The organism is Chryseobacterium sp. JUb7, from assembly GCF_024806495.1.
In the GTDB taxonomy this organism is placed as follows: domain Bacteria; phylum Bacteroidota; class Bacteroidia; order Flavobacteriales; family Weeksellaceae; genus Chryseobacterium.
Map to the genome: position 1 here is coordinate 1 of NZ_JANUFF010000021.1, position 46230 is coordinate 46230.

Sequence of the window (46230 nt, forward strand, 5' to 3'; positions counted from 1 at the left end):
TCTATTCACAAAAAAAAAAAAAAAAATATTTTTTTTTATTATTTTTTTTTTTTTTTTTTTGCTGGGGCGCCCCCCCCCCCCCCCCCCCCCGAAACTATTTTATCTATTACATCATTTTATTTAAGATGGTCTTGACTTTTAATTAAACAGATTTATTGTTCCCAAGGCTTCTTTGCAGCAGGAATTCCGGTGAATTTCTGTTTGCCGATCAGTAGCTCAAAAAACAACCTGAAATCGGAAATCAATGACCATATCGGGTATTTAAAAGTAGCAGGCTTATTTCTTTCAATCAATGCATGACTGAACCAGGCAAAGCCATATCCGAAGATCGGAATATACCATAGGAATCTTTCTTTTCCGGAGCTGATGACATATCCGATAACTACAAATACAAGGAGTGTTCCCAAAAAGTGAAAAATCCTTGTACCCATTTTGCTGTGTTCTGTTAAGTAGAACTGATAAAATTCTTTGAATGTTTTTATTCTTTCAGGCATGGCATTTTTAGTTTAGATATAAAAGATCTATAGCAATAAGTTCGCCAATTATAAAAAGAAAATCGCGAAAAGACAGATTCATCTTTTCGCGATTTTAGCAGATATATTTTGTTTAAACCGTTATGATTTTCCCAGTTTGCTGTTTTTATAGCCGTAACAGAAATAGATTACTAAACCTATTGCGAACCATATTCCGAACCAGAACCAGTTTTCATGGCTCATTCCAGTAAGAAGATATAAACATGAACTTAATCCGATTAATGGAATTAATGAAAGGTTTTTCATGAAAGTCCAGGCGCAGATTACCAGATTAATTAAAATAAAGAAGAAGATGGAAGCTCTGAATTCTCCCTCTCTGGGATCGCTCCAGTTCATTAAATTATCAAAAAATTCAGGTTGCCAGATATAGAAACCAATCAATCCTCCGATAAAAATAGCAGGAAAGATAAATTTACCATTAATGTATGGTAAGTGAAATCTTCCTTTTATTTTTTCCTTTGCAGGAAGCATCAGAACCCCGGCACAAACCAATACAAAAGCGAAAATAGTTCCTATACTCGTAAAATCTAAAATAAACGTTTTGTCGGTAAACAAAATAGGAATTCCCACTACAATACCTGTTATGACGGTAGCAAAAGAAGGCGTCTTATATTTTGGGTGTACCGTTTGAAATTTTTGAGGCATCAGTCCGTCACGGCTCATCGCGTACCAGATTCTTGGCTGTCCCATCTGGAAAACCAATAGTACCGTAGTAATGGCAACAATAGCAATAAATGATACCGTAAGTTCCATCCACGCAACGTTGGCGTTACTTTTTTCAAAAATGAATGAAAGAGGATCTCCTACACCGTCAAATTTTTTATAGTCTACCATTCCGGTTAACACTAAGGTTAAAGCAATATAAATAAAAGTACATAACACCAGTGAAATGATCATTCCTTTTGGTAATGTCTTTTGCGGATCTTTGGTTTCTTCTGAAAGAACACTTAGTGCATCAAATCCAATATAAGCGAAGAAAACTCCCGAAACGGCGCTCATTACCCCTACAAAACCATTTGGCATAAAAGAAGGAGTTCCTGTTTCAGGGCTTATTGGCGTCCAGTTTTCTGTATTGATATAGGCGAAACCTACCAGAACGACCAAAATAATAACCGCTAATTTTAAGATTACTAATGAATTGTTGAAGTTTTTACTTTCCTTAACTCCGACATAACATAACCAGGTGATTAATCCGTTGATAACCAATGCCGGAACATCAACGATGAATTTTAAGCTTCCTAATAAAGGTGCCGTCTTCCAGGCGTTAAGCAGTTCTTTGTTTTCGGATCCGTTTTTAAAAGCTTTTTGTGCTTCCGTATAACTGCAGGTTAAATAATCCGGAATATGCATGCCCAGACGCTCCAAAAAGCTGGTGAAATAATCGGACCATGAAAAAGCAACATAGATATTTCCGAAGGAATATTCCATAATCAGTGCCCAGCCGATGATCCAGGCTATTAATTCTCCAAAACTGGCATATGCATACGTATATGCAGATCCGGCAGTCGGAATTCTACTGGCAAACTCAGCGTAACAGAGTGCGGTAAACCCACAGGCAAATCCACAGATTAAATAAAGTAGGATAACGCCGGGACCTCCTCTGAAAACGGCTTCCCCCAAACTGCTGAAACTTCCAGCTCCAATAATTGCCGCAATACCGAAAAATACGATGTCCCAAACACCTAAAACCCTTAAAAGATTAGTCGATGTATCTGTTTCTGAATAGTTTTTCCTTCTGAATAGATGATTCATTAAATGTGTAGGTTTAATTTGAAAAAAACAAATGTAATTATTTCTCCGATATAATTCAGTTTTTCTTAAGGTTTCTTATGGAAAAGTTAAGAAGTCTTAAAAAATAATAGACTTATCAACAATGTGTTAAAACGCTTGTTTATACAATATCTTTTGTATATTTTCGTTCGTAAATTGTGGATAAATATTACACGAAATTTTAAATATTTAACTGATTTTCAGCTTACACGTTTTAAAATTTAAAATTAATGAAATCAAAAAAAATACTTCTAGCGGCTGCTGTATTTTATTTCGGGATTTCCGAAGCTCAACAGTCTCAATACTTTACCCAAAGAGAGGACTATAGGTTCAATCTGGCAGAAAATCTTTATCAGACTAAAATATACAACGCTTCTCAGTACGAATATGCACGACAATATTTTTATAACCAAAATTTGTCGAGATCGAAAAAAGAAGCGGCACAGTTTTTTGATAATGTAATTGGAGTTATTCTTCAGAAAAATCATGCGGAAGAGGGCTTAACTGCCTTTATAAAAGAATATCCGAATTCTGCTTATTTTGCTCAGGCTAACTTACCGCTGGCAGATTATTATCTTGCTAAAAAAGATTTTGAAAAGGCATTGGAAACCTTAAAAAAGGTTAACCAGTACCAGCTTTCAAAAGAAGAAAATACACAGTATATTCTGAAATTAGGATATGCTAAATTTATGATGGGAGATTCTAAAGGAGCAACAGATGCTTTGGAAGAAGCCTATAAAACAGCAGACAATTCTCAAAAAGGAGATATTGCGTATATGCTGGGTCACCTTTATTATTCAAACAGACAGAATGATAAGGCTTTTCAGTATTTTGACTCTGTAAAAGATCAGCCGAAATATTCTAAACTGGTACGTCCTTATTATGTTCAGATGTATTATAATGACAAAGATTATGATAAGGCTATTTCGGAAGGAACTCTTTTACTGAATGAAGATATTTCAGATTCTTACAAAGCTGAGGTTCACAAGATCATTGGTGAAAGTTATTTCATGAAAAATGATTACACTTCTGCTTATCCACACCTTAAAGACTACCTGAGTGTTCAGCAGAATCCGTCTGAAAATGATCTTTATGAAATGGGATTTGTTGCGGCTCAGCTTAAAAAATATGATGAAGCGGTTTCTTATTATAACCAATTACTGAACAGCAATTCAGCTTTGGCCCAGAATGCTTACTATCAGCTGGGAAATGCTTATCTGGCAGTTGATAAAAAACAAGAGGCACTTTCTGCTTTCCGCTCTTCTTATCAGATGAATTATGATCCGAAGGTTAAAAAACTGGCACACGAACAATATGCAAAATTAAGCTACGATATCGGGAACCCTTTTGAAAGCCCTTCGGCTGTTATTCAAAGTTATATTAATGAAAATCAGAACGCTTCCAATGCTTCTGAAATGAGATCACTCCTTGTGAAGTCATATCTGTATTCAGGAAATTTTAAAGAAACCCTGAATGCTATTGATAAACTCCAGAGTTCTTCTCCTGATATTGATAAAGTGGATCAGGAGGTCTCTTATTTATTGGGGACGGAAGAGTTTAATAAAGGGAATTATGATGGCGCAGAACAGTATTTCCTGAGAAGTTTAGGATTTAATATTAATAAAGAATTCAATAACAGAGCTTTATATTGGTTGGGTCAGGTTTATTACCAAAAAGGAAATTATCCGTCTGCGATCGCTCGTTACGAAAAATTGCTGAACGAAACTTTTCCCGAAAAACAACAGTTGCCTTATGATTTAGGATATGCTTATTTTAAATCTAAAAAATTCGATCAGGCGGAAACTTATTTCAAGCAGTATTTAAGCAATCCGAAGCCTGAGTTTAAGAATGATGCAGAACTTCGTTTAGCAGATATTAATTATGCAAATAATAATCTGAATGAAGCTATTGCCATTTATGATAAAAATGAGGATGCCACAGACTATACTTTATACCAAAAAGCAATGGCTCTAGGTTTTAAAGGAGATACTCAGGCGAAAATTACCAACTTAAAAAATCTTTTGTCAAAATATCCGGGATCAGAATATTATGACGATGCGCAATACGAAATAGGAACGGCCTACGCAGCTCAGGATGATTTTGCCAATGCCAATGATTTCTTCGGAAAAGTAATTAAAACTTCTTCAGATAAAGATCTTATTGCTAATGCTTCGATTTACAGAGCGCAGAATTATATTGATCAGAACCAGAATGACAAAGCTTTATCCGAACTGAAATCTCTGGGTGAGCAGTATAAAAATACAGCTTATGCCGAAAAAATTGTTCAGGCTGCGAAACCTATTTTTACTAAAAATGGAGATGTTGCAGGATATGAAAGTTTTGCAAAAAATATCGGTGTCAATGTAGATGCTTCTGAAATTGATGAAATCAACCTTTCAACTGCGAAACAGTATTTTACGAAAAAAGATTATAAAAATGCAATTTCTTATTACGAGAAATATTTAACGCAAAATCCGACAGGAGAGGGGCTTTATCAGGCTAAATATGAGCTTGGTGAAAGTTACTATCAGACAAAAAATACAACAAAGGCATTATTGGTTTTACAGGAGATCGCCAATGTTCAGAATGATTATCAGGATGATGCGCAAACCCGTTTAGCTCAAATTTATATTGCACAGGGAGATAATGCGGAAGCCAGAAAATATCTGGAAAATATCAAAAATTCTTCAAACATTAATGTTAAAAATTATGCGAATGTAGAATTGATGAAGCTGTATGCTGATGAAAAGAATTTTTCTCAGGCTGAAAAACTGGCTGATGCTGTAATTGCGAACAACAAAAACTCTACAGCAGTTATTGAAACGGCAAAAGTGATCAAGGCCAGAAGCCTTATGAATTCTGGGAAAGATAAAGATGCTCAGGCGGCGTATACCTCTCTTGAAAAGTCTTCAAATACTGAAGTTGCAGCAGAAGCTCTATATGCAAAAGCATTCTATCAAAATAAAGGAAAAGCTTTTAAATCTTCTAATGAAACGATCTTTAAGCTGGCTAATAATTATGCCTCTGAAGAATATTGGGGAGCAAAAGCGCTTGTTTTGATGGCTAAAAATTATGTGGGCTTAAAGGATAATTATCAGGCAAGTTATACATGTGATCAGATCATTAATAACTATAAAGACTTCCCTGAGATTGTAGCTGAAGCGAAAGAAGTTAAGAAGTTGATTAAAAAGTAAAAAAGTAAATGTACAAGGTAGAATGTAAAAAGTAAAATGTAGAATTGAAAATACATTATACATCCGACATTATACATTAATACCAATAATAAAGATGAACAAAAGAATTCAATTATTATCCATCATATTTCTAGGGATTTCGTCGGTCGCGTTTTCCCAAATCAAAGAAGAGAAGCTGATTCTTAATAAAAAAAGAGAGCCGGAAGTAAAAAAGATCGAAAAAAAGAAAACTTCCGTGGAAACGATTAAGAATTATCCCCCGGAAGAAAAATCTCAGAATCCTATAAAATATACTATTACGGATGTTCCTGCAGTTTCAGATTTTAAGACTTCCACGATCCAGGGTCAGGATGTTACTCCAAAATTTGACGGGACTGCTCAAAATAATTATATCCAGTTCGGAATGGGGAACTATGGTAAAATCTTAGGAGATGCCAATATTTCGGCGAGACTTCAGAATAAGCTTGAAGTAGGATTGGATGCCCACTTTCTGTCAACGCTGGGGCTGAAAAAAGAATATCCTTGGGATTCAAAACAGAGTTCAACAACATTGGGAGCTTTCTTAAACTCTTACGGAGATAAAGGGAAGTTTAATTTGAATGCAGAATATGGCTTAAACAGTAATAATTATTATGGTATCTATGCATTGCAACCCGGAGATGTTGATCTGGATCAGAGAGTCAATCAGTTTAAGGTAAACGGATATTATGATTTTTATTCTAACGAAATTTTAAATGATGTAAGAGTAAAATCATCATTTTTAAAAGATCATTTTGACGCTCAGGAAAATCAGGTTTCATTATTGGCTAATCTTTCCAAGCATGCCGTGGAAATCGGGAAATCAGGAATTAACCTGAATGCTGATTTGGGAGTTGGATTGGAAGCTGTAAAAAGTGAATTTGCAATCAGAGATAAAAATACATCCAACTTTGTAAATACGAGTCTGACACCAAAAGTTACTTTCAGAAAAGGAGAGTCTTATTTAATGTTAGGTTCATCATTTTCGTTCCTGAATTCAAAAAATTCCAACGATCTGATGGCTGAACAAATGAAAAATAATAAAACATACTGGTTTCCGCAGGCAGAATTTCAATATGCAGCTGCTAATGAGTTCAAATTTTATGGTGGCGTTGACGGAGGTTTAAAGCTGAATACTTACGCAGATTTACTGCAACAAAATCCATTTATACTATCGGATCAGTATTTAAGACCTACTGAAACAAAGTACCATTTTTATGTAGGTTTAAGAGGGGATATTGATGAAACTTTTAAGTATGATGTTGCTGCAGGATTTGGAAAAATGAAGGATATTATGTTTTTCAAAGCAAATGGATTGTTTGATGATACCTATACTTTAAACCGTTCGGCTTATAATTATGCAAATACGTTCTCTGCCATTTATGACGATGGAAATGTGAGTGATATTAAAGGAAGTTTACAGTATTTCCCTTTGGCTAATTTAATATTGGATGGAGAAGTAAAATTCACAAAATTTGATCTGAAAAACTACGAAGATATTTACAATGTTCCATTGCTGACAGCAAGTATTGGCGCTAAATATACCATGCTTGATAAAAAATTATTGCTAGGTTTCAAGGGGATTTTTGCAAGCGACAGAACTACGAATTCCTTTATGATTGAGGGAGTTGGAAGTCCGATGATGTACCAGTCAACTGAGAATACCAATGACAAAGTAGGTGGGTATGCAGATTTAAATCTTTCCGCAGAGTATAAAATTCACAAAAATTTCAGTATTTTCGCGCTTGGAAATAATCTTCTAAGCTCAAAATATCAGACGTACAAAGGATATAAAGTTCTTGGCGCACAGATTTTGGGAGGAGTGAAGATCACTTTCTAAAATAAATAATGGGTAATGAGTAGTATTTGAAATTACTTATTATTTATTACCCATTACTTATAAATAGGCTGCATAGTTTAATGGATAGAACTTTGGATTTCGGCTCCAACAGTGAGGGTTCGAATCCTTCTGCGGTCACTCTCCGGGAAAGAGCACTTTTAGAAGTGCTCTTTCCTTTTTTTTACTTTGTAACTAATTGTTAATTAGTATTATTTGAGTAAGTGTGGAATTTAATTTAGGTGTTCGAAAAGCATTTTCTTGAAATTCAAGTTTTTCGGCCAAAATCGAACACAATATAGAATTTTTTGTCTCATTATCACCTTTAATGTACAGTTGAGAAAGGTTTGGCAAAATGTTTAGAACTTGGTCAAGCTTTGCCCTAATATCTATATTTTTACGTGACAGCCTTTGATTCTGAAGTTCCATTTCAAGTTCATCAATTTTTTTCTTACTTTCATTTTTAATGATCTGATAATTGTCAAAATCTAAAATAATTCCATCCTGTTGACAGAAAATGTTAATGTACCCATTTTACTGTGGACCGGGAAGAGCGACCGCAGGATAGTGTGGGATCAGACAATGGAATTTTTTATTGGACTTAAAAGGAATAAAAAAGAGGTTGTGGCGCTATTTTATCCAAATCAGGCTCATGTATTGACCACCGGTTCCAAAGCTGAAGAAGATCTGGCTCAGAAGATAATGGACTGGTGGGACTATTTTTTGAAGGGCAAACAGAATATACCTTGGATTGAAAGGCAAGCGTTTGACAATAAAAAACTTTAAATATGAGTTGACGATTGTATTGTAAAGCAAAAAAAATGCAGATGATCCAAATCGACAAGAGAAATCATGTACTCTTGTCGATTTATTTTTCTGATATTTTCATTAAATGAGCAGATGCAGATTCTAGCTCAAGGTTAGCCACATCAAGATCCCATTTGGGATTATTTTTGTTAACGATAACCAATGCTTTGTTCTTTAAGTCAAACTTCTTAACAAAACAGTAATAAAGCAGTCTGTTAATCCGTATTTGAATTCTTTTACCATTACAATTAAGATTTGTATAAAAATAATAGTTTTCTCTGGAAGAGCAATCGATAAAAAGAGAAATAATGTGTTCTTTTAAAAACCTTTTATTTTTACTTTGAGTCCATCCCTCTAATCGTTTAATTCTGCCCTTATTGGAAATAGAGAACTGGTTTATAAACCCGGGTAAAGGTTTCCAGATCTCTCCGGGAAGGTTTTCTGGAGATAAATTCATGCAGGCTGGTGGAATACTTTTATTGATTAAAGGCTGACCTAATTTTTTCCAAAGTGATGTATTAAGTATAGGATCTGAAAAAGTATTTTCAATCATTCTGTTGGGACTAAAACTGTCTTTTGGCGGTATATCCTGTTTTAAAAACCATCTGAATCCTCCAGCTGTTATTCTTTCGTTATTAATTACCAAGAATAGGTATCTTGGATGTATTCCTGTTTTTTTACTCGCAGAATCAATATCGTCAAAAGTAGCAACAAGTAAACCTTCAACTGTATATTGAGTTATAGGCTGATGATATACATCATAATGATTTTTAACCCTGTTGGTTTCAACTCTTTTAAAACGTTCCCGACTGATGGAAAGCTTTTCTAAATTTTGGACATGGATATGAAACCGATCATTATCTTTAAACGATATAAGATACGATTCTTCATGTATATCAAGCTTTTGCACAAAATGATGGTACACTAAACGGGCAACAGATTTTCTGTATCTTTTCCCCTGTGAGGATAATAAACAGGTAATATTGTAAAAATTACGATTAAGATATTTATTGAAAAATTTCATGAACTGTAATTTCATGATACGTTCGGAGGCTTTTCTTTTCCTTCCAAGTGGATCTGAAACCCAACGCTCCAGACTTTTTACTCGACCATAATTGGATATTGCATAACCTCCAAAATCATCAATCAATTTCCATTCTTCATTTGGGAGATTTTTTAAAGAAGTATTGTAAAGGACTTTTCTTACATACTCATTTTCGAATTCTTTAGGAAGTGCCATGGGGTATTTTTTACAATTTAAGATAATGATATTTGCTTACAGTATATCATCAGGACAAATATAAAAAACTTGAAACGAGACCTGCAATATTGTGGTACATAGAATAAAATCCTTTTTTATAAAAAGAACTTATAAAAAAACAAAATTGAATCCAACCATTTAGTTATTTTTTGCATCTGTATAGATAAAACGTCACGTTTTGTCGTATTAGTCAATTAAATTTGCATATAGATAATAATTAAATTAATATAAACTGCAAAATTAGCTATTGAGGATAATCATAAAAATATTACTTTTGCAGCGTTTTAAAAACTAACTAGAAACTAACATTAAGATATGAGAAAACTCTGCATGGGTGCATTTGTGATGTGCACTACTTCTGTATTGTATGCTCAGGAAGTAGTCTGGCAGAAAGACATCAAATCCAATACTCAGGATTTTCTAAGCCAGGTAACAACTACGATTGATGGACAATATTTAATTACAGGAAGTTCAATTCAAAGCAGTAAGCTTCAGACAGGAAGCAATAAGCAGAATAACGGCTACGATTTTCATTTGATTAAACTTAACGGGCAAGGCGAAGAAGTCTGGGAAAAATATTTTTCAGGACAAAATCATGATTTCCTGTCAGCTACTGTAAATACTCAGGAAGGAGGATTTCTTATAGCGGGAACTTCATATTCCGGAAAAGGTCTTGACAAAAAAGAGGATTCAAAAGGAGGATCAGACCTTTGGTTAATCCGAATCAACGAGTTTGGCGATGAGTTGTGGCAAAAGACCATCGGAACGAATGCAGATGAAGAAGCAAAATCAGTAATTCAGACAACAGATTTAGGCTTTTTTGTGGCAGGAAACATTCAGAATTCGTCTAAAGGATATGGTTCCAAGGATGTTTTGGTCGTAAGACTTGATAAAAACGGAAAAGAATTATCCCAATTAATTTTGGGAGGAAAAGGCCTGGATGAAGTGGAAAAAATGATTCCTACCAGAGACGGAGGAGCATTGTTAGGGATGTATTCCAGAAGTGGGAAAGTGTTAGGGAGCAGGAAGCTGGAGGCTGGAAGTATTTCCAAAAAAACAGAGAATTACGGAGAAGGTGATTACTGGATTGTAAAGCTCGATAAAGACGGAAAAGTACAGTGGGAAAAGAATTATGGAGGAAAAGGAGATGATCATTTAAGAACATTGGCATTGACTTCCACCGGTTATTTAGTTGGAGGAGAATCAAGATCTGAAAGGTCAGGGAATAAATCTGTCGGGATTGAAGAAGGAACTGATTTGTGGTTGATTTCTTTGGATGAAAAAGGAGAAGAGATATGGCAGAAGTCTTACAATTTCAAAAACAGGGATGTTTTAATGGGAATGAGCGTTTTACATTCTTCAGATGATAAATCTTCGAAAGGAATCTTACTGGGTGGCTATACTCAGGCAGAAGGGAGAATAGAGAATGATGATGAGACTTTTTGGATGCTTTATTTAAACGAAAGCGGCAATGAGCAGTGGCGAAAGCATGTGAAAGGAGAGTCGAGAAAGAAAGAAGAGAGGTTATCTGATATTAAATTGAATAAAGATGGCTCCATCATTTTGGCAGGTACGAGTGCCGAAGAATTAGGAAAAGAAAATTGGAAGATTGTGAAATTGGGTGACAAGCAGATTGATCAGTTGATCGAAAAGCAGGATATTAAGATTTACCCGAATCCGGTTTCAGATTATGCGTATGTAGAAATCGGATATGATTTTAAGGAAGCTGAAATAATTATGTATGATATGGGAGGAAGACAGATCCAAAACCTGAAAACTAGGAATAAGGTGACTAAGATTAATACTCAGGCACTCATTCAGGGAGCTTATCTGGTGACTATCAAAACAGATACAAATAAAACGGCGAATGCTAAATTGATTAAGAAATAAACAAATGAAGAAAATATATTTATCACTTTCTATATTACTATCTAGTATTGTATTCTCACAAAATATGCAAACTGCGGGAGCTATACAAATTAAAACACCTCAATCATATGCTTTTGAGAAGTATGGAAATGTTCCTATTAATCTATATACGGGAACTTTAGATTTGAAAGTGCCAATTTTTTCATTGCCAACAAGCAATGGGACAAATATTGATATTTTTGTATCTTATGATTCATCTGGATTTTTACCACACAAGAAGTCTGATTATGCAGGGACAGGTTGGTCTCTTTTAGCTGGTGGAAGAATTACCAGAACCTTAAACAGGGCTCCTGATGAATATCAAGGGAATCCTACCGCTAACGGTGGTCTGTTTGATTTAGGACCAGATTTACACGGATTTCTAACTGGAGTTCGTTTAAATTCATTCACAAATAACCAGACAGTATATGATCTATATAGTGGGGTTGGTGGTACTACAGCATTAAATTGGAGACTAGGAAGCGTTCAGAATGGGTATGAAGGAACTCCTGATGTATTCCATTTTAATGCAATGGGACTTTCAGGAAAATTTATGATAGGAAATGATGGAAATGTACTCGTAGAATCCAATGATCCTAACATGAAAGTAGATTTATCGGGATTAGTATCTTATGGAGGAAAACAGTTTTGTAAACCTCCTACTCAAACTATTGTGATCACCGACGGACAAGGTAATAAATATTATTTCGGAGGAGATTTTTCCAAATATGAGATTGGGTATTTATTAAAATCACCAGGTCTAGATAAAGATAATAGATTTGAAGGTCTTCCTTATATTAGTTCATTTAGTCTTGCGAAGGTTGAATTTATTAATGGGCAAACGATCACTTTAGGCTATGTACAGGATACATTAAATAATATTTTTTGCAACTTGACTACAAGCTCAATAAATCTTAAAGTTAACGCTAAAGTCCTTAATTTTGATGGTTATTTTCAAGATGGTACATCATCATGGGAATGGCAGCTTTGTCCTGGCGGATTAGCTGGATGTACTAACTTATCTGCGAATGTACCAAGTGATACTGAAAATTTTGTTTTAACTAAACGCTCCTTACTTGAATCGATAAAATACGAGGATAAAGAAATTAGAATCAACTACAAAGATGCTGGCTATCCTATTAAACATTATGAAGGAGTTTCTAATACGCTTGATTTCAATGAGTTTTTAGTAGATAATATTCAGGTTTTTGCTAATAATAACATGATCCAAAATACAGTATTTGCTTATGATGACCTTGGAGGGATGAACAAAAGACCATTTTTGAAAACAATTACAGAATCACAAAGTAATAAAGTCTACAATTTTGAGTACTATAACACTTCAAATTTACCAAAGTATATCACAAAAGGATTGGATCACTGGGGTTATTGGAACGGTAATGATACAAATGTTAGTTTAGCTCCTTTTGATACTTATAATGCAGCTACGGGTGACTATACTCTAAATAATACTTTTAGAGATACGAATGTTCAAAAATATAATATTGGTTTATTGAGTAAAATAACTTACCCAACAAAAGGATATTCTATATTTGAATATGAACCGAATTATTATGGAAGAAGGGTAGAAAGAAATTCGGCAAGTGCTTTTTTGCCTACCTTAACAAATAATGCAGGAGTTGTTGGAGGAGCAAGAATTCACAGACAGTATGATTATTCAGAAAATGGAGGAATCATTAATAATAAAACATACCAGTATGCAACTACACTAAATGGAAATACTTCGTCAGGAATACTGATGAATTGGCCTAGATACATGTATTACATAGAGTTTTCTGGTCCTGGTTATTTTGAGAAACGTATGCTTAGATCTAGTTCAAATGTCCAGCAGAACAGTATGGATAGTTATAATGTAGGATATCAAAAAGTTTATGAAATCAATGCTGGGAAAGGATATACAGAGTATAATTTTACCAACTATGAAGATTATCCCGATATTTTAAATCCTGATACGGGAAATATTAGAAATTATTTTAATAATCCTCCAAATCAAGGAACCTATCAGTCAAGCCCTGAAAATTTATATAAAAATTTTAGAAATTTGTATGGTATTGACAGAAGTATTTTAAGAGGAAAATTAAAATCTGAAATTATTTATCCCGAAGGTTCTTCAAACCCATTAAAGAAAACAGAATATGAATATAATGACAATATAGACTATAACCCGAATACTTTTAAAGATAATAATAATTATGTAACAATTAATCACCTTTCTGGATATTGGGTACAAGGCTACAAGAGGTATTTGAATACCTCGGCTCTCAAAAAGAAAATTATTACGGATTTTTTGAACAATAATCCAATAAAGAATACAACGGATTATTCTTATAACAGTAGCAATCATTTAAACTTGGTAAAAGAAAATACGATTTTGTCTGATAATTCTGAATTGTCTAAAAGTTATTCCTATGCTCAGGATATTAATATTGGTAATACGTTAATGACTTCAAAAAATATGGTGGGAATTCCAACGATTACCGAAGCAAAAAAAGACAGTAAAATATTATCAAAAACAGAAATCATTTATCCTACAACTTTGCCAACTTCACAAACAGGAAATCTGGTTTTACCATTGTCCACAAAATCTTATGATTTACAAAATCCAACTTCTGCAACCACAGAAGTAACCTATGACTTGTATGATTCCAAAGGTAACTTACAACAATATACCACAAAAGATGGTGTTCCTGTAGCTATTATTTGGGGATACAACCAAACCCAACCCATTGCCAAGATCGAAGGAGCCACCTACACTCAGGTACAAAGTTTAGCCTCTGCAATTATTACCGCATCCAATACGGATGCTTTAGCGGGAAGGAATAATGATGAGACAACCTTTTTAGATGCCTTAAAAACATTCAGAAACAGTTTATCAAATTATCAGATAACAACCTATACTTTCGATCCTTTGATTGGAGTGCGAAGCATTACACCACCATCAGGAATCCGTGAGGTTTATCTGTATGATACAGCCAATCGATTAATGGAGATAAGGGAAAATGATCAGGCAGGAAAACTTTTAAAAGAATTCAAATACAACTACAAAAACTAAGACACGATGAAAAAAATATTAATCCCAATAGGAGCATTGTTTCTATCCAATATAACTTTTGGTCAGCTTTCTACAACAGAAAACTATGTTTATAGTAAAACGTATTTAGATTACAACGGAGCTACCCCTACTAAAACCTCGGAGGTGGTCCAGTATTTCGATGGTTTGGGCAGACCAAAACAGGCGGTGAATGTCAAAGCATCTCCCCAAGGAAGAGATGTAGTAACCCATATCGAATATGATGCATTCGGAAGACAAACTAAGGAGTATCTTCCCATTCCGCAATCTCAAACATTAAACGGAGCTATTTTCCCAACTCCACTCGCCAATGCTTCTGCATCGTATGGATCAGAAAAAATCTATGCTGAAAAAGTCTTGGAAAACTCCCCGTTAGACAGAATTCAGCAGCAAATTCAGGTGGGTACAGATTGGAGTAATAAACCCGTAAAATTTGATTATGATACCAATATTACAGGTGAGATTATTAATTATACCACAACAACAACATGGGAAAACAATGCAACTAAATCTACCATTAATTATGGAGGAAATTACGGAGCCAATCAACTATACAAAAACACCGTAACCGATGAAGATGGAAACAAATCCATTGAGTTTAAAAACGGTCAGGGACAGGTTATATTAGTGAGAAAAATCAACGGAACAGAAAATGTTGATACTTACTATGTATATAATGAGTATAATCAGCTGGCATGGGTAATTCCCCCTTTATTATCTAAGAAGCAGACATGGGATTTGAGTGATCAACAGGCTCTTGCTTACGAATACCGATATGACGGAAGAGGAAGATTGGTAGAAAAGAAATTGCCTGGCAAAGGTTGGGAGCATATGGTGTATGACAAAGCGGATCGTTTGATCTTTACCCAAGATGCTAATTTAAGAGCACAAAACAAATGGCTTTTTACCAAATATGACCAATTGGGAAGACCGATCATCACAGGGCTTGTTTCGGGAACAGACAGAAACGATATGCAGACAGCAATCGGTAATAATCTTATTCTTACAGAGTATAGAAATGCTGCCGGATTTACAAAAAACGGAATGCAGATCTATTATTCCAATGACAGCTTCCCGTATTTTGATACAGCACTCTCAGTTACTTACTATGATACCTATCCTGCAGGATCACCTGCAGTAATCAATGTATTCTCACAAGAGTTATTAACTGACAATCAATTAAATGCATTATCAACAAAAGGTTTGCCAGTGGCAAGCTATGTCAAGAATATTGAAGATGACAACTGGACCAAAATGTATACCTGGTATGACACCAAAGGACGAAGTTTTGGCTCAAGAAGTGAAAATCATCTGGGAGGATATACTGTTGTCAATAATAAACTTGATTTTTCGGGTACCGTCCTTCAGACCAATACTTATCATAAAAGACTGTCAAGTGATACCGAAACAGGTATTGCAGAAGTGTTTGAATACGATCATCAAAACCGAGTTAAAAAACACTGGCACTATGTAGGTAATAATCCGGGTGAGTTATTGTCTGAAAATAATTACAATGAGCTTTCTCAATTGGAAAGTAAAAAAGTGGGAGGAGCTGCAGGAGCAGTAAATCCTTTACAACAGATCGATTATCAGTATAATATCAGAGGCTGGATGACTAAAATCAATGATCCGTCGAATTTAGGGAATGATTTGTTTGGCTATAAGATCAACTATAATCAGGTTGAAGGCTTAGAGAATCCCAATACTGATTTTATGGATCTAAAGGTTAAACCCAAATACAACGGAAATATAGCCGAAGTATCCTGGAGAACCCTGACTGAGGAAAACGAGCCATTAAAAAGATATGGCTATGTGTATGACCATTTAAACAGGTTATCTGCGGGATTTTATCAAAGAGAGGGAGCAGAAGCTGCAAGGGAATATTTTGAAATGCTGGAATATGATTTAAATGGAAATATTACAAAATTACAACGATCTGAAAATTTAATATCAGGCAATACGGCATTAGTTATTGATAAACTGAAGTATGATTATACAGGAAACAGGCTGACCAAGGTAACGGAAGAACAGATTGGAAACAGCAGTGGTTATCCCTATTTGACTACACCCAACACAATAGGCTATGATGATAACGGGAACATGATCAGTCATCCGGATAAGGGAATTAACTCAATAGCCTATAACTTTTTGAATCTACCGAATAATATAAGCGTACGGCCAGGTACTAAAGGTGCAAATACGACCCGTTCTATTTACAGGGCAGATGGTGTTAAGCTGTCAAAGGTATTTAATACCAATGCGGGAAACTCGATCACGACAACGGATTATCTGGATGGCTTTCAGTATAAATTTGACAGTGGGGGATTAGGAAGTATGAATCCTCAGGGTCTACAGTTTGTACCTACTTCAGAAGGGTATTATGATTTTACAAATAATTCTTATATTTACAACTATACGGATCATTTAGGAAATGTTCGATTAAGCTATACGGATACGAGTAAGGATGGGATTATTCAGCCCAGGCAGTATAAGATCCAACAGTGTGACGGACCCAATAATCCGCCTTTCGAGATTCCTAATTGTATAGATTATTATAAGCCAGGTGAGATTGTGGAAGTAAATAATTATTATCCTTTTGGTATGTTACATAATTATACCCTGACTACGCAGAATGCTTATCAGTATAAGTACAACGGTAAGGAATTGCAGGAGACGGGAATGTATGATTATGGTGCGAGGATGTATATGCCTGATTTAGGAAGATGGGGAGTGGTGGATCCACTGGCGGAAAAGCATCCTAATTTTAATCCAATGATGTATACTGCTAATAATCCAATTTTATTTATAGATCCTGATGGTAGAGACTGGACAATAACAGAAACATATAATAAAAAGACAAATACAACCCATTATAATATAGCTTTTACAGGTGCTGTACTAAATAGTTCTTCAAATAAAAAAATTGATATGAAAAAATTTGCTAGTGCTATTCAATCACAAACGGAGGCTTTATTTAACAAAATAGATAATAATCCTAATGTTACTGTCTCAGCAGATATAAATATTAGAACTATCGATGATAAAGATGATCTGAAAAGTACAGATACTTTAATAGAAATAAAAGATTCCAACTCCAAAGATTTTGATGTTTATAAAGATGGAAAGGCTAATGTAGTGGGAAGAGCAATGAACGGAAAAGAAATATCTGTAAACGAAAGATATGCGAATGATTTAATGAATGGTCTAAACATCAAAACTATGCCTCATGAAATTGGTCATACAGGAGGCTTGCAGCATCCTATTATGGCTACTAGAGAAACTTGGTTTGATATTCCAGAAAATTTCATAACACCTAAAAGTAATTTTATGATACAGGGAGCTATAGCAAAACCTTCTGGATTCTCAGTACATCAATTAAACAGAATGTATAGGCTATACAAAGGAGGTAAATTGAATAATAAAAAAATAAAACCCTTTGAATTAAAATGAGAAGAATAATTTTAATTGTATTGTTTGCTGCTTTTTCTTGTGTAGAAAAAAACATTGAAATAGAAAAAAAAGTATCTTTTTCAAATTTAAATGAACCAGAACAAAATATCTACATCGAGTTGTTAGAGTATTATCCTGCACAAAATAAAAAACAGTCAAATTTTTATGTTGTAAAAAATATACATAATAATGATACTTTATATGTAATTGATAAAGATAATCTTCCTATTTCCGATTTTATTAAAAATTATAAGGGTGTAGAGAATACGGCTATAGTATTAGAAAAGGGAGAATTTCAACATAAAAATGAATATTTAATAAATATTCCTGGTAATTACAATTTAGATAATAAGAAATTATATCTAGGAGAATTAATACATTTAATAGATTAATCTATTAAATGTCTGATTGAATAATGAGAGTCAAAAAAACTATCTATGAAATTTATTAAGTAATCATATATAGTAAAAAGATATAGTAGTATAAAATATTATAGACAAATTAAGAGTGTGAGAGTATTTTTCTATAATAATCAGGCTGTACCTTCTTGATACAGTTTGATTCGATACTGCCATATAAAATCAGACGATGACTATAGGATTGATAAAGGAATTTTTATCTCGGTGGGGCTTATAGTGATTCATATGATTCATAAGACGGTTGTCCAGAATTGATACGTCTCTGCTTTGTGCGATGTTTTTTATTATAATTGAATCCAGCCGTTTATTTGTTTTTTACATCTGTATAGATAAAACGTCACGTTTTGTCGTATTATGCAATTAAATTTGCATATAGATAATAAATAAATAATTAAATTAATATAAACTACAAAATTAGCTAGTGAGGATAATCATAAAAATATTATTTTTGCAGCGTTTTAAGATCAAAATAAAAACTAACACTAAATATGAGAAAACTCTACATGGGTGCATTTGTGATGTGCACGACTGCTGTATTGTATGCTCAGGAAGTCGTTTGGCAGAAAGACATCAAATCCAATACTCAGGATTTTCTAAGCCAGGTAACAACTACGATTGATGGACAATACTTAATTACAGGAAGTTCAATTCAAAGCAGTAAGCTTCAGACAGGAAGCAATAAGCAGAATAACGGCTACGATTTTCATTTGGTTAAGCTTAACGGGCAGGGTGAAGAAGTCTGGGAAAAATATTTTTCAGGACAAAATCATGATTTCCTGTCAGCTACCGTAAATACTCAGGAAGGAGGATTTCTTGTAGCCGGAACCTCTTATTCCGGCAAAGGTCTTGACAAAAAAGAGGATTCAAAAGGAGGATCAGACTTTTGGTTAATCCGAATCAATGAGTTTGGAGATGAACTGTGGCAAAAGACCATCGGTACGAACGCAGATGAAGAAGCAAGATCAGTAATTCAGACGACAGATTTAGGCTTTTTTGTTGCCGGAAACGTTCAGAACTCAGCAAAAGGATATGGTTCCAAGGATGTTTTGGTGGTGAGACTTGATAAAAACGGGAAAGAATTATCCCAATTAATTTTGGGAGGAAAAGGCTTGGATGAAGTGGAAAAAATGATTCCTACCAGAGATGGAGGAGCATTGTTAGGGATATATTCCAGAAGCAGTGCAAACGGTTCCAAAAAAACGGAAAATTATGGCGAAGGCGATTACTGGATTGTAAAGCTTGATAAAGACGGCAAAGTACAATGGGAAAAGAACTTCGGAGGGAAAGGTGACGATCATTTAAGAACATTGTCTCTGACTTCCACCGGTTATTTAATTGGTGGAGAATCAAGATCTGAAAGGTCAGGGAATAAATCTGTCGGGATTGAAGAAGGAACTGATTTATGGTTGATTTCTTTGGATGAAAAAGGAGAAGAGCTCTGGCAGAAGTCTTACAATTTCAAAAACAGAGATGTTTTGATGGGAATGAGCGTTTTACATTCTTCAGATGATAAATCTTCAAAAGGAATTCTGTTAGGAGGATATACTCAGGCAGAAGGCAGAATAGAGAATAATGATGAGACTTTTTGGATGCTTTATTTAAATGAAAGCGGAAATGAGCAGTGGCGAAAACATGTGAAAGGTGAGTCGAGAAAGAAAGAGGAGAGGTTATCTGATATTAAACTGAACAAAGATGGTTCGATCATTTTGGCAGGTACGAGTGCCGAAGAACTGGGAAAAGAAAACTGGAAGATTGTAAAATTAGGTGACAAACAGATTGATCAGCTGATCGAAAAGCAGGATATTAAGATTTATCCGAATCCTGTTTCAGATTATGCTTATGTAGAAATCGGATATGATTTTAAGGAAGCGGAGATCATGATGTATGATATGGGAGGCAGACAGATCCAGAATCTGAAAACTAAGAATAAAGTAACCAAAATCAATACACAGTCTTTGATTCAGGGAGCTTATCTGGTGACTATCAAAACAGATACAAATAAAACGGCGAATGCTAAGCTAATAAAGAAATAAAGATTAATAACATGAAGAAGATTTTTATAACAAGTCTATGCGTCTTGTTATCCTGTTTGGGCTATTCACAAATACATAAAGGGCCTAAGAATGTATTTCCTTATGCACCGGAGACAAGTAGTTTATTAAAATATCAGGAAACCCCTGTTTCAAATTATACAGGAATCCCCAACATTTCAATACCTATTTATACTGTAAAATCGGGAGATGTTGAAGTACCTATTACGTTAACCTATCATGCAGGTGGCGTTTTGGTTTCTGATATTGCGAGTTCAGTGGGTTTAGGCTGGTCTATCAGTACGGTAGCTCCCATTACCAGAAAAATAAACGGATATACAGATGAAAATGGGGTAATGCATCACGATGCGGATAATGTAGAGGGTTTTTTGAGCAGTGGAATTGATAACCAGCAATCACGATTGGTTATGGCAAATAATGGTTTAAACAATGCTTCCATAGCAGATTTAATGTCTGATGAGTTTAGCTTATCACTTGATAATTTTTCCGGAAGCTTCTTTTATAATCCCAAGAACAAGAAGGTGGTAACTTTTCCAATGTCGGATTTGAAAATTGATTATTACACAAAAGTAATTGATCAAACTTATCTGAGCAGGATAGATACAATTAATGTCACGAATACAGCAGGATTAAAATATACTTTCGGTGGAGATGGTAAAGAAATTCTCAGTGGTGATGGATCAATGGGAGGAAGTAATATTTATGGTGTCAATGCGTGGAAGATAAAAAAAATTAAAGGTATAGATGATAATGAAATTAACTTTTATTATTCTCCCAATATTATGTCTCGTAGAGAGTTAGCGCCTCAGACTAGAGAAATACAATATTTTGTACGTCATTTTACAACAGGATGTAACTATCCAGATTCTACTCCTACACCACCTACTGTAGGTCCTGAATTTGATGTAACTTATTCAATACAAGAAGCTTTACTTGATAAAATTGAGACAACCGACGCGACGATTAACTTTGTTTATTCGAATAGATTAGATTTTAACAATCTCAAAAAACTTGATAAGATTATCATTAAAAATAAATCGGGCGCAATTATTTCGGAGAAAAAATTCAACTACGGATATTTTGTTAATACAACGGAGCCTACCGGAGCGATTGACCCATCTGAAGATCCAACTAAAAGACTAAAACTTCTTTCTTATCAGGAGTGTAGTACAGATAATAAATGCGAGACTACTTCATTTGAGTATTATGAAGAAAACATAATGAAGCAAAGACTTTCATATTCTACAGATCATTGGGGATATTATAATGGAACGAGTTTTAACTCAGGTTTTCCAAATGTTCCAGTACTGTACTTGAATACCTTTTTAAATCAGGAGGTGTGGGGATTTACTGATGATGTAAATGGCAATGGTAGCTTATTCAGAATAGCAAATAAAGATGTAAGCCCGTTATTTGTAAATACAAATTCGCTAAAATCCATTACTTATCCGGAAGGAGGAAAAAATGAATTTATTTATGAACCTAATACCGCAAGTTCATTACTCTATGAGCCTAAAAAAGAACATTATTTTTTAGCAAAGAAAAAAACACTGCAAAAGAATGATTTTTTTTTCGTAAGTGCTACTGCAGAAGGTCCTAACCTTAAACATTCTCTTACACCGACAGAAGATGGGGGGTATTATAAAACTTTTGTTAAAGAAGTGGATTTATCAAGTTATGATAAAGCTCTTAGTCTTCAAATGACTCTTAAATCAACTTTTAGAGCTTCGACATTTTCCAACTCTTTGGATAATAACTATCTTAATGCTGAGTATAGTATCTACTATTATGAAAATGGGGTAAAGAAATATTTGGCGAATAGCGGATCATTATCAGGTCCTAATGAATTTACCATAAAGTATCGCCAACTTAATAATGCTGCTATTCCCCTGCAGAAAATATATTTAGAAATTAAGCATATCTACTGGGGTGGACTTAACTGGGATAGTAATTTATCTAATTATATTTTTTCTTATTCACAAATCGCGATGAGTTGGGAAGAGCCGGATCCTACGTATATAGAGCCACTCATATATGCAGGTGGGATAAGGGTTAAAGAGATTAAAAGATATGATAATGACGGACAGTATAAATACTCTTCGAAATACTCATATACAAAAAACGGAAACAGTCAACTATCAAGTGGAGTATTGTTTGATATTCCGATGTATACAAGAAATGTAAGAAGAGGTTATGAAAGAAGTCATACTTGTGGACAGGGGGTAGATATTGGCAGAACGAAGAGATAGAAGATAAGACTGAATTGTCGACACGACCAGTTGTAGCCGGAATGCGTACGCAAGGGCGAACTATTGGGTATACAAATGTGGAGGTTGTAAAGACAGATGCAAATAATAATCCGAAAGGCAGAGAAGTATTCCAGTATTATGTTGAGCCTCCTTTACAGACTGGGGACAATCACCTTGCCACAACAGAAGGGACATCAGCCAGATATGAGTTTATGGAAGCGCGTGATTGGAGAAATGGGCAGTTATTGAATTATACCGCATTTAACAGCACAAATGATACAATAAAGGCAACTAAGAGGGATTTTTATCTTTCAGGAGCACCCAATGCAAGTGTTAACTATCATCAGGATAGAAATATTAAGATGCTTTTGTATAGTTTAGTTTCAAAAGTCGATTACGTATCTAATGCCATCAATTTAAGAAATACAAGTAGTGGTCCCTTGATGATGGGAGATGATTTCGAGGTTGACGGTATTTTTCCTTCTGTTATAGGGACAAATACTAATTTGAGCCCGGGCCCTTTTCCTGTATTTGTAAGGCATAATGATGCATTTTTATTAAAGAAGGAGACTCAGGTTGATTATTTTTCTGGAGGCAGGAGAAAATCACATGTTACAGAGTATTTTTATGATGATGCATTGTATCCTACCAAGCTTACTTCTCAGAAAGAGTCATTTTTAGGTGAGAATGTAGAGTTGAATACTTCCTTTAAATATGCTTATGATAAAGGGAATCAATTGATGATTGACAGGAATATGATTGATATTCCATTGGAGACGATAACGACTCAGACTATTGGCAACGTTACCAAGATCTTGGAAAAGACAGAGAGTATCTATCCTCATTCACTTCCAACTCCTGAATCAGGTAACTTGGTTTTGCCTTTATCAGTAAAAAGCTATACCCTTTCTGATGTAAATGTTCCTGTTTCGGAAGTTAAATTTGACAGATATGATTCCAAAGGTAACCTGCTTCAGTATACCTTGAAGACGGGAGTTCCAGTGTCTATTATCTGGGGTTATGCTTCCACGAAGCCTATTGCAAAAGTAGAGGGAGCTACGTATGATCAGCTAATGAGTTTAGGATTAGTTTCGGGACTTCAGTCTGCATCCGATCAGGATAGCTTGAATCCTTCTATGGAAGTTGCTTTTATCAATGTACTGGATTCTTTTAGAAATAACTCCAGTATATCTTTATCAAAAATTACGACCTATACTTATGATCCGTTGATAGGTGTAACGAGTATTACCCCTCCTTCAGGTATTCGTGAAGTATATATTTATGATGGTTCTAACCGCCTTAAAGAGATTCGGGAAAATGATAAAACGGGAAATATCATAAAAGAATTTAATTACAATTATAAGCCTTAAAAGTTATCATGAAAAAAATAATAGTACCTATCCATATGGTTTTCTTGACGGGCTTTGCCTATGGACAAAGTAATACTGAAAACTATATCCAGAGCAGGACTTATCTTGACTCTACAAAAATATCAGACCCAGACAAAAAGCAACTGCATAGCGTTCAGTACTTTGATGGTTTTGGGAGGAGCAAACAAGTAATTAATGTTAAAGCTACTCCCGGAGGAGGGGATGTTGTTATACCTTTTGTTTATGATTCTTTCGGGAGACAGACGCGAGAGTATCTTCCGGTTCCTCAAAGTTCCAGTACAGGCGGATTGATCTATGGTCAGGCTTCGGGTTTGGTTCCTTTACCCGTAGCGGATGTTTTAAATGTTTATAATGGAGATAAAGCTTATTCAGAAAAACAATTGGAAGTGTCTCCCCTTGACAGGATCTTGCAACATACACAGGTTGGTGATGCATGGTCAACAAAACCTGTTGTTTATCATTATGATACCAGTTCTTCAGCAGATCATGTCCGTCGTTTTACAACAGTTACAGACTGGACAGATAATGCAAGTATTTCTGTTATCCGTTGGGATTCTGCAGATTTTGGACTCAATCAGTTATATAAAACAACTATAACAGATGAGGATGGTAACCCGAGTATTGAATTTAAAAACGGGCGAGGACAGACAGTATTAATACGGAAAGTTTTAGGAGTTTCCAATTACGCAGATACCTATTATGTTTATAATGAATTTAATCAGCTGGCTTTAGTTATTCCGCCTAAAGCAGTTGTTGAATTTTTTGCGGGTAATCCTGTTAATAATGCTGTTCTTTCGGATGAGATTTTGAATAATTTATGTTATCAGTATCATTATGATGGCAGAAATAGGTTAGTTGAGAAGAAACTACCCGGTAAAGGCTGGGAATTTATGGTGTACGATAAACAGGATCGTTTGGTTTTAACGCAGGATGCTGTTTTACGGACTACGGCTAATAATTTTGGATCTCGAGGGTGGTTATTTACGAAATATGATCAGTTTGGAAGAGTTGTATATACTGGTTTTTTTCAAAATACAGGGACGAGATCTGCGATGCAGACAGCCATAAATAATATGTCATCTAATGCTTCAAATAATGAAATCAGATCAAGGATCCCAATAACATCTAACTCTATGGATGTGTACTATACCAAGGATGCTTTTCCTACCGGAAGCATGAGTATTCTTATGGTCAATTATTATGATACGTATCCTTCATCTGTTCCGATTTCAATTCCTACCACAACATTAGGACAAAGTGTTTTACCAGAGCCTTACCAGACACTTTCTCGCAAAAACACGAACGGACTTTTGCTTTCAACGTACGTTAAAAACATTGAGGACAATCAGTGGACTAAGAGTTACAATTGGTATGATATGAAGGGAAGGGTAGTGGGAACCTATTCATTGAATCATTTGGGAGGTTATACGACTACAGAAACAGGATATGATTTTTCAGGAGCTGTAAAGACAAGTATAATACACCATAAGCGATTGCCAACAGATACTGAAAGACTGATCACTGAGAATTTCAGCTATGATAGTCAGAACCGTCTTTTAACCCATACTCATCAGGTAGATAGTAATCCGGTAGAGATTTTAGCTCAGAATGAGTATAATGCTCTATCTCAGTTAAAGACTAAAAAAGTGGGAGGAGCTACTGTTTCTAGTCCACTTCAGACTGTTGATTATCAGTATAATATCAGAGGTTGGATGACTAAAATCAATGATCCGTCGAATTTAGGTAATGATTTGTTTGGTTATAAGATCAACTATAATCAAGTTGAAGGCTTGGAGAACCCCAATACTGATTTTATGGATCTAAAGGTTAAACCCAAATACAACGGAAATATAGCCGAAGTATCCTGGAGAACCCTGACTGAGGAAAACGAGCCATTAAAAAGATATGGCTATGTGTATGACCATTTAAACAGGTTATCTGCGGGATTTTATCAAAGAGAGGGAGCAGAAGCTGCAAGGGAATATTTTGAAATGCTGGAATATGATTTAAATGGAAATATTACAAAATTACAACGATCTGAAAATTTAATATCAGGCAATACGGCATTAGTTATTGATAAACTGAAGTATGATTATACAGGAAACAGGCTGACCAAGGTAACGGAAGAACAGATTGGAAACAGCAGTGGTTATCCCTATTTGACTACACCCAACACAATAGGCTATGATGATAACGGGAACATGATCAGTCATCCGGATAAGGGAATTAACTCAATAGCCTATAACTTTTTGAATCTACCGAATAATATAAGCGTACGGCCAGGTACTAAAGGTGCAAATACGACCCGTTCTATTTACAGGGCAGATGGTGTTAAGCTGTCAAAGGTATTTAATACCAATGCGGGAAACTCGATCACGACAACGGATTATCTGGATGGCTTTCAGTATAAATTTGACAGTGGGGGATTAGGAAGTATGAATCCTCAGGGTCTACAGTTTGTACCTACTTCAGAAGGGTATTATGATTTTACAAATAATTCTTATATTTACAACTATACGGATCATTTAGGAAATGTTCGATTAAGCTATACGGATACGAGTAAGGATGGGATTATTCAGCCCAGGCAGTATAAGATCCAACAGTGTGACGGACCCAATAATCCGCCTTTCGAGATTCCTAATTGTATAGATTATTATAAGCCAGGTGAGATTGTGGAAGTAAATAATTATTATCCTTTTGGTATGTTACATAATTATACCCTGACTACGCAGAATGCTTATCAGTATAAGTACAACGGTAAGGAATTGCAGGAGACAGGCTTCTACTCATTTAAGTGGAGAAATTATATGCCTGATTTAGGGAGGTTCTTTAATATAGATCCTTTAAGTGAAAAATATACATATCAATCACATTATAATTTCTCAGAAAATAAAGTCGTTTCGCATATAGAGTTAGAAGGATTAGAAGCAATTGATGCCAATAAAATTCGAAAAGTTTTCGATAACGGAAAACAAGGTAAAACATATAGAATTACAATTCATGTTGATCAACCAGGTAAGGGTGGAGATAGGGATACTTATGAAATAAATAAGGGTACTGATCCCGGACATTCATTTATTACTTTAAGTAGGGAAAATACGGATGGAACTACAGATGTTAAAACATTTGGTTTTTATCCTTACCCACCTTCAGTTAATCCTCTAGCCTCTGAAGCTGATGGTAAAGTAAAAGATAATTATGGCCATGAAAAAGAAGTTGTGCAGTCATGGCTTATTAATGAAAATAAATTTAATAATGTTTTAGATTTCGTTGAATCCAAGAAAAATACAAAATATGACTTAAATACTAATAACTGTACAGATTTTGTTATAAATGCAGCAGGTTCGGCAGGAATTAATTTACCTAAAACAAAAGGGACTTGGCCAAATGGAGGTGGCTCTAATCCTGGAGATTTAGGTCAGGATATGCGAGATCAAAATGCAAGAATGCGTAAAGGATTACCTCCTAATCCAGCTCCGACAACACCTAATAATAAAAAAGAAGATAATGATAAGAAAATTAGTTTATAGTTTAAGTATTATTTTAATTTGCTTTAGCTGTTCTAAAACCGAACAGAAGTATGATAATCCTATTTTTGCTCATTTCTTTAAAGAGCTTAATAATAAAAGTATTGACGAATTTAATAAATCTTATTATCCTGATAAATCTAAAGAGGTATTAGATGTTTATATTCCCATATTAAAAGATTTAAAGAATTCTAATTTTACAATTACATCTTATCATAAGTATAGTGGTAAGAAATTAAATTTTGACGGTGATACTAAAAATATCTATATTGTAGAAATTGATAAAGAAATACTTACAACCTTTAAAATAGAGGATAATAAAATACAATATTTAATTCCTATTTGCAAAGGAAATGAGATTATAGGATGGATTTAATCTTTTTTATGTTATATGAAAACAGAACTAAAGCGCAGCAATATTTTTAATACCAAGATCTCGCGAATTTATAATCCGTGAACAGATAAAATAACCCACCGCAATTACGGTGGGTTTTGTATTACTATAAAAATACAATATTTTTGATGAATATGAGGAAAGGGGAATTGAGTAGTTTTTGCTAAATATCTATAGGGCAGATGGAGCTAAGTTGTCAAAGGTATTTAATACCAATGCGGGGACCATTACGACAACGGATTATCTGGATGGCTTTCAGTATAAATTTGATGGCGGTGCATTAGGGAGTATAAATCCTCAGAGTCTACAGTTTGTACTTACTTCAGAAGGGTATTATGATTTTACAAATAATTCCTATATTTACAACTATACGGATCATTTAGGAAATGTTCGACTAAGCTATACGGATACCAGTAAGGATGGTATTATTCAGCCCAGGCAGTATAAGATCCAACAGTGTGACGGACCCAATAATCCGCCTTTCGAGATTCCTAATTGTATAGATTATTACAAGCCAGGTGAGATTGTGGAAGTAAATAATTATTATCCTTTTGGAATGTTACATAATTATACCCTGACTAGGCAGAACGCTTATCAGTATAAGTACAAAGGTAAGGAATTGCAGGAGACGGGAATGTATGATTATGGTGCGAGGATGTATATGCCGGAAACTGGTAGATGGGGCGTTGTGGATCCGCTCGCTGAAACTTCGAGACGTTGGTCGACCTACACATATGCTTATAACAGCCCTATAAGATTTATTGATCCGGATGGAATGGAGAATGAAGATATTCATCTTCTGGGGAATTTAGCAGATAAAGGACTTGAGCAATTAAATGCAAATAGTAGTCTTGCTATGACAAAAGATTCGAATGGCAAATTAGACACAGCAAATCTAAGTAAAAGTGAATATAATAAATTGTCAGAAACTGATAAAGTCTTATATGATGGTATAAAGAATACTAGTATTAATTCAAAAATTTATGCTGAAAATAACAATGTAACACCAAGTGGAGGTTTAATACCTGGAGGATCTTTTGGAGGCGCAAATTATGATTCATCAACGGGAATTAGTACAGGAACTCAATATACAAATCCTGATGTATTAGCAAATGCAGAAAGTTTTACTGGAACTCAAAAAGGAACAGGAATAACGCATGAAGTTGTCGAAAATGTACTTATTACCCAAGAATCTTTAAATACTAAAACAGACGTTCCTATAAAAACAGCATTAAATCCTAGCCCAATATTTGATAAATATCATGATCAAACAAGAAGCGCGATGAAGTATGATAATTTAATGATATCGGCTAGAACAAGATTTGAGACTGTTGGAGCAACAACAAAAAAATACTATGAAGGTTTTGCCGGAAAAAAAGATGCTAACGGAAAAATTCAGACACATCCTTTATATAAAGTTTATTCAGATGATAAAAAGTTAAAAAAATAATCTTATGAAAAATATATTTTTTTTCTTTCTTTTCTTTCTTTACAGTTGTCAGACAAACAATGTAATTATTAGTTCAAAACCGGTTAATATAAAAAGAAAAATTATTTCTTTTGAAGAAAATAAAGAAGTTAGCATATTAATAGCAGATAATAATGATATTATAGAAGTATTTAAAGAAAATATTTCTACTAACTGTAAAAAAATTAAATTAGGGAAAAGTTATTCTTTAAAAATTATTCCTGTTAGTGATTTAATACAACATGGTATTGAATCTCCCAATGAATACATTTTAAATGACTCAACCATAATTAAATATAATCATTATTATACTTTAGAAAAAAATCAAAATATTTGTATCATAAAATAGCTCTATATTTGCCTCGTGTTGTAGATAAGAACAAAACCACCACAATCGCGGTGGTTTTGTTCTTTTAGTACTTCGATATTTTTACGAATCCTCTTTTATAAAGCTCAGAATCAAAATATTTTTCATGCTTTATATCCTCCGTTACGAGTATTCTTCCCTATTATTTCTTTCTGCTCCAGAATATTTCTGAGTTTTTTACTGTCGAAACCAGAATCTGCATTGAGAAACAATTCTTTACAATCTATATCAGTATCATGAAGAAGACCTATAATATCGTCCAAAGTTTGTTCAGTATTATACAAATCATGATGCTCTCCGCCTATTGGTTTTCCCATTGATAGCATTTGTCCCTGATTTTCACAAAGAAAAATACAATTAGTAGTATTGGATGATTTTCTTCCCTGATAACCTATCGATTCTCCTCCTGTTTTACTTCGGGTATGGCTTCCATCCAACTGGACACCGGAGAGATCTAATTTTCTTTTATTATTTTAGAGAAGAGAAATCTAAATTCGTCTGAAAGAACCATCTTTACTCCATTTACTGAAATAATAATAGACGAGTTGCCAGCTTATTGTTTCTTTTGAAAAGTATTCTTTAAAGCTCAATTCTCGCCATTGGCAGCCCGTTTTTAATCGTTTCATAATGAGTTTAAATATTTTTCCTAAATCAAATCTCGTAGAAAAGCATCGTTGGCCTTTGCTTAAATGAGGCAAAATTCATTTTTCCAGTTTATCTTTGCTTATGAGTTCCAGACTATAGTTCTTTTTTTGCAATTCTAAATTGCTAATTTCTGGAAACTCTTTCTCTAAAAAGTTTAAATAGATTCATTACAATAATGCGAAAAAACAAAAAAAATGAGAACGTTTTTTATATGTATCATATTCCTTGTAGCTCGTTCATATAATGCGCAAAGCAAACAAAACTTAACGGACCTTAATACTTTTTTTAAAGTTTCTATCAAAGATATTAGAAATTGCCAAAAGGAAAGTAAAGGATTACGAAAGGAAAAGACTGATCCATTTACTGTTAAAAGTATATATGATCAATGTATTGCACGCTACGAGCATCTCAATTTTTATAAGGACAATACTTTAAAAATAATGGAAAGAGTTCCTAATAATAAGGATTTTTTAATTATTAATTATATATATGACAATGTAATGACACCTCATAGTACAAAGACAATAATAAATTTTGATAATCACTACTATGGTTTAAAACACTATTATATTTATGAAAATGAAAAGTTTATTGAAAAAAACGAAGAATTTGAAATTAGTAATTCTGATTTAACAAATATTGAGAATATTACTGAGTATCTAAGAACAGGTAAATCAATTTATATAAGTAATAAAAAAACTAATTTAGTGGGTAATAATACACATTGGTATGTTGTAGAAAAAATTGGCGACAAATTGCAAACATTGCAATTATTTACAGCTCAATGAGGTTTGTTATATTGATTATTGGTAAGTATTAAAACTTATAGAAAATGAAAAAAATAATCACAAGACTATTAAGTTTTTATGGATCATCATTTTTTGTAATTCTAAAAATTTGCAAGATGATGAAATAAATTTAATAGCAAAAGTTGAGAAAATTGATTCTACAGAAAATAGTTTTGTTATATATATAAAAAGTAAAACGGGAAAAGGTATATTCTCTGTTCCTAAAGCTTGTGACTTTAAAAATAATAGCTATAGTTATAAATTAAAAAAAGGAAGGATTTATTCCAGAACAGAACATCAACCTAAAGAAAATATTGAAAAAGAACTGGTTGATGGCAAATTAATTTGGACCAGTGAAATGACTAGAGTTTTTTATGAAGATTGTTTAAATATTTGCGGATTGTATATTGATAATATTAAACTTTAGTATAAGTTACTGAATTAAATGAAGTTTTCAATTTAGGTTTTAAATTATACAAATCAGGCTGCTGTAAAGCAGCCTGATTTGATTAGTATTATAAGTGTCATATTTATAGAATTATATATTGATCATGCAGATGTGAACTTCATCATTTTTGTAAAACGATAAAATGTTGATAAATGCATCTTATTAATACGATCTCTATATAAAAATTATAACATAGAGGAAAAAAGATTACAAAAAGAGGCTAATCTTTTAGACTAGCCTCCATTTTTAAGGTTGAATCTCATACAATTCTCCAACGCATACAGAACCGCTTATGTTTTGCAGATTATGTGTTGAAGTGCCGTCAAAATAAGTACAGAGTGTACCTGTATTGATCGTTTCACAGCTTTTTTCTACCGGAACACATGGATCTTCATTCATGTTACCGATTCTGTACCCTTGCGTAACTGCCTTAGCAGAACTGCTTACTGTTTTCGATGCTAATGCACCACCTGTGCTCATAATGATTAGGACTGCAGGAATAAGAAACTTTTTCATAGTAATTGAAAGTTTTTGTGATTGCCTACTCTTTGTTCAGGTTTTCAGCTTCCCCTGCTGTAAAATATTTACATCTGATGTTCTGTATTGATACCTTACCAACTTTTTACCAATAATACTCATCAAATTGATAGCAATTCGGTTGAATATTTGACTCAAAATACTTACAATGAGTTTTCACAAATTACCAATAAGAAAGTTGGGGGAACTATTGCTTCAACTCCTGTTCAGGATATTGCATACAATTATAATATTTGTGGATGGATGACCAAGATGAATGATCCTGCAAACCTTAATGGAAAACTTTTTGGATATGAAATAAAATATACTAATCCTGTTTATACATCATTAACATCAGGTAACTATAATGGAAATATTTCTGAAGTTGATTGGAAAACATCAAAAGATGATATATTAAAAAGGTATTTAACGTCGGAGTGCAGCTTATGGATGATTTGATATATATTTATTCGGGAAATAGGCTTAATACAGTAACCGATAATTCCTCAAATTACTTTGGATATCCGGAAGCTTCAGGAAATTTAATCTATTATGATGATAATGGAAATATGATTGATCATATTGACAAAGGAATTTTAGAAATCAAATATAATTATCTGAATCTTCCAAATTATATTAAATTTGATCAGTATGTAATGCGTGAATATCCTTTTGGGTTTGGATTGGAAACAAAATACAAAAATACTGTTTATCAATATCGTGCAGACGGGGTAAAGCTAATAAAAGTTCACAATTATTTTACCGGACGTACACAACTGGACGCTGCTACAACAACTGAATATTTAGATGGGTTTCAATATAATAGTGAAAGTGGTTTAAATGGACACGCAGCATTGACTTTACAGTTTGTACCTACTTCGGAAGGGTATTTTGATTTTTTACAAAATAAGTATATTTACCAGTATAAAGATCAGGTAGGAAATATAAGATTGGCTTATTACAAAGATAGTAATGGAAATCCTAAGATCGATAGGACAACGGATTATTATCCTTTTGGATTAGAATTTGGAACAAGTTTAATAGTTGCAGGATCCTTAACTCCAACTTACTTTTATTCACAACAAGAACAGGAAAAGCAGTTAGATACAGGATGGAGTTCCTTTAAATGGAGAAATTATGATCCTACCATGGCAAGATTTTTTAATATAGATCCGCTAAGTGAGAAATATAATTATCAGTCTCATTATAACTTTTCAGAAAATAGAGTTATTGATGGTAGAGAGTTAGAAGGATTAGAATGGAAATCAACAAGAGATGATGCTAATAAAACCATAAATTTACATCTGATTTATAAATTAGTAAATAATACTATTAATGCATTAACTAATGATAGATTAAAGACTTTGGCATCTGAAAGGGAAAATGCAATAAGCACTATTGTGGGAGGGGCGACAGCTGAAGGATATACTCTTAGTTTTAGTTTTACTGAGAGTAAAAAAGCTACAATTGCTTGGGATTATAATATGGGATACGATATTTCAAATGTTGAAGATTTGAAAAATGCTCCTCAGTCAGATATTGAGTTTGCATTATATACATCCCTTGGAATGACCGATGTAATTGGAAATACTCAAAAAAATAAAACGCAAATAAGTGTTGCAAAGCAAGAAAGTTTTATATGGGACAAAGGTTCAGGTCAAATTGATTTTGATAAGACTGATCGATCAAATGTTGCTCAAACAGGTGTTCACGAAACACTGCATGAATTAGGATTAAAGCATGATGATCCAGAAACATTAAAGAGTCCCAAAAATATTATACAAAGACATCCTATTGGTACTGTGGTTACCCCAAATCAACGATAAATAAAAAATTATGAAATCACTAAATAATATTTGCTATATAGTTTACTTTTTATTGTTAACGAATTGTTCGAATACTAAATATCTCTATGAAGATGTAAATATGCCAATTAAAGGGATAACAAAAACATTATATGATAATTATGATCTTTATAAGGATGAAAAATCTTTAATTGTATTTGAATCAGATTTTAATAACGAGATAAAAGTTATCAATAATAATAATGTTATATTTGATCGAACTATTAAAACCAAACCAGCATTAGGATTTGCGGCTCCATGTATTATAGATAATTCTAGAGACGTTTTAATTTTTTTTGATAATAAGAGAAAAATTTTAGTAAAATCAGAAAAAATTAACAAATACAAGTTTATATACATTAACAAGAACAAAAATAAATATAGTATTGTATTTACAAATATGGCACATGCGTATAGATAATTAAACTAGATATTACATATATACAAGAGTATACTTCAAACTGCTATTTTTTTAGAATAAAAAGTTTCTAATATTGGTATATAAAGATAAGGGTGTTAATTGACACTCTTTTGCTTTAAGAATATTGAATAATAATTTTAATGGCAGATGTATTCTGCAGCTATCTATCAATAAAGGATTTTAGTAGATTATTTTTACTGAAATAAAAAGGTAAATCATTTAAATACAATGTCAATCAATATGGTTGCAAATATTGTAAACTAAGTCTAATATTATAAGAAGTTAAAATAAGAAAAAAGGTACAAAAATACTAAAAGAGTCAAATGTTGCTGGATATGAAAGTTTAATATGTAGGTATATAGGAGAATATAAATCAAAAAGAATTGCAACAGATTCTTAAAGAACCCAAAAAATAGCAAACAATGAGAGTAAATATAATAATTGTATGTTCTTTTTGGTTGTTTTTTTTAAGTTGTAAAGACAAGCAGGATATAATTGATAATTCCTTTTCAAAAAAATATAAAATCAATGAACAAAGTTTTGTAATTAGTTCCAATATTAAAGAAAACGAGAGTTATATGATTGGAGAATTCAAATATTTTTCCAATAATTTTTCTATTAAAAATCAAATCTATATTAGGGATACCCAATTGTTTTTATGGTCTTTTATGAAATATATATTGTTGGCATTTCCCAGTTTTCCACTCAAACTTCTTTTGCCTATAACTGTTAGAGTTCCAATACTAGCTTTAATTTTTTCTGCTGGGATTTTTTTCCATATTTCCATACTTCTATAAATGCACATATCCCATATTTTTTGTCTCCAGAAAATGTTTATTTCATTTTTAACTATGGGAATTGGAAAGTTTGAAATAGGTTCAGCTTCAATATTATCAAAATATTTTTCATCAACAAGATTTAATCTTTTGACCTTTTTGTATATTTTTAATCTGGGCGTCAAGTAATTCATATTTAACGGATAGTGAATGTACATATCTTTCAATTGCCCACTGACGGTTTGCTTTGGTGTCAGCACTTTTACCAAACCACCAAAATGTATCAATTCCGAGCTCTCTATAATCATTTGTTCTTTTTTCTAAATGTTCGGTAGTAATTCCAGCAAGCTGTAATTCGTGGGCTACAACCCATCCGCTTGGAAAAACCATTGCTATATCGATAATTCTATTTATTTCAGGAACAACAAACTCAAACTTGATGTCTGCATCAGCGTATTATGACCAATATTCTTTTTAGATGTTGAGTAATAATCTCTTTACCTAAATTGTGTTGTGGACTTTCAGGGTGTCTTTCAAAATTTGAATTATAGCTACTAATATGAAAAAAGTGTTTAGCCCTCAACATTCCATGTTTAAGTGATATCTTTCCATTGCAAAGTTTACAGCGTAATTGATTTTTGTCAATATTTAATCTGGGATTATCAAACTTCGTAATATCAATTTCTTCACCTGTATCAATATATTTTGCTGTTAACATGATTTAACCTGTAGGTTGCTTTATAAACGAATTTTTTTCAATTTAAAAAGTATTAAACACTTAAATTTTTTTTATTACGTAAGGAACTTAAATTTCATTGCTTTTCTTGTTAAAAATATATGATTTGCGAAAGACCTTAAATCATATTTTGTATTTAAATATTTTGAAAAAATGAAAATGCTACTTGATGTATTTGCAAATTTATTTCTTTTAATAGTACTTTTTTAAATTATATTTTTGATATTACTTGAGAGATATTGATTGACGCTAGTTTAGCAATTTCATCTAAATCTTCTACAAAAGTGTTCGGGAAATGCACCGCTGCGGTCACAAAAGCCCCTAAAAATAGGGGCTTTTTTTTATATACTTCTGATTTCCTTTAAAATATTTTTAGTTTGCAGACTAGGTTATTGATAGCTTAAAAATCACAATTATTTGAAATATTATTTAATCGATACTGTTTAATTTATTATATTTGATAGAATTTAATTTTTGGCTTATTATTTTGAGAATATTTTAAATTATAATCGAAAAAAGCCTTGGGTTAATACTCATAAAAACTAAAAACCATATTAAAAACAAATTAAAAATGAAAAACTTTTTAAGGAAAAACGCATGGGATGCCGATAATGGCGGTCAATTTGTGGATCAAGAAGGGAATTATACCGATCTTTACTGGTATGCAAAAGGAGTACAGGTGATGAAATCTAAACCGATCAGTGATCCTACCAGCTGGTGGTTTTACGCCGCTATTCATGGACAGTATCTGGTTAGTACAGCCGAATCCGGTACTATTCCGACAGAATTTCCCAACTGGGAAAAGATTCAATCTATTCCCCCGGATGCACAATTAAATTCCCCTCCTTCAAAAAAACTGATTGATCTGTTTTGGGATCAATGCCAGCATGGGACATGGTTTTTCCCTCCTTGGCACAGAGGATATTTAGCGGCATTAGAAAATATTCTCAGAAATATTATTTCTCAGGAGTGTAATGGACCTGATACCTGGGCTTTACCTTATTGGAATTATCTGAATCAATCGCAAGTATTTGCTGAAAATAAAATTCCGCCGGCTTTTACGCTTTCTGATTTGCCGGATGGTTCGCCGAATCCATTGTATGTGCCCGAAAGATATGGTCCCAATGGAGACAAAAATATCATGGTCATTGTAGCCCCGAATACAACTGAAGATCCCAGTGCTAATGATGAATGCCAATGGGATACGATTTTCAGTGAACCCACATTGGAATCTACAGGAACAGGAAATTTAAATGGCTATTTTTACGGGGGTGAAGAAACAGGTTTTATGCATAGTAATGGCGGCTTTGGAGATCTGGAGTCTAATCCTCACAATTTCGTGCACGTTATGGTGGGAGGTTTTAATGGTCAGCCATGGACAGGTGATGGCTCAGATGCAATTGAAGGTTTGATGGCCGATCCCGGGATTGCAGGATTAGATCCTATATTTTATTTACATCATGCAAACGTAGATCGTATGTGGGCAGCCTGGAATGTAACCGGTAAAAATGCTAATTCGCAAAATCCTAACTGGCTTGCAGGGCCTTCATCGCAGGGTAATTCACAGTTTGCAATGCCGTTGGATGATTCCGGAACTCCCTGGTATTATACTCCTGAAGATGTACAGGATACAGAAAATCTAAAATATTATAATGGTGAGATGTATTCTTACTCTTATGATGATCTTTCACTGGTTTCTTACGATACCACACCACCGGCTTCTTTACGGGAAAACTTAACGGAAAGATTGTCAAAACTGGGAGTTACCGGTACCATAGAAAAGAATTTAAAAATACCAACTCATATGAATAGTGAATTGATTGGGGCCAGCAAAAATTCAATCAGTCTGAATAGCGGCTCTACACAGGAAACTGTAAAGCTTGATTCTGCTGCCTGGAAATCTGTTTCAAAAAGCTTTTCGAAAGCCTCGGCAAATGAGCTTCCTGATGAAATTTATCTTCAGTTAGACAATGTCAGAGGAACAAATAATGCTAATTTCCTTTCACTTTATGTAAATGATATATTCGTAAGATCGGTTGCTCTTTTTGGTATTAGAATGGCTTCTCAAAAAGATAGTGCCCACGGAGAAGGTCTGACTTTTAAGTTCAATATTACTCATGTTATTGACAGCTTGCATCTTAAAGGGGATTTCGATATTAATTCTCTGGATGTTCAGATTAAAACCAGAAATCCTATACCTGAAGAGAGTGGAATTACGGTAGGACGTATCAGCATTTATCGTATCAGCTAAAGGAGCAATATGAAGTCTTTATGGAACAATAACATTACAATTTATATTGTAATCCTTGGGATAAGTATTGTTGTATGGGTATTACTGCTCTTTAATCCAGGACATATCATGACGGTGGAACATTGCCATGCTTCGGCTTCCGGCGCATCCTACAGTTCACTGAAAATGCTGCTTCAGATGAACCCTTTTTCCGCCCAGTTATTAGGTTGGGGATTAATGGTCATTGCTATGATGCTTCCTAAGCTTATCTATCCTATCCAGTTGATCTTTGCACAGAGTCTGAAGCGCAATCGTTTTATGAATGCCTTTTTATTTGTGTTGGGGTATCTGGCTATATGGATGTTTGTAGGAGTATTTATGATTGGAATCATTATGGTATCGAATCTTTTTATGCCTATGTCCTATATTCCCGCCTTGGGAGTGTTGATTATTGCTGTAATTTGGCAGTTTTCTCCTTACAAACAGAAGTTTTTGAATTTAGGGCATGATCATTATATACTTTCGGCATTTGGATGGGATGCTGCCCGGGATGCATTACGCTATGGGCTGCAGCACGGAATTTGGTGTGTTGGATCAGGATGGGCTTTAATGTTGTTTCCGATGTTATTACCTTCAGGGCATAATGTAGCCATGATTATGGTGACTTTCATTATGTTGAGCGAGCATCTGGAAAATCCGCAGTATCCGGAATGGAAAATCAATCCTAGGCTTAAGGCTGTACGATACATTATTGCTCAGGCTAAAATTAAGCTAATGATTTTAGAAAGAAGCAAGAGCAGATAGAATATCCAGGAGAATTTTTGGAATGTTTAATAAATATGACCCTCCTTTAAGCTATTTTAAGGGAGGGTATTTTATATTCCGAAGGCGTTTTCTTTTAAATCCAGAATTACGGAAAAATAAGGCTTTTCTTTTTATGGTGTAGTAAATGAGACTGTGAAATTTCTGGGCAATTATTAAATTTGTACTTGGTGAGATTAGAAATGTCAATTTCTTATCAAAGCATAGATCTGAGTAAGGTTATAATGTTGGAAAAATAGTTGTGTTTTGGAAATAATAGAAAGATGTTGGATTACGTTTGAGATAGATTCTTTTTATTAAATAAACGGTCGGTTTTATGTAATTGCTAACATATTTCTTTATCAAAGCTTTTTTGTTTTCTTTTCAGTACATTTTCGTTGTACACAAAATCTAATTACAGTATATTTGCTGGAAATGAGTAAAGTGTACTTATGTTAATTGGATATGCAAGAGTAAGCAAGTTTGAACAAAATCTCGATTTACAAACTGATGCTTTAGAGAATCTCGAAATTGAGAAAATATTTATCGACAAAGTAAGTGGTGTAAAATCGGAAAAACCACAACTCAATGAATTATTAAAGTTTATACGAAAAGGAGATACTTTAACTGTTTGGAGGTTAGATAGAGTTGGAAGAACTACAGTTGGATTAATTCAGTTCGTAACAGAATTGAATCAAAAAGGAATACATTTTAAATCTATTTCAGAAAACATCGATACAAGCTCTGCCAGTGGAAAATTAATCTTTCAAATATTTTGTGTTTTAGCAGAACATGAGAGAAATGTCCTTATAGAAAGAACTAATGCAGGATTAAAGTCTGCAAGAGCCAGAGGAAAAAACGGAGGTAGACCAAAAGGAATGACTGAAAAATATAAAAAGATTGCACCATTAGTAAAGTCCTCTTATGAAAGTAAGGAACTTCCTATTGAAGAAATTATGAAAGCTTTCAAAATTGGAAGCAAAACAACATTTTATAAAATAGTTAAATCTTAAATTAATAGCTATTTGAGCTTATTCAAATATTTATTGTTATTTTGTATATTAAAGACTTATGGCTGCAGCAGAACAAATAAAGAGTTTAATTAAATCATACGGGGTTGGTGACGATGGCAGATTTTATGCTACCGCCATGCAAATTGCCGCCGCTGAAGCTAAAAAAGGGCATGTCATTTTAGCAGATGAAATAAAAAAGCTTATTGATAACGCAAAGTCAAGCAAATCAAAATTCACAGGCATCATAAAGCCACTTCATGATAGTGTTGGTCAAAAGGAATTAAACGAATTATTAGAACTTATTCAGCCAGAGTTTAAGCTTAGTAGTATGATTTTATCTTCTAAAATCAACAAGTCACTTAGACGGATACTAGATGAACAATCTAAAATTGAACTTTTAAAACATCATAATCTTGAGCCTAGAAAAAAACTATTATTTGCCGGTCCTCCTGGATGTGGAAAGACGATGTCTGCTAGCGCTCTTGCAAGCGAACTAGCTATTCCCTTATTTGTTATCAGGCTCGATGGTCTTATTAGCAAATATATGGGAGAATCGATTGCAAAGCTTAGGCTAATTTTTAATGCAATGCATCAATTTCGAGCTGTCTACCTTTTTGATGAATTTGATAGTGTAGGAACTACCCGAACAAGTCTTAATGAAGTCGGAGAAATCAAGAGAGTTTTAAATAGTTTTCTATTGCAGTTGGAGAAGGACAACTCCAACAGTGTAATCATTGCTGCTACTAATATTCCTGAATTTTTAGATACAGCTCTCTTTAGACGCTTTGATGATATAATCATTTACACATTACCGGAATTACCGGAAATTAAAAAGCTATATTTGAAAAGATTGGATGAACTTAATTTAAGTAATAGTTTTAATTTAGAAAAAATTGCTAAAGAGTCAATAGGCCTCAGTTATTCTGAGATTTCGAGAGTTTGTGAAGATCTTGCAAAAGATATTTTGGTGTATGGGATAAATGAAATTTCTGAGAATGACTTTATTGATTCGATAAAGCATAGAAAGAAACCATTTTAACCTAAAATATGCCTCAATTTTTACGTGATCACATTTTTCTCAAAGAACGTACAGCTCCACTGCCTTATACCTCCGTTTCTACGGGGAGAAGTAAAGTAAAACCGCGTCTAAATCTTGACAGAGCAGTTCAAGGGCAAAAAATACAAAATGAATTTAACGAAGCTGTTGATATTTTTAAGGTACTTGCTCCTGAAGTTGAGTTCGTTTATCTTGTTTTCAAATCGGCACCAGGATTCCTTTTAGATATCGATAAATTTGAAGATGCAAGTTTGAATTACAGACTCGCTTCATACAGGAGAATACCTGGTGAAAGCTTGGAAGACGATACCTACGAAGCAACTGTCTGTATGAATCCTAGAGCCATTGGTGGCTTTTTACGGAAAGTGGAACAGTATATCGGTGAAGAAACTGCTAGAGGAAATCCTAAGCATCAGAATCTCATTGCTAATATTGAGTCAATCAAAAGTGCAACATTAAAAAGTTTTTGGCAGGAGCCCGAACTTGCATTTCCGGAATCTGGAGAGAGTACATGGTGGGAAATCTGGATATATAGAAATTCTTTAATATCAACTGATGAACAACTTGGAAAAATTTTTGAAATTTTGGCAAATGCTGAGATCCGAATCGGGAGAGGTAGGCATCTTTCTTTCCCAGAACATATTGTTTTCTTAGTTTATGGAAATGCAATCCAACTAGGTAATTCTATTTTATATACTGATTCTCTTTCGGAATTAAGAAAACCTAAAGAAACAGCAGACTTTTTTACTTATCTTGATAAGCAAGAGCAAAATGATTGGATTCAAAACCTCAATGAAAGAATAGATAATTATCAGGTGGTAGGTAATGTATCTGTTTGTTTATTAGATACAGGTGTTAATATCGCTCATCCGCTATTGGAAAATTTGATTAATGTTCGGAATTTAGATACAATTGAGCCATCTTGGTCTAAAAGTGATTCTCATAGGCAAGGTCATGGTACGCCTATGGCGGGATTGATTATGTACGGGGATTTGAGTGATGCCATGGATGGATTTAACAGGATAGAGATTTACCATGATCTCGAAAGTATAAAGATTATTGAACCAAGCCAACCGAATAATCCTGAACTATATGGTGCTATAACACAGGAGGCTATTGCTCGAGCAGAATTAATCAATCCACGAAGTAAAAGGATTGTTTGCATGGCAGTAACGAGTGATACATTAGCGCATTTAGGAAGACCTTCATCTTGGTCAGCAGCAATAGATCAAAGAATTTTTGGAGATCCAGATAATCCAAATATTACAACTCTATTTTTTGTATCCTCTGGCAACATTCCGATGGATGATCGGATAAATTTTCCAATAATTAATGATGAATATTCAATTGAGGATCCTGCGCAATCCTTTAATGCAGTTACCGTAGGTGCATATACTTTAAAGGATGCAATAGATTTTAATCAGTTTCCTGAAGCATTATTGGTTGCTCAAAGGGGAGATATGGCACCATGTAATAAAACATCTATAATGTGGCAACAAGAATGGCCAAGAAAACCTGATATTGTTATGGAGGGTGGAAATCAAGGAATTTTTAGTGAAGGAATAATTGACCCGGATTCGTTGTCTCTTTTATCGACCGCGAAAGGTGGATTAGGACGTTCATGGTTTACAACATTCGGAGATACAAGTGCTTCAACAGCTTTGGCAAGTAAATTTGCAGCACAGCTTTATGAATCTTATCCAGCATATTGGCCTGAGACTATTAGAGCATTAATTATTCATTCAGCAGATTGGACTGACTCTATGCTGGGCGGACATCAGATTTCAGAGTTATCTATTGATCGTAAGCTTGCTCTTTTATCAACTGTGGGATATGGTGTTCCGAATTTTAATAAAGCAAAATTTAGTGCTAATAATTCACTTTCATTAATTATTGAAAGATATCTGGAACCATATAAATTTGAAGATAATAGAGTTAAAACAAATGAATTTCATCTTATAGACTTACCATGGCCTGCTGATGTGCTTCAGGAACTAATGAATACTCCTGTCCAGTTAAAACTAACGTTGTCGTATTTCATCGAGCCTAATCCAGGTAATCGTCAATATGAACTTGCAGCAAGCTACCGTTCGCATGGCTTAAGATTTAAAATGATTGATACAAACGAGAGCGAAGAGGCATTTTCTGCAAGAGTAAGTAAAGCAGCTCGCGATGACAATTATATTCCCGAAGGAAATGAGCATTGGATTCTTGGCTCAAAAGCTCGTGATAAAGGATCTATCCATAAAGATATTTGGGAAGGAACAGCTATAGATCTTTCGACACGAAATAAAATTGCAATTTATCCTGTAGGAGGTTGGTGGAAAAACAGAAAGCAACTTGCTCGCTATACCAAGCAGATTCGCTATAGCTTAATTGTAACAATTGAAACATCAGATATAGATGTTGATATTTACACTCCAGTTCTTTTACAAGTTCCAATTGAAATTTAATTGTAATCTCAAAAAACGATAAATATTCACGGTAAATGAACAGGCGATTAATACCTTTGCTTATTGAGGCTTCGTAAATACAATTAAGCAATGAAATTACTATTTTTAATTTTTCTGTCATTTTTTCCTAGTACATTAACTGCCCAAAAAATTGACAGTTCAAATATTAAGATCAGCTATATTGTGAAATTCTTAAGAGACACAACCGATGTAACTTCAAAAAAGGAAGAAATAACAGGGTTATGGATTGGGGGAAATACATCAATTTTTAAAAGTGACCAAAAAGCGAAATACGATTCTCTCGCTTTAGAAACTATTAAAAATAGTATTAAAAATGCAACAGATGGCAACATGGTAATAGATTTTTCCAAACTTCCCAAACCTTCTTTTGTTCCGGAAGTATATAAAAAAGACCATACAATAGATATTTTTGATAAAATCTTAAATACCACCTACGAATTTCAAGCGCAGGAAGAAATTAAATGGATAATTATTAATGAAACTAAGACAATAGGAGCCTATAAATGCCGCAAGGCCACTGGTAGATACAGAAATAAAAATATTACGGCCTGGTATACTGAAGAAATTCCTATTTCAGAAGGGCCATATACTTTTAAAGGGCTGCCAGGACTTGTTGTAGAAGCTTATGATGACAAATATTTTTTTCATTTTATATTTGTTGGATTGAGTAATATAAAAGAGCCTATTATCAGTATTAGAAATACTGTTAAAACCGACTATATAAAATTTATCAGGAAAAGAAACGATTTTCAAAATGATCCAGTAGGTGCTTATTTTTCGGCTACCGGAAAAACCATCGCAAAAGAACAACAGGAAAGGATCTTAAAATTACATAAAAGCAGAAACAATCATTTGGACTGATTAAATTATAGTGATATTATATAAATATACAATCTAGAATAAGATTTATTACTCTTTAATAAAATAAATCTGTATTAATATTTACATTTTTATTAAAATACACAAAAAAAACAATGCAAAGTTGAAACTTTGCACATGATAAGATTTAAGGACATAAGTAGAAACGCCATTAACAAAAATAACTATCACACGCTTGAATCTATAATAGCGAAGACGGAAAATACTTTTGTTGAATTGCCACTACCGTCACTAAGGGCTGTTCTTGATGAAAGTTTTGATAAAGGATTTTTGAATATTAATAAAGAAGAACATATAATGTTTTTTGGAGGAAATACTGAAGTAAAAGTAAATGTGCATGATAAAGAATTTAATTTAGGTTATATGAGATCATATGTTTTTGATCCTTTTATATCAAACATGGAAGAAATCAAAAATAGAAAAGCAAAAGAAATTTTTATCACTAATAAATCAGGTAAGAGAAAAGTAGGATTCTATGACGTTTACGAAATTCCTGGAGATAGTTGAATAATATTTTAATTTATATAATCAATCTCAAAAAACGATAGATGCAAATTAAATCTGTAAAATATAAAGTATTGTGCAGTGAAGTATCAAAAATGATCAAAATAAATTTCGTTAATTGTATAAATAGACTAACGAAAGTTATAAATTAGCTTGACGCAATTTTGGAAGTTATTTTTAATCAAAAAACACTTTCCTCAAACAATAGACAATGAAAGAATTAATTGAATTAACGAATTCAGAAAACTTTTCATCGCAAGGTTTCACATATCTAAAACAATTAAATTTTGATGCGGAAAAGTCAAGAATTGAGTTAAGAATAACTCTTATTGATGAATCAGAAAAAGAGAGTCATTGGATTATTACCGCAGAAAATATTGTTAGTTTCAAAAATTTGGACTTTGGAAATTTAATGCCTTTTTTAAAAATAAACATTTATGATAATCATCCTTTAATTCTGATTATTCAAGGATCAGAATTTGAATGTGAGGTACATGGAATTCCAAATAATAAATTTGAATTTATTGGTAAGTTTCATCAAATGTTAGAAAATGAAGTTGGTTTTTGGAAAAACATTCAAGATTTCTTTTGGAGCACCCAAAATTTATTTGCTCAGAAAGAAATTCCGGAAAAGTGGAGAGGTATTGTAAATACTGCAGAGCGTATCGAACATTTAAATCTACCAAAAATTCTTTTTGAACCGTTTAAAAAACTATGCGAAGAAGAAAATCTGACATTAGAAATTAAAAGTGAGATTTCGAATGAAGAAAAAAATATGAAAATACTAATATTCGGCAATGAAGTTGTAAGTCCAGATAATTTTAATTTAAACCAACCATATATAATTGCAGAAAATTTTAATGCAGAAAAACTAAGCTATTAATTAGCCTGATAGGATTTTGGAAAGTGACTTTGATCGTAATTATAAAAAACCATGTAAGCGTTTAAAACTACTGAAAATAGACATTGTAAATTTACTATAAGCTTACCAAAAGTCTCAAAAAACGAAATAAATTACAATAGACTTGAAATACTCAAGTCTATTGTAATTTTATAACATGTAGAATATGTATTATTTAACAGCTTTAATATTAATTTCTGAAGTTGCCAGTTTGGTTAAAAGTGTGTCACAATTTTTTTCTTCATCTAAAGTAAGTTGAAGGATTTTCATTGCTTTTTTTTCACCTAATAGTTTACAATAAGAAATAAGAGTTCCATATGATGCAATTTCGTAATGTTCAACTTTTTGGGCAGCTGCTATAATCCCCGCATCTCTTACTGAGCCCGGCTCTGTTTCTTCGATGATACTTTCACCCTCTTTAATTAACCCTTCCATTGCATCACATTTTTCTGCTTTAGCCTT

General features: G+C 33.5%; 37 protein-coding genes and 1 tRNA gene. 28 read left to right on the forward strand and 10 right to left on the reverse strand.

Annotated features, from left to right (window positions below):
- Window positions 1–152: 152 nt before the first annotated feature.
- Window positions 153–494 (reverse strand): DUF962 domain-containing protein, encoded by a 342-nt coding sequence (locus M2373_RS21960; RefSeq protein WP_259113552.1) that lies wholly within the window; start codon window positions 492–494, stop codon window positions 153–155.
- Window positions 495–614: 120 nt separating this feature from the next.
- The gene (locus tag M2373_RS21965; protein ID WP_259113554.1) at window positions 615–2285 is read right to left on the reverse strand and encodes an APC family permease; all 1671 of its coding nucleotides are present in this window, start codon (window positions 2283–2285) and stop codon (window positions 615–617) included.
- Between the two features lie 248 nt (window positions 2286–2533).
- On the opposite strand from M2373_RS21965, the gene M2373_RS21970 reads away from it, so the two are divergent.
- From M2373_RS21970 to M2373_RS21985, 4 genes are all read left to right on the forward strand, one after another.
- Complete coding sequence (locus M2373_RS21970) at window positions 2534–5497, forward strand: tetratricopeptide repeat protein (protein WP_259113555.1); 2964 nt, start codon at window positions 2534–2536, stop codon at window positions 5495–5497.
- Between the two features lie 94 nt (window positions 5498–5591).
- The gene (locus tag M2373_RS21975; protein WP_259113556.1) at window positions 5592–7355 is read left to right on the forward strand and encodes a TonB-dependent receptor; all 1764 of its coding nucleotides are present in this window, start codon (window positions 5592–5594) and stop codon (window positions 7353–7355) included.
- 66 nt (window positions 7356–7421) lie between these two features.
- A tRNA-Arg gene (locus M2373_RS21980) sits at window positions 7422–7493 on the forward strand.
- A gap of 366 nt (window positions 7494–7859) precedes the next feature.
- A complete protein-coding gene (locus tag M2373_RS21985) occupies window positions 7860–8138 on the forward strand; it encodes a S9 family peptidase (protein WP_259113557.1) in 279 nt (92 codons plus the stop codon).
- Window positions 8139–8220: 82 nt separating this feature from the next.
- Here M2373_RS21985 and M2373_RS21990 read toward each other — a convergent pair whose 3' ends face one another.
- Complete coding sequence (locus M2373_RS21990; protein ID WP_259113558.1) at window positions 8221–9399, reverse strand: NUMOD4 domain-containing protein; 1179 nt, start codon at window positions 9397–9399, stop codon at window positions 8221–8223.
- Window positions 9400–9735: 336 nt separating this feature from the next.
- Between M2373_RS21990 and M2373_RS21995 the strand changes: the two genes are divergently transcribed.
- From M2373_RS21995 to M2373_RS22045, 11 genes are all read left to right on the forward strand, one after another.
- Window positions 9736–11310 carry a T9SS type A sorting domain-containing protein gene (locus M2373_RS21995; RefSeq protein WP_259113559.1) on the forward strand — a complete coding sequence of 525 codons (1575 nt, stop codon included), beginning with the start codon at window positions 9736–9738 and terminating at the stop codon, window positions 11308–11310.
- Window positions 11311–11314: 4 nt separating this feature from the next.
- The gene (locus M2373_RS22000) at window positions 11315–14401 is read left to right on the forward strand and encodes a hypothetical protein (protein WP_259113560.1); all 3087 of its coding nucleotides are present in this window, start codon (window positions 11315–11317) and stop codon (window positions 14399–14401) included.
- A gap of 6 nt (window positions 14402–14407) precedes the next feature.
- Window positions 14408–17869: an RHS repeat-associated core domain-containing protein gene (locus M2373_RS22005; protein WP_259113561.1), complete on the forward strand. Its 3462-nt coding sequence runs from the start codon at window positions 14408–14410 to the stop codon at window positions 17867–17869.
- Window positions 17866–18261 (forward strand): hypothetical protein, encoded by a 396-nt coding sequence (locus M2373_RS22010; RefSeq protein WP_259113562.1) that lies wholly within the window; start codon window positions 17866–17868, stop codon window positions 18259–18261. Before M2373_RS22005 ends, M2373_RS22010 begins: the two co-directional genes overlap by 4 nt.
- 515 nt (window positions 18262–18776) lie before the next feature.
- A complete protein-coding gene (locus tag M2373_RS22015; protein ID WP_259113564.1) occupies window positions 18777–20321 on the forward strand; it encodes a T9SS type A sorting domain-containing protein in 1545 nt (514 codons plus the stop codon).
- A gap of 11 nt (window positions 20322–20332) precedes the next feature.
- A complete protein-coding gene (locus tag M2373_RS22020) occupies window positions 20333–22588 on the forward strand; it encodes a hypothetical protein (RefSeq protein ID WP_259113566.1) in 2256 nt (751 codons plus the stop codon).
- On the forward strand, window positions 22549–23958 hold the full coding sequence (locus M2373_RS22025; RefSeq protein WP_259113567.1) for a hypothetical protein: 1410 nt from the start codon (window positions 22549–22551) through the stop codon (window positions 23956–23958). The genes M2373_RS22020 and M2373_RS22025 overlap by 40 nt, the downstream gene beginning before the upstream one ends.
- Before the next feature lie 8 nt (window positions 23959–23966).
- Window positions 23967–27509 (forward strand): DUF6443 domain-containing protein, encoded by a 3543-nt coding sequence (locus M2373_RS22030; protein ID WP_259113568.1) that lies wholly within the window; start codon window positions 23967–23969, stop codon window positions 27507–27509.
- Window positions 27487–27882 (forward strand): hypothetical protein, encoded by a 396-nt coding sequence (locus tag M2373_RS22035; protein ID WP_259113569.1) that lies wholly within the window; start codon window positions 27487–27489, stop codon window positions 27880–27882. Before M2373_RS22030 ends, M2373_RS22035 begins: the two co-directional genes overlap by 23 nt.
- A 211-nt stretch (window positions 27883–28093) precedes the next feature.
- Window positions 28094–29350 (forward strand): RHS repeat-associated core domain-containing protein, encoded by a 1257-nt coding sequence (locus M2373_RS22620; RefSeq protein WP_409013224.1) that lies wholly within the window; start codon window positions 28094–28096, stop codon window positions 29348–29350.
- A 4-nt stretch (window positions 29351–29354) separates the two neighbouring features.
- Window positions 29355–29717 (forward strand): hypothetical protein, encoded by a 363-nt coding sequence (locus tag M2373_RS22045; protein ID WP_259113571.1) that lies wholly within the window; start codon window positions 29355–29357, stop codon window positions 29715–29717.
- A gap of 122 nt (window positions 29718–29839) precedes the next feature.
- On the opposite strand, the gene M2373_RS22625 is transcribed toward M2373_RS22045, so the two are convergent.
- On the reverse strand, window positions 29840–30172 hold the full coding sequence (locus tag M2373_RS22625; RefSeq protein WP_409013225.1) for a transposase family protein: 333 nt from the start codon (window positions 30170–30172) through the stop codon (window positions 29840–29842).
- 51 nt (window positions 30173–30223) lie between these two features.
- Window positions 30224–30361 carry a transposase gene (locus M2373_RS22055; protein ID WP_409013226.1) on the reverse strand — a complete coding sequence of 46 codons (138 nt, stop codon included), beginning with the start codon at window positions 30359–30361 and terminating at the stop codon, window positions 30224–30226.
- Between the two features lie 213 nt (window positions 30362–30574).
- On the opposite strand from M2373_RS22055, the gene M2373_RS22060 reads away from it, so the two are divergent.
- Both M2373_RS22060 and M2373_RS22065 read left to right on the forward strand, forming a co-directional pair.
- Window positions 30575–31168, forward strand: coding sequence for a hypothetical protein (locus M2373_RS22060; RefSeq protein WP_259113578.1), 594 nt, complete (start codon window positions 30575–30577; stop codon window positions 31166–31168).
- Window positions 31169–31277: 109 nt separating this feature from the next.
- Window positions 31278–31595, forward strand: a complete 318-nt coding sequence (locus tag M2373_RS22065; protein ID WP_259113580.1) for a hypothetical protein — start codon at window positions 31278–31280, stop codon at window positions 31593–31595.
- Window positions 31596–31862: 267 nt separating this feature from the next.
- On the opposite strand, the gene M2373_RS22070 is transcribed toward M2373_RS22065, so the two are convergent.
- Window positions 31863–32132 carry a DUF6520 family protein gene (locus M2373_RS22070; RefSeq protein WP_259113591.1) on the reverse strand — a complete coding sequence of 90 codons (270 nt, stop codon included), beginning with the start codon at window positions 32130–32132 and terminating at the stop codon, window positions 31863–31865.
- A 150-nt stretch (window positions 32133–32282) separates the two neighbouring features.
- Here M2373_RS22070 and M2373_RS22075 point away from each other — a divergent pair, with 150 nt between their 5' ends.
- From M2373_RS22075 to M2373_RS22085, 3 genes are read left to right on the forward strand one after another with little or no spacing between them, the layout of a single operon-like run.
- Window positions 32283–32591, forward strand: a complete 309-nt coding sequence (locus M2373_RS22075; RefSeq protein WP_259113593.1) for a hypothetical protein — start codon at window positions 32283–32285, stop codon at window positions 32589–32591.
- A complete protein-coding gene (locus M2373_RS22080; RefSeq protein ID WP_259113594.1) occupies window positions 32579–33958 on the forward strand; it encodes a hypothetical protein in 1380 nt (459 codons plus the stop codon). Before M2373_RS22075 ends, M2373_RS22080 begins: the two co-directional genes overlap by 13 nt.
- A 10-nt stretch (window positions 33959–33968) precedes the next feature.
- Window positions 33969–34397 (forward strand): hypothetical protein, encoded by a 429-nt coding sequence (locus M2373_RS22085; protein ID WP_259113596.1) that lies wholly within the window; start codon window positions 33969–33971, stop codon window positions 34395–34397.
- Window positions 34398–35028: 631 nt separating this feature from the next.
- On the opposite strand, the gene M2373_RS22090 is transcribed toward M2373_RS22085, so the two are convergent.
- The 3 genes from M2373_RS22090 to M2373_RS22095 are packed head-to-tail and all read right to left on the reverse strand — an operon-like array spanning window position 35029 to window position 35891.
- On the reverse strand, window positions 35029–35367 hold the full coding sequence (locus tag M2373_RS22090) for a hypothetical protein (protein WP_259113597.1): 339 nt from the start codon (window positions 35365–35367) through the stop codon (window positions 35029–35031).
- A complete protein-coding gene (locus M2373_RS22630; RefSeq protein ID WP_409013227.1) occupies window positions 35306–35614 on the reverse strand; it encodes a competence protein CoiA family protein in 309 nt (102 codons plus the stop codon). The genes M2373_RS22090 and M2373_RS22630 overlap by 62 nt, the downstream gene beginning before the upstream one ends.
- Window positions 35615–35621: 7 nt before the next feature.
- Entirely contained in the window at window positions 35622–35891 is a 270-nt protein-coding gene (locus tag M2373_RS22095) for a competence protein CoiA family protein (RefSeq protein WP_259113599.1), read from the reverse strand.
- Window positions 35892–36480: 589 nt separating this feature from the next.
- On the opposite strand from M2373_RS22095, the gene M2373_RS22100 reads away from it, so the two are divergent.
- The 8 genes from M2373_RS22100 to M2373_RS22135 all read left to right on the forward strand — a co-directional run bounded on the left by M2373_RS22100 (window position 36481) and on the right by M2373_RS22135 (window position 45750).
- Complete coding sequence (locus M2373_RS22100; protein WP_259113601.1) at window positions 36481–38160, forward strand: tyrosinase family protein; 1680 nt, start codon at window positions 36481–36483, stop codon at window positions 38158–38160.
- A 9-nt stretch (window positions 38161–38169) separates the two neighbouring features.
- Window positions 38170–38943: a DUF2182 domain-containing protein gene (locus M2373_RS22105; RefSeq protein WP_259113602.1), complete on the forward strand. Its 774-nt coding sequence runs from the start codon at window positions 38170–38172 to the stop codon at window positions 38941–38943.
- Between the two features lie 449 nt (window positions 38944–39392).
- Window positions 39393–39953: a recombinase family protein gene (locus M2373_RS22110; RefSeq protein ID WP_259113606.1), complete on the forward strand. Its 561-nt coding sequence runs from the start codon at window positions 39393–39395 to the stop codon at window positions 39951–39953.
- A gap of 58 nt (window positions 39954–40011) precedes the next feature.
- Window positions 40012–40992: an AAA family ATPase gene (locus tag M2373_RS22115; RefSeq protein WP_259113607.1), complete on the forward strand. Its 981-nt coding sequence runs from the start codon at window positions 40012–40014 to the stop codon at window positions 40990–40992.
- An 8-nt stretch (window positions 40993–41000) separates the two neighbouring features.
- Entirely contained in the window at window positions 41001–43463 is a 2463-nt protein-coding gene (locus tag M2373_RS22120) for a S8 family peptidase (RefSeq protein ID WP_259113609.1), read from the forward strand.
- 90 nt (window positions 43464–43553) lie between these two features.
- Window positions 43554–44345: a GLPGLI family protein gene (locus M2373_RS22125; protein WP_259113611.1), complete on the forward strand. Its 792-nt coding sequence runs from the start codon at window positions 43554–43556 to the stop codon at window positions 44343–44345.
- 135 nt (window positions 44346–44480) lie between these two features.
- Window positions 44481–44870: a hypothetical protein gene (locus M2373_RS22130; protein WP_259113612.1), complete on the forward strand. Its 390-nt coding sequence runs from the start codon at window positions 44481–44483 to the stop codon at window positions 44868–44870.
- Between the two features lie 208 nt (window positions 44871–45078).
- A complete protein-coding gene (locus tag M2373_RS22135) occupies window positions 45079–45750 on the forward strand; it encodes a hypothetical protein (protein ID WP_259113614.1) in 672 nt (223 codons plus the stop codon).
- 189 nt (window positions 45751–45939) lie between these two features.
- Here M2373_RS22135 and M2373_RS22140 read toward each other — a convergent pair.
- A partial coding sequence (locus M2373_RS22140; protein WP_259113615.1) for a ferritin-like domain-containing protein occupies window positions 45940–46230 on the reverse strand: 291 nt, incomplete at its 5' end.

What these genes read in the sequence shown, in the direction of transcription:
- M2373_RS21960 (WP_259113552.1), bottom strand. Translation starts at nt 494, where the DNA reads ATGCCTGAAAGAATAAAAACATTCAAAGAATTTTATCAGTTCTACTTA.
- M2373_RS21965 (WP_259113554.1), bottom strand. Translation starts at nt 2,285, where the DNA reads ATGAATCATCTATTCAGAAGGAAAAACTATTCAGAAACAGATACATCG.
- M2373_RS21970 (WP_259113555.1), top strand. Translation starts at nt 2,534, where the DNA reads ATGAAATCAAAAAAAATACTTCTAGCGGCTGCTGTATTTTATTTCGGG.
- M2373_RS21975 (WP_259113556.1), top strand. Translation starts at nt 5,592, where the DNA reads ATGAACAAAAGAATTCAATTATTATCCATCATATTTCTAGGGATTTCG.
- M2373_RS21990 (WP_259113558.1), bottom strand. Translation starts at nt 9,399, where the DNA reads ATGGCACTTCCTAAAGAATTCGAAAATGAGTATGTAAGAAAAGTCCTT.
- M2373_RS21995 (WP_259113559.1), top strand. Translation starts at nt 9,736, where the DNA reads ATGAGAAAACTCTGCATGGGTGCATTTGTGATGTGCACTACTTCTGTA.
- M2373_RS22000 (WP_259113560.1), top strand. Translation starts at nt 11,315, where the DNA reads ATGAAGAAAATATATTTATCACTTTCTATATTACTATCTAGTATTGTA.
- M2373_RS22005 (WP_259113561.1), top strand. Translation starts at nt 14,408, where the DNA reads ATGAAAAAAATATTAATCCCAATAGGAGCATTGTTTCTATCCAATATA.
- M2373_RS22010 (WP_259113562.1), top strand. Translation starts at nt 17,866, where the DNA reads ATGAGAAGAATAATTTTAATTGTATTGTTTGCTGCTTTTTCTTGTGTA.
- M2373_RS22015 (WP_259113564.1), top strand. Translation starts at nt 18,777, where the DNA reads ATGAGAAAACTCTACATGGGTGCATTTGTGATGTGCACGACTGCTGTA.
- M2373_RS22020 (WP_259113566.1), top strand. Translation starts at nt 20,333, where the DNA reads ATGAAGAAGATTTTTATAACAAGTCTATGCGTCTTGTTATCCTGTTTG.
- M2373_RS22030 (WP_259113568.1), top strand. Translation starts at nt 23,967, where the DNA reads ATGAAAAAAATAATAGTACCTATCCATATGGTTTTCTTGACGGGCTTT.
- M2373_RS22035 (WP_259113569.1), top strand. Translation starts at nt 27,487, where the DNA reads ATGATAAGAAAATTAGTTTATAGTTTAAGTATTATTTTAATTTGCTTT.
- M2373_RS22045 (WP_259113571.1), top strand. Translation starts at nt 29,355, where the DNA reads ATGAAAAATATATTTTTTTTCTTTCTTTTCTTTCTTTACAGTTGTCAG.
- M2373_RS22055 (WP_409013226.1), bottom strand. Translation starts at nt 30,361, where the DNA reads ATGAAACGATTAAAAACGGGCTGCCAATGGCGAGAATTGAGCTTTAAA.
- M2373_RS22060 (WP_259113578.1), top strand. Translation starts at nt 30,575, where the DNA reads ATGAGAACGTTTTTTATATGTATCATATTCCTTGTAGCTCGTTCATAT.
- M2373_RS22070 (WP_259113591.1), bottom strand. Translation starts at nt 32,132, where the DNA reads ATGAAAAAGTTTCTTATTCCTGCAGTCCTAATCATTATGAGCACAGGT.
- M2373_RS22080 (WP_259113594.1), top strand. Translation starts at nt 32,579, where the DNA reads ATGGATGATTTGATATATATTTATTCGGGAAATAGGCTTAATACAGTA.
- M2373_RS22085 (WP_259113596.1), top strand. Translation starts at nt 33,969, where the DNA reads ATGAAATCACTAAATAATATTTGCTATATAGTTTACTTTTTATTGTTA.
- M2373_RS22090 (WP_259113597.1), bottom strand. Translation starts at nt 35,367, where the DNA reads ATGAATTACTTGACGCCCAGATTAAAAATATACAAAAAGGTCAAAAGA.
- M2373_RS22095 (WP_259113599.1), bottom strand. Translation starts at nt 35,891, where the DNA reads ATGTTAACAGCAAAATATATTGATACAGGTGAAGAAATTGATATTACG.
- M2373_RS22100 (WP_259113601.1), top strand. Translation starts at nt 36,481, where the DNA reads ATGAAAAACTTTTTAAGGAAAAACGCATGGGATGCCGATAATGGCGGT.
- M2373_RS22105 (WP_259113602.1), top strand. Translation starts at nt 38,170, where the DNA reads ATGAAGTCTTTATGGAACAATAACATTACAATTTATATTGTAATCCTT.
- M2373_RS22110 (WP_259113606.1), top strand. Translation starts at nt 39,393, where the DNA reads ATGTTAATTGGATATGCAAGAGTAAGCAAGTTTGAACAAAATCTCGAT.
- M2373_RS22115 (WP_259113607.1), top strand. Translation starts at nt 40,012, where the DNA reads ATGGCTGCAGCAGAACAAATAAAGAGTTTAATTAAATCATACGGGGTT.
- M2373_RS22120 (WP_259113609.1), top strand. Translation starts at nt 41,001, where the DNA reads ATGCCTCAATTTTTACGTGATCACATTTTTCTCAAAGAACGTACAGCT.
- M2373_RS22125 (WP_259113611.1), top strand. Translation starts at nt 43,554, where the DNA reads ATGAAATTACTATTTTTAATTTTTCTGTCATTTTTTCCTAGTACATTA.
- M2373_RS22130 (WP_259113612.1), top strand. Translation starts at nt 44,481, where the DNA reads ATGATAAGATTTAAGGACATAAGTAGAAACGCCATTAACAAAAATAAC.
- M2373_RS22135 (WP_259113614.1), top strand. Translation starts at nt 45,079, where the DNA reads ATGAAAGAATTAATTGAATTAACGAATTCAGAAAACTTTTCATCGCAA.